This is a genomic window from Frigoribacterium sp. VKM Ac-2859 (assembly GCF_013204925.1).
Taxonomy (GTDB): domain Bacteria; phylum Actinomycetota; class Actinomycetes; order Actinomycetales; family Microbacteriaceae; genus Frigoribacterium.
In genome coordinates this window covers 380,689-438,359 of sequence record NZ_JABMLC010000002.1, presented here as the reverse complement: position 1 = coordinate 438,359, position 57,671 = coordinate 380,689, and the positions used below count along the sequence as shown (strand labels likewise).

At 71.3% G+C, this 57,671-nt stretch carries 52 protein-coding genes and 1 tRNA gene (1 of these 53 running past the window's edge); 32 read left to right on the top strand and 21 right to left on the bottom strand.

What is annotated here, in order from left to right; translation table 11 throughout:
* Positions 1-362 precede the first annotated feature (362 nt).
* Positions 363-1,766 (bottom strand): NADP-dependent phosphogluconate dehydrogenase, encoded by a 1,404-nt coding sequence (gene gndA, locus HQQ78_RS09905; RefSeq protein WP_056049268.1) that lies wholly within the window; start codon positions 1,764-1,766, stop codon positions 363-365.
* Positions 1,767-1,967: 201 nt separating this feature from the next.
* Between gndA and HQQ78_RS09900 the strand changes: the two genes are divergently transcribed.
* The 13 genes from HQQ78_RS09900 (at position 1,968) to HQQ78_RS09840 (ending at position 16,732) form a co-directional block, all read left to right on the top strand.
* Positions 1,968-2,510 (top strand): gluconokinase, encoded by a 543-nt coding sequence (locus HQQ78_RS09900; protein ID WP_236557034.1) that lies wholly within the window; start codon positions 1,968-1,970, stop codon positions 2,508-2,510.
* 296 nt (positions 2,511-2,806) lie between these two features.
* Positions 2,807-3,442, top strand: a complete 636-nt coding sequence (locus tag HQQ78_RS09895) for a 50S ribosomal protein L25/general stress protein Ctc (RefSeq protein ID WP_056048841.1) — start codon at positions 2,807-2,809, stop codon at positions 3,440-3,442.
* A gap of 60 nt (positions 3,443-3,502) precedes the next feature.
* On the top strand, positions 3,503-4,093 hold the full coding sequence (pth, locus tag HQQ78_RS09890) for an aminoacyl-tRNA hydrolase (protein ID WP_123571603.1): 591 nt from the start codon (positions 3,503-3,505) through the stop codon (positions 4,091-4,093).
* Positions 4,094-4,246: 153 nt separating this feature from the next.
* A complete protein-coding gene (gene mfd, locus HQQ78_RS09885; RefSeq protein WP_173152874.1) occupies positions 4,247-7,858 on the top strand; it encodes a transcription-repair coupling factor in 3,612 nt (1,203 codons plus the stop codon).
* A 2-nt stretch (positions 7,859-7,860) separates the two neighbouring features.
* Complete coding sequence (locus HQQ78_RS09880; protein ID WP_173152871.1) at positions 7,861-8,766, top strand: MazG nucleotide pyrophosphohydrolase domain-containing protein; 906 nt, start codon at positions 7,861-7,863, stop codon at positions 8,764-8,766.
* Between the two features lie 306 nt (positions 8,767-9,072).
* Positions 9,073-9,654, top strand: coding sequence for a TetR/AcrR family transcriptional regulator (locus tag HQQ78_RS09875; protein WP_056048830.1), 582 nt, complete (start codon positions 9,073-9,075; stop codon positions 9,652-9,654).
* A 253-nt stretch (positions 9,655-9,907) separates the two neighbouring features.
* On the top strand, positions 9,908-11,149 hold the full coding sequence (hisS, locus tag HQQ78_RS09870) for a histidine--tRNA ligase (RefSeq protein ID WP_173152868.1): 1,242 nt from the start codon (positions 9,908-9,910) through the stop codon (positions 11,147-11,149).
* Positions 11,150-11,251: 102 nt separating this feature from the next.
* Complete coding sequence (gene eno / locus HQQ78_RS09865) at positions 11,252-12,532, top strand: phosphopyruvate hydratase (protein WP_056048826.1); 1,281 nt, start codon at positions 11,252-11,254, stop codon at positions 12,530-12,532.
* Between the two features lie 85 nt (positions 12,533-12,617).
* The gene (locus HQQ78_RS09860) at positions 12,618-13,175 is read left to right on the top strand and encodes a septum formation initiator family protein (RefSeq protein ID WP_056048823.1); all 558 of its coding nucleotides are present in this window, start codon (positions 12,618-12,620) and stop codon (positions 13,173-13,175) included.
* Positions 13,172-13,729 carry a DUF501 domain-containing protein gene (locus tag HQQ78_RS09855; RefSeq protein WP_056048820.1) on the top strand — a complete coding sequence of 186 codons (558 nt, stop codon included), beginning with the start codon at positions 13,172-13,174 and terminating at the stop codon, positions 13,727-13,729. Before HQQ78_RS09860 ends, HQQ78_RS09855 begins: the two co-directional genes overlap by 4 nt.
* Before the next feature lie 5 nt (positions 13,730-13,734).
* A complete protein-coding gene (locus HQQ78_RS09850) occupies positions 13,735-14,982 on the top strand; it encodes a S8 family serine peptidase (protein WP_371740475.1) in 1,248 nt (415 codons plus the stop codon).
* Between the two features lie 39 nt (positions 14,983-15,021).
* Positions 15,022-16,530 carry an NAD(P)/FAD-dependent oxidoreductase gene (locus tag HQQ78_RS09845; RefSeq protein ID WP_173152865.1) on the top strand — a complete coding sequence of 503 codons (1,509 nt, stop codon included), beginning with the start codon at positions 15,022-15,024 and terminating at the stop codon, positions 16,528-16,530.
* Between the two features lie 128 nt (positions 16,531-16,658).
* Positions 16,659-16,732 (top strand) — tRNA-Leu (locus HQQ78_RS09840).
* 870 nt (positions 16,733-17,602) lie between these two features.
* Here HQQ78_RS09840 and HQQ78_RS09835 read toward each other — a convergent pair.
* Positions 17,603-19,819, bottom strand: coding sequence for an Ig-like domain-containing protein (locus HQQ78_RS09835; protein ID WP_173152862.1), 2,217 nt, complete (start codon positions 19,817-19,819; stop codon positions 17,603-17,605).
* 236 nt (positions 19,820-20,055) lie between these two features.
* Between HQQ78_RS09835 and HQQ78_RS09830 the strand changes: the two genes are divergently transcribed.
* Both HQQ78_RS09830 and HQQ78_RS09825 read left to right on the top strand, forming a co-directional pair.
* On the top strand, positions 20,056-20,637 hold the full coding sequence (locus tag HQQ78_RS09830; protein ID WP_043597810.1) for a LemA family protein: 582 nt from the start codon (positions 20,056-20,058) through the stop codon (positions 20,635-20,637).
* A gap of 25 nt (positions 20,638-20,662) precedes the next feature.
* Complete coding sequence (locus HQQ78_RS09825; RefSeq protein ID WP_173152859.1) at positions 20,663-21,568, top strand: M48 family metalloprotease; 906 nt, start codon at positions 20,663-20,665, stop codon at positions 21,566-21,568.
* On the opposite strand, the gene HQQ78_RS09820 is transcribed toward HQQ78_RS09825, so the two are convergent.
* Positions 21,565-22,815: a winged helix-turn-helix domain-containing protein gene (locus HQQ78_RS09820; RefSeq protein WP_277959138.1), complete on the bottom strand. Its 1,251-nt coding sequence runs from the start codon at positions 22,813-22,815 to the stop codon at positions 21,565-21,567. The genes HQQ78_RS09825 and HQQ78_RS09820 overlap by 4 nt on opposite strands.
* A gap of 130 nt (positions 22,816-22,945) precedes the next feature.
* Here HQQ78_RS09820 and HQQ78_RS09815 point away from each other — a divergent pair, with 130 nt between their 5' ends.
* Both HQQ78_RS09815 and ilvA read left to right on the top strand, forming a co-directional pair.
* Positions 22,946-24,127, top strand: coding sequence for an AI-2E family transporter (locus tag HQQ78_RS09815; protein ID WP_123571595.1), 1,182 nt, complete (start codon positions 22,946-22,948; stop codon positions 24,125-24,127).
* On the top strand, positions 24,120-25,358 hold the full coding sequence (ilvA, locus tag HQQ78_RS09810) for a threonine ammonia-lyase (RefSeq protein ID WP_056048808.1): 1,239 nt from the start codon (positions 24,120-24,122) through the stop codon (positions 25,356-25,358). Before HQQ78_RS09815 ends, ilvA begins: the two co-directional genes overlap by 8 nt.
* 322 nt (positions 25,359-25,680) lie before the next feature.
* On the opposite strand, the gene greA is transcribed toward ilvA, so the two are convergent.
* On the bottom strand, positions 25,681-26,172 hold the full coding sequence (gene greA / locus HQQ78_RS09805) for a transcription elongation factor GreA (RefSeq protein WP_056048805.1): 492 nt from the start codon (positions 26,170-26,172) through the stop codon (positions 25,681-25,683).
* 142 nt (positions 26,173-26,314) lie between these two features.
* On the bottom strand, positions 26,315-26,737 hold the full coding sequence (locus HQQ78_RS09800; protein ID WP_173152857.1) for a DUF4307 domain-containing protein: 423 nt from the start codon (positions 26,735-26,737) through the stop codon (positions 26,315-26,317).
* A 69-nt stretch (positions 26,738-26,806) separates the two neighbouring features.
* Between HQQ78_RS09800 and mca the strand changes: the two genes are divergently transcribed.
* A complete protein-coding gene (gene mca, locus HQQ78_RS09795; protein ID WP_173152855.1) occupies positions 26,807-27,697 on the top strand; it encodes a mycothiol conjugate amidase Mca in 891 nt (296 codons plus the stop codon).
* Positions 27,694-28,068, top strand: a complete 375-nt coding sequence (locus tag HQQ78_RS09790) for a hypothetical protein (RefSeq protein ID WP_056048802.1) — start codon at positions 27,694-27,696, stop codon at positions 28,066-28,068. The genes mca and HQQ78_RS09790 overlap by 4 nt, the downstream gene beginning before the upstream one ends.
* A 58-nt stretch (positions 28,069-28,126) precedes the next feature.
* Here the strand turns inward: HQQ78_RS09790 and HQQ78_RS09785 are convergent, their stop codons facing one another.
* Positions 28,127-28,903, bottom strand: a complete 777-nt coding sequence (locus HQQ78_RS09785) for a hemolysin III family protein (protein WP_173152853.1) — start codon at positions 28,901-28,903, stop codon at positions 28,127-28,129.
* 85 nt (positions 28,904-28,988) lie between these two features.
* Here HQQ78_RS09785 and HQQ78_RS09780 point away from each other — a divergent pair, with 85 nt between their 5' ends.
* The 5 genes from HQQ78_RS09780 to HQQ78_RS09760 all read left to right on the top strand — a co-directional run bounded on the left by HQQ78_RS09780 (position 28,989) and on the right by HQQ78_RS09760 (position 35,477).
* Complete coding sequence (locus HQQ78_RS09780) at positions 28,989-29,777, top strand: isoprenyl transferase (protein ID WP_371740476.1); 789 nt, start codon at positions 28,989-28,991, stop codon at positions 29,775-29,777.
* Between the two features lie 478 nt (positions 29,778-30,255).
* Positions 30,256-31,383 (top strand): aminotransferase class V-fold PLP-dependent enzyme, encoded by a 1,128-nt coding sequence (locus tag HQQ78_RS09775; RefSeq protein ID WP_173152849.1) that lies wholly within the window; start codon positions 30,256-30,258, stop codon positions 31,381-31,383.
* A gap of 258 nt (positions 31,384-31,641) precedes the next feature.
* Positions 31,642-32,985, top strand: coding sequence for a PhoH family protein (locus tag HQQ78_RS09770; protein ID WP_236557068.1), 1,344 nt, complete (start codon positions 31,642-31,644; stop codon positions 32,983-32,985).
* A gap of 1,107 nt (positions 32,986-34,092) precedes the next feature.
* The gene (locus HQQ78_RS09765; RefSeq protein WP_173152847.1) at positions 34,093-34,701 is read left to right on the top strand and encodes a hypothetical protein; all 609 of its coding nucleotides are present in this window, start codon (positions 34,093-34,095) and stop codon (positions 34,699-34,701) included.
* Positions 34,702-34,991: 290 nt separating this feature from the next.
* A complete protein-coding gene (locus tag HQQ78_RS09760) occupies positions 34,992-35,477 on the top strand; it encodes a prepilin peptidase (protein ID WP_173152845.1) in 486 nt (161 codons plus the stop codon).
* Positions 35,478-35,728: 251 nt separating this feature from the next.
* On the opposite strand, the gene HQQ78_RS09755 is transcribed toward HQQ78_RS09760, so the two are convergent.
* From HQQ78_RS09755 to xseA, 5 genes are all read right to left on the bottom strand, one after another.
* Entirely contained in the window at positions 35,729-37,129 is a 1,401-nt protein-coding gene (locus HQQ78_RS09755; protein ID WP_173152843.1) for a class II fumarate hydratase, read from the bottom strand.
* 85 nt (positions 37,130-37,214) lie between these two features.
* Complete coding sequence (locus HQQ78_RS09750) at positions 37,215-37,805, bottom strand: carbonic anhydrase (RefSeq protein WP_173154771.1); 591 nt, start codon at positions 37,803-37,805, stop codon at positions 37,215-37,217.
* Positions 37,806-37,947: 142 nt separating this feature from the next.
* Positions 37,948-38,631, bottom strand: coding sequence for a DUF4245 domain-containing protein (locus HQQ78_RS09745; protein WP_173152841.1), 684 nt, complete (start codon positions 38,629-38,631; stop codon positions 37,948-37,950).
* Positions 38,628-38,858: an exodeoxyribonuclease VII small subunit gene (locus HQQ78_RS09740; RefSeq protein ID WP_123571591.1), complete on the bottom strand. Its 231-nt coding sequence runs from the start codon at positions 38,856-38,858 to the stop codon at positions 38,628-38,630. The genes HQQ78_RS09745 and HQQ78_RS09740 overlap by 4 nt, the downstream gene beginning before the upstream one ends.
* Positions 38,859-38,867: 9 nt before the next feature.
* Entirely contained in the window at positions 38,868-40,157 is a 1,290-nt protein-coding gene (gene xseA, locus HQQ78_RS09735) for an exodeoxyribonuclease VII large subunit (RefSeq protein ID WP_173152839.1), read from the bottom strand.
* Between the two features lie 124 nt (positions 40,158-40,281).
* On the opposite strand from xseA, the gene HQQ78_RS09730 reads away from it, so the two are divergent.
* Both HQQ78_RS09730 and HQQ78_RS09725 read left to right on the top strand, forming a co-directional pair.
* Positions 40,282-41,346, top strand: coding sequence for a 4-hydroxy-3-methylbut-2-enyl diphosphate reductase (locus HQQ78_RS09730; protein ID WP_233568507.1), 1,065 nt, complete (start codon positions 40,282-40,284; stop codon positions 41,344-41,346).
* Positions 41,343-41,924, top strand: a complete 582-nt coding sequence (locus HQQ78_RS09725) for a DUF6264 family protein (RefSeq protein ID WP_173152836.1) — start codon at positions 41,343-41,345, stop codon at positions 41,922-41,924. Before HQQ78_RS09730 ends, HQQ78_RS09725 begins: the two co-directional genes overlap by 4 nt.
* 76 nt (positions 41,925-42,000) lie before the next feature.
* On the opposite strand, the gene fbaA is transcribed toward HQQ78_RS09725, so the two are convergent.
* Positions 42,001-43,029: a class II fructose-bisphosphate aldolase gene (fbaA, locus tag HQQ78_RS09720; RefSeq protein ID WP_123571588.1), complete on the bottom strand. Its 1,029-nt coding sequence runs from the start codon at positions 43,027-43,029 to the stop codon at positions 42,001-42,003.
* Positions 43,030-43,140: 111 nt separating this feature from the next.
* Here fbaA and glpX point away from each other — a divergent pair, with 111 nt between their 5' ends.
* On the top strand, positions 43,141-44,139 hold the full coding sequence (glpX, locus tag HQQ78_RS09715; protein ID WP_173152833.1) for a class II fructose-bisphosphatase: 999 nt from the start codon (positions 43,141-43,143) through the stop codon (positions 44,137-44,139).
* Positions 44,140-44,204: 65 nt separating this feature from the next.
* Here the strand turns inward: glpX and HQQ78_RS09710 are convergent, their stop codons facing one another.
* Both HQQ78_RS09710 and HQQ78_RS09705 read right to left on the bottom strand, forming a co-directional pair.
* Positions 44,205-45,473, bottom strand: a complete 1,269-nt coding sequence (locus HQQ78_RS09710; RefSeq protein WP_173152830.1) for a DNA recombination protein RmuC — start codon at positions 45,471-45,473, stop codon at positions 44,205-44,207.
* 114 nt (positions 45,474-45,587) lie between these two features.
* Complete coding sequence (locus HQQ78_RS09705; RefSeq protein ID WP_173152827.1) at positions 45,588-46,217, bottom strand: exonuclease domain-containing protein; 630 nt, start codon at positions 46,215-46,217, stop codon at positions 45,588-45,590.
* Positions 46,218-46,336: 119 nt separating this feature from the next.
* On the opposite strand from HQQ78_RS09705, the gene ychF reads away from it, so the two are divergent.
* Both ychF and HQQ78_RS09695 read left to right on the top strand, forming a co-directional pair.
* Positions 46,337-47,410 (top strand): redox-regulated ATPase YchF, encoded by a 1,074-nt coding sequence (ychF, locus tag HQQ78_RS09700; protein WP_043597911.1) that lies wholly within the window; start codon positions 46,337-46,339, stop codon positions 47,408-47,410.
* 42 nt (positions 47,411-47,452) lie between these two features.
* Positions 47,453-48,640, top strand: a complete 1,188-nt coding sequence (locus tag HQQ78_RS09695; protein WP_159825653.1) for a N(5)-(carboxyethyl)ornithine synthase — start codon at positions 47,453-47,455, stop codon at positions 48,638-48,640.
* A gap of 34 nt (positions 48,641-48,674) precedes the next feature.
* On the opposite strand, the gene HQQ78_RS09690 is transcribed toward HQQ78_RS09695, so the two are convergent.
* On the bottom strand, positions 48,675-49,223 hold the full coding sequence (locus HQQ78_RS09690; protein ID WP_173152824.1) for a TetR/AcrR family transcriptional regulator: 549 nt from the start codon (positions 49,221-49,223) through the stop codon (positions 48,675-48,677).
* Between the two features lie 53 nt (positions 49,224-49,276).
* Between HQQ78_RS09690 and HQQ78_RS09685 the strand changes: the two genes are divergently transcribed.
* Entirely contained in the window at positions 49,277-49,990 is a 714-nt protein-coding gene (locus HQQ78_RS09685; protein ID WP_123571582.1) for an MBL fold metallo-hydrolase, read from the top strand.
* Positions 49,991-50,041: 51 nt separating this feature from the next.
* Here the strand turns inward: HQQ78_RS09685 and HQQ78_RS09680 are convergent, their stop codons facing one another.
* Genes HQQ78_RS09680 through HQQ78_RS09660 form a run of 5 tightly spaced genes read right to left on the bottom strand, consistent with a single transcriptional unit; the run spans position 50,042 to position 55,468 of the window.
* On the bottom strand, positions 50,042-52,354 hold the full coding sequence (locus HQQ78_RS09680; RefSeq protein ID WP_173152821.1) for an FdhF/YdeP family oxidoreductase: 2,313 nt from the start codon (positions 52,352-52,354) through the stop codon (positions 50,042-50,044).
* Positions 52,351-53,358, bottom strand: coding sequence for a formate dehydrogenase accessory sulfurtransferase FdhD (fdhD, locus tag HQQ78_RS09675; RefSeq protein WP_216844324.1), 1,008 nt, complete (start codon positions 53,356-53,358; stop codon positions 52,351-52,353). Before fdhD ends, HQQ78_RS09680 begins: the two co-directional genes overlap by 4 nt.
* Positions 53,359-53,411: 53 nt before the next feature.
* Positions 53,412-54,584, bottom strand: coding sequence for a molybdopterin molybdotransferase MoeA (locus HQQ78_RS09670; RefSeq protein WP_173152818.1), 1,173 nt, complete (start codon positions 54,582-54,584; stop codon positions 53,412-53,414).
* The gene (locus HQQ78_RS09665; RefSeq protein ID WP_216844323.1) at positions 54,581-54,838 is read right to left on the bottom strand and encodes a DUF6457 domain-containing protein; all 258 of its coding nucleotides are present in this window, start codon (positions 54,836-54,838) and stop codon (positions 54,581-54,583) included. Before HQQ78_RS09665 ends, HQQ78_RS09670 begins: the two co-directional genes overlap by 4 nt.
* Positions 54,839-54,847: 9 nt before the next feature.
* The gene (locus HQQ78_RS09660) at positions 54,848-55,468 is read right to left on the bottom strand and encodes a molybdenum cofactor guanylyltransferase (RefSeq protein ID WP_173152815.1); all 621 of its coding nucleotides are present in this window, start codon (positions 55,466-55,468) and stop codon (positions 54,848-54,850) included.
* Positions 55,469-55,654: 186 nt separating this feature from the next.
* Here HQQ78_RS09660 and HQQ78_RS09655 point away from each other — a divergent pair, with 186 nt between their 5' ends.
* Positions 55,655-56,350 carry a hypothetical protein gene (locus HQQ78_RS09655; RefSeq protein ID WP_173152812.1) on the top strand — a complete coding sequence of 232 codons (696 nt, stop codon included), beginning with the start codon at positions 55,655-55,657 and terminating at the stop codon, positions 56,348-56,350.
* A gap of 70 nt (positions 56,351-56,420) precedes the next feature.
* On the opposite strand, the gene HQQ78_RS09650 is transcribed toward HQQ78_RS09655, so the two are convergent.
* On the bottom strand, positions 56,421-57,401 hold the full coding sequence (locus HQQ78_RS09650; protein WP_173152809.1) for a bifunctional methionine sulfoxide reductase B/A protein: 981 nt from the start codon (positions 57,399-57,401) through the stop codon (positions 56,421-56,423).
* Between the two features lie 123 nt (positions 57,402-57,524).
* Here HQQ78_RS09650 and HQQ78_RS09645 point away from each other — a divergent pair, with 123 nt between their 5' ends.
* Positions 57,525-57,671, top strand: the beginning of a protein-coding gene (locus HQQ78_RS09645; protein WP_173152806.1) for an ABC-F family ATP-binding cassette domain-containing protein. 1,470 nt of this gene lie beyond the right edge of the window; only the first 147 of its 1,617 coding nucleotides appear in the window; its start codon is at positions 57,525-57,527; the stop codon falls past the right edge of the window.

Here is a 57,671-nt window from a genome sequence, read left to right as displayed (position 1 = left end):
TGCGGGCCGTTTCGGCGGTCGTTCTCCTGACTTGCCGACGTGGACCTTCTCGACCCGCCCGAACGTCCAACCCGTGCGGCCTCGGCCACCCGACCGGCAGGCCACGGCCCGGCCCGAGCGGCCGGCCTGGCCCGCGACCTGCCCGTGCGATGTCGGCAACTCCGGAGTTCGGCTGCGCCGCGCCTCCAAAGGGCCGATTCGGCGGCCGTTCTCCTGAGTTGTCTACGTCGACGTCGGAAGCTCCGAGGTCCGCTGCGGCGGAACGACGAACGGGCGTGCCCGACGCCGGCCGCCGCAGCGGCACCGCATCGAGGGGCACGCCCGTCAGGACGCAGGAGGCGCGGTGAGCGCCCCTGCACCCGTCAGTGGGTCGACGGCTCCGTCTCGATCTCGGCCCTGTCGCCCGACCAGAGGGTGTGGAACGTGCCCTCCTCGTCGACGCGCTGATAGGTGTGTGCCCCGAAGAAGTCCCGCTGCCCCTGGATGAGGGAGGCGGGCAGGCGTTCGGAAGCGAGCGAGTCGTAGTACGACAGAGCCGAGGCGAAGCCGGGCACGGGGATGCCCGAGAGGGCGGCCTTGGCCACGATGCGGCGCCAGGCCTCCTCGCCGTCTCGGACGGCCGCGGCGAAGTAGTCGTCCTCGAGCAGGGTCGCGATCGACGCGTCCTTCTCGTAGGCGTCGACGATGCGGTTGAGGAACTGTGCCCGGATGATGCAGCCGCCGCGCCAGATCTTGGCGATGGCGCCCTTGTCGATGTCCCAGTCGTACTCGTCGGCACCGGCGATGATGGCGTCGAAGCCCTGGGCGTAGGCGACGATCTTCGAGGCGTAGAGCGCCTTCTGCACGTCGTCCTCGAAGCCGTCGCCGGCCTCCTGGATCTCGGGCCGTCCCTGCAGGGTCTTCTGCACGGCCGAGCGCTGGGCGGGCTTCGACGACACGGCGCGGGCGAAGACAGCCTCGGCGATCCCACCGACCGGCACGCCCAACCCGACGCTGTTCTGCACGGTCCAGACGCCCGTGCCCTTGGAGCCGGCCTGGTCGACGATCGAGTCGACGAGCGGGCCGCCCGTCTTGGCATCCGTCTGGCGGAGCACCTCGGCCGTGATCTCGATCAGGTACGACTCGAGCTCGCCCTTGTTCCACTCCTCGAAGACCGAGGCGATGGCGGCGGGCTCGTGGCCGCCCACCCGGCGCAGCAGGTCGTACGACTCGGCGATGAGCTGCATGTCGGCGTATTCGATGCCGTTGTGGATCATCTTGACGAAGTGGCCCGCGCCGTCGGCCCCGACGTGCGTGACGCAGGGCTCGCCCTCGGCCACCGCGGCGATCGACGCCAGGATCGGGCCGAGCGTCTCGTAGGCCTCCTTCGAGCCGCCGGGCATGATGGACGGCCCCTTCAGGGCGCCTTCCTCGCCGCCCGAGATGCCGGCGCCCACGAAGTTCAGTCCGCGCTCCTTGAGGGCGGCCTCTCGTCGGCGGGTGTCCTGGAAGTTCGCGTTGCCGCCGTCGACGATGATGTCGCCCTCGTCGAACACGTCGGCGAGCTGGCTGATGACGGCGTCGGTGCCGCGACCGGCCTGCACCATGACGATCGCGGTGCGCGGCTTCTGCAGGGATGCGGCGAAGTCCTCGATCGACTTCGAGGCGATGAACCCGGCGTCACCGTGCTCGTCCATGAGGGTGTCGGTGCGCTCGGGGGAGCGGTTGTAGACGGCGACCGTGTTGCCCTCGCGACTGGCCAGGTTGCGCGCCAGGTTCGAGCCCATGACGGCCAGGCCGACGACTCCGATGTTCGCCTGGGCGGTGGACTGCGATGCTGCTCCGTGTTCGGTCACGGTGCCTCCTTCTCGGTCGGTGGTGTTCGCAGACTATGCCTCGGTGCCGAGCGTCCGACAGGCTCCGTCCGTACCCCTCCACGGCGGCTCGCCTAGGGTTGACGCAACCGTTTCCCCGATCGAAGGCCGTCCGTGACCGACCAGCCCCACCCCGCTCCCTTCCCGCCCGTCGTCGTGATGGGGGTCTCCGGATCGGGCAAGTCGACCGTGGGCGAGCTGTTGGCCGAGACCCTCGGCGTCCCGTTCGTCGACGCCGACGACCTGCACCCCGAGGCCAACCGGCTCAAGATGGCCGCCGGGCAGCCGCTCGACGACGACGACCGGTGGCCGTGGCTCCGCATCGTCGCCGACCGCATCGCCGCGGCGGGCGACGACTCGGTGGTCGTCGCCTGCTCGTCGCTGAAGAAGGCGTACCGCGACGTCCTGCGGGAGGGCGACCCGCGCCTCCGGTTCGTGCACCTGACCGGCGTGCGCGACCTCGTCGCCCGACGTCAGCGCGAGCGCAAGGGGCACTTCATGCCGGCCGGCCTGATGGAGTCGCAGTTCGCCACCCTCGAGCCGCTGACCGACGACGAGGCCGGTTTCGAGGTCGACGTGGAGCCCGGTCCCGACGACGTCGTGGCGGCCGTGACGGCCCACCTCGGGGCCGTGCGACGAGGCGAACTCGGGCACTGACGAGCCCGACTCGGGCGCTGAGGGGGCGCCCTCGCGGACGGACGAGCCGAGGAGGCGCGGGTTGGCGACACGCCCGGCCGACGTGTAACCTTGGTAGCTGAACCTCGGCGAGGGGTGCTCCGGCACCCGTGATCGACGCGGTAGGCAGGCGCTCGGTGCTCATGCACCACTCGTGCAGCGGTGATCGTCCCTCGGGCGGCACCCCTCGGGTTGCGGGTCCTTCCTCACGCGATTCGCGTTCGAGTTGACACCGACCACACACCCCCGGGCCGTCACGGCCCCTGCAAGGAGACGACATGTCCGACCAGAACAACCTCAGCGCCCTCGTGCGCACCAGCTTCGGCAAGGGCGCGGCCCGCAAGATCCGTGCCAAGGACCAGATCCCCGCGGTCATCTACGGCCACGGCACCGACCCCCAGCACGTCACGCTGCCCGGTCACGAGACCATGCTGATCACGCGTCGTGCCAACGCCGTCATCACGCTCGACATCGAGGGCACGAACCAGCTCGCCCTCGTCAAGGACATCCAGCGCGACCCGGTCAAGCAGACCATCGAGCACATCGACCTCATCGTCGTCCGCCAGGGCGAGAAGGTCACCGTCGAGGTGCCCGTGCACGTCGAGGGTGAGTCGGCTCCCGGCACGATCCACGTCGTCGAGCTCAACGCCGTCGAGCTCGAGGTCGAGGCCACGCACATCCCGCAGAACGTCGTCGTCTCGATCGAGGGCCTCGAAGAGGGCGCCCAGATCTCGGCGGCCGACCTCGTGCTGCCCAAGGGCGCGACCCTGGTCAGCGAGCCCGAGACCCTCGTGCTCGCCGTCTCGGTGCCCCAGCTCGACCTGACGACCGACGCGGTCTCCGACGAGGACGGCGAGGCCGCCGAGGCCGAGGGCGACGTCGAGTCCATCGAGGACGAAGAGCGCTCCGAGTAACACGACGCAGCTCGAACACCCTGCCGGCGCAGACCCACTGAGAGAACGACGACCACGACGATGGCACTCGACGACCAGTGGCTCGTGGTCGGGCTCGGCAACCCCGGGCCCGGCTACGCCGGCAACAGGCACAACGTGGGGCAGATGGTCCTGGCCGAACTGGCCGACCGACTCTCCACCGGGTTCAAGAACCACCGCACGAACGCGACGGTCGCCGAGGGGCGCACCGCTCCCGGCGGCCCTCGCTTCGTGCTGGCCAGGCCCGCGACCTTCATGAACGTCTCGGGCGGGCCGACGCAGGCGTTGTTGAAGTACTACGACCTCGACGTGTCGCGGCTCATCGTCGTCCACGACGAGCTCGACATCGACTTCGACGTCGTCCGGCTGAAGCACGGTGGCGGCCACGGCGGCCACAACGGCATCCGCGACATCATCGCCGCCACGGGGTCGAACGAGTTCACCCGGGTTCGTGTCGGCATCGGCCGTCCGCCCGGCAGGCAGCCAGCCGCCGACTTCGTCCTCAAGGACTTCTCCTCCACCGAACGCAAAGAACTTCCGTTCCTGGTCGCCGACGCGGCCGACGCGGTCGAGATGATCGCCACCGACGGACTGACCGCGGCGCAGCTGAAGTTCCACACCGCGAAGAGCTGACGCGTCCCGAGCCCGACCGACCACGGACGTGGTCGAGTCGCGGACCGCGACGAGCGGGTCCGTCCCGCCGGTGACCGACCTCCGGGCGCCTCCCGGTGTCGCCGACAGCGAACCCCGACCGCGGTGTCGGTGGTGCCGCGTAACATCGTGCGGGTGATACTCGCGGGCTTGATCCAGGCGCTCTCGCGCGCCTCCACGTTCTCTGCCGCCCTCGACCGGGCCGCACGCAGCACCGATTTCTCCGTCGTCGACGGCCTCCGCGTTCCCCTGCTGGCCGGTCTGCTCGACCGTCGCGAGGGTCCGCAGGCGATGCTGGTCGTCACGGCCACGGGTCGGGAGTCCGAGGCGGTGCGGGGGTCGCTCACCAGCTACCTGCCCGAGGCCGAGGTCATCGAGTTCCCCGCGTGGGAGACCCTGCCCCACGAACGTCTCAGCCCCAGCGCCGAGACGGTCGGCAAGCGGATCCACGCCCTGCGGCGTCTCGCCACCTGGCGGCAGGAAGCTGCCGAGGCGCCGGGTTCCGTCCGCCCCATCGTCGTCGTCGCCGGTGTGCGCGCCGCCCTCCAGCCGCTCAGCGACAACCTCGTCGAGCTCGACCCCGTGCGGCTCACCGTGGGCGAGCGCGGCCACGACCTCTCGGGCATCGCCGTCCATCTCGTCGACCTGGCGTACGCCCGGGTCGACATGGTCACCCGCCGTGGCGAGTTCGCCGTCCGCGGCGGCATCCTCGACGTGTTCCCGCCCACGGCCGAACACCCGGTGCGCGTCGACTTCTTCGGCGACGAGGTCGACCAGATCCGTCGGTTCTCCGTGGCCGACCAGCGAAGCCTGGACGGCGAGGTCACGTCGGTCGAGCTGCCGCCGAGCCGCGAGATGCTGCTCACCGGGGCGGTCCGTCAACGGGCTCGCGAGATGCAGCACGAGTTCCCCAGCCTGTCGCAGATGCTCGCGAAGATCGCCGAGGGCATCCCGGTCGAGGGCATGGAGAGCCTGGCACCCGCGCTGGTGCACCGGCTGGTGCCGGTGACCCACTACCTGCCGGCCGGCGCCTCCATCGTCGTCCTCTCGCCCGAGCGGGTCGTGTCGCGCGCCCAGAGCCTGGCCGAGACGAACCGCGAGTTCCTGTCGGCCGCCTGGAACGCCGCGACGGCCGGTGCCGAGGCGCCCATCGACCTCGACTCCGGCGACTTCCTCAGCCTCCGCGACCTGCGTGACGCGGCGGGCGACCGGTCCTGGTTCACGATGAGCGGCTTCGACTCGGGCGAGGTGCTGTCCGACGACGAGGCGGTCGCGGCGGCCGGCGACTACGTCCGCGTGGACGCGGCCGTCGTCCCGAGTTTCAGCGGACACGCCGAGGGGGCGCTCGAGCACGTCGTCGAGCGCGTGCGCGACGGCTGGTCCGTCGTCGTCACGGCCCGTGGCACGGGGCTCGTCGAGCGGGCCCGAGACGTCCTCGCCGAGCGCGAGGTCGCCGCCCGCCTCGAGGAGAGCCTGCCCGAGACCCTCGAACCCGGCGTCGTCCACCTCGTGGCCGGTGGTGTCGAGGCCGGCTTCGAACTGATGGAGTCCAAGATCGCCGTCCTCGGCGAGTCCGACTTCTACGGCCGTTCGGCCAACTACGACTCGCGTCAGGTCAAGAAGCTCGCGACCCGACGCAAGAACGTCGTCGATCCCCTCCAGCTCAAGCCGGGCGACGTCGTCGTGCACTCGACCCACGGCATCGGCAAGTTCCTCGAGCTCACCAGCCGCGAGGTGTCGAGCGGTGGCAAGAACGCCGTCAAGCACTCTCGCGAGTACCTCGTGCTCGAGTACGCGCCCTCGAAGCGCGGTTACCCCGGCGACAAGCTCTACGTCCCGACCGACCAGCTCGACCTGCTCAGCCGCTACGTGGGTGGCGAGGCCCCGACGCTCAGCAAGATGGGCGGCGGGGACTGGGCGGCCGCCAAGGGCAAGGCGCGCAAGGCCGTCCGCGACATCGCGGTCGAGTTGGTCAAGCTCTACTCGGCCCGCATGGCGAGCAAGGGCCACGCGTTCCCGCCCGACACCCCGTGGCAGCGCGAGCTCGAAGAGGCGTTCCCGTTCGCCGAGACCCCCGACCAGCTCACGACCATCGACGAGATCAAGGCCGACATGGAGCGCCCGATCCCGATGGACCGCCTGCTCTCGGGCGACGTCGGCTACGGCAAGACCGAGGTCGCCGTCCGAGCGGCGTTCAAGGCCATCCAGGACGGCAAGCAGGTCGTCATGCTCGTCCCGACGACCCTGCTCGTGAAACAGCACTTCGACACCTTCAGCGATCGCTTCGCCGGGTTCCCCGTGCACCTCCGCAGCCTCAGCCGGTTCCAGTCGGCGAAAGAGTCCAAAGAGACGATCGCCGGGCTCGGCGACGGCACCGTCGACATGGTCATCGGCACCCATCGACTGTTGAGCGAGGGCATCTCGTACAAGGACGTCGGCCTCGTCATCATCGACGAAGAGCAGCGTTTCGGCGTCGAACACAAGGACGCCCTGAAGAAGCTCAAGACCAACGTCGACATCCTGGCCATGTCGGCGACCCCGATCCCGCGGTCGCTCGAGATGGCCGTCACGGGCATCCGCGAGATGTCGACCCTGGCCACCCCGCCCGAGGACCGCCACCCGATCCTCACCTTCGTGGGCCCCGAGAGCGACCGGCAGAAAGCCGCCGCGATCCGGCGCGAACTGCTGCGCGAGGGCCAGGTGTTCTACGTGCACAACCGCGTGTCGAGCATCAACCGCATCGCGGCGCAGATCGCCGAGCTCGTGCCCGAGGCCCGCGTCGCCGTCGCCCACGGCCAGATGGCCGAGTCGACGCTCGAGCAGGTGATGGTCGATTTCTGGGAGCGCAAGTTCGACGTCCTCGTGTCGACCACCATCATCGAGACCGGTCTCGACATCGCCAACGCCAACACGTTGATCATCGACCGGGCCGACAAGTACGGTCTGAGCCAGCTGCACCAGCTGCGTGGGCGGGTGGGTCGAGGCCGGGAGCGCGGCTACGCGTACTTCCTCTACGACGCCGACAAGCCGCTCAGCGAGACCGCACAAGACCGGCTCGAGACGATCGCCGCCAACAACGAGCTCGGTGCGGGCATGCAGGTCGCCTTGAAAGACCTCGAGATCCGTGGGGCCGGCAACCTGCTCGGCGGAGAACAGTCGGGGCACATCGCCGGGGTCGGTTTCGACCTCTACCTCCGCATGATCGGTGAGGCCGTCAGCTCCTTCCGCGGGGACGTCGCCGAGGGGCAGACCGAACTCCGGCTCGAACTCCCGGTCGACGCCCACGTCCCCGAAGAGTACGTCGAGAGCGAGCGGCTGCGCCTCGAGGCCTACCAGAAGCTCTCGACGGCCAGCTCGCCCACGTCCACCGACGACCAGATCGACTCGGTGCTCGACGAACTCACCGACCGTTACGGTGAGCCCCCGGCACCCGTGCTGGCGCTGATCGAGGTCTCCCGCCTGCGTCGGGCGGCCCAGAAGGCCGGTCTCAGCGAGGTCGTGGTCATGGGCAGCAACCTGCGGGTCTCGGGCGTCGACCTGCCCGACAGCATGCAGGTCCGCCTGCAACGGATGTACCCGGGTGCGCGGTGGTTCGCGCAGACGAACGCCGTCAGCGTGCCCCTGCCACGAGCCCACGGGCAGGCGCCGAGCGACGACGAGTTGATCGTCTGGGTCGAGCAGCTGCTGTCGGCGATCTACGCGGCCCCGGTCGCGCGTCCGGCGACCGACACGGCCGCGGCGAGCTGACCGTGTCGCGTCGCCCGGACGGAGCCCACGACGAGGAGGCGCGGGGCGCCTCCGAACCCGGGGCGGGCGCTCGGCTCGACGAGCTCGTCCGCGTGGTCGACGCCCTCCTCGCCGACGAGGGCGGGTGCGCCTGGAATCGTGCGCAGACCCAGCGGTCCCTGGTGACCTACCTCGTCGAAGAGACCTACGAGCTCGTCGAGGCGATCGAGGACGGCACCCCGGACGACGTCCGGGAAGAGCTCGGGGACGTGCTGTACCAGGTGGTCCTGCACGGCGCCCTGGCCGCCCGCGCCTCCTCGGGGTCGTTCGACCTCGCCGACGTCGTGCGTGACGTCGCCGAGAAGACCGTGCGGCGTCACCCCCACGTCTTCGGGGCCGACCGGGCCGACGACGTCGACGAGATCGTCCGACTCTGGTCGGCGGCGAAGGCCGACGAGAAGTCGCAGCGGACGAGTGCCTACGACGGCGTCCCCGTCGGGCAGCCCGCTCTCGCCCGCGCCCAGAAGCTCGATGCGCGACGGGCTGCCGCAGGTGGCGTCCGCCCCGAGCCCGATCGGGCACCGACCACGACGTCGGGCACGGAGGTGACGGGCACGGCGGCGGTGGGCACGGCGGCGACGGACGCCCTGGCCGAGTCGCGCGAACTCGCGTGGGGCCGAGGGCTGCTCGCGCAGGTCGACGAGGCCACCGACCGGGGCATCGATGCCGAGCGCGCGCTCCGGGCCGCCGTGCGCGAGCGCGAGATTCTCCTGCGGCGAGACGAGGCCGAACCGGCCGGAGGCGGGCAGCTCGAGGGCGGCCAGGCGGAAGACGAGCAGCCCGAAGGCGGGCAACCCGGGGGCGCCCAGGTCGAAGGCGGCACGATCGAGGGCCGTCCCGTCGAGCAGGTGCCCCCTCAACCCGAATGAGGGGGCACCTCGGCGTCGCCCGCTCAACCCGAATGAGCGGCGAGGCCGGCGCTCGTCCACCAGAGGGTCGGCCAGAGGGGCAGCGACCCGGTGGGGTCCGAGTGGTGTCCTCAATGTAGAGGATGTGTGTTGACATGTCAAAAGCCGACATGTCGGTGCACTCGGCGTCCCGCCCGGGGTGCTCGGGGGGCCTCGCGGATGCCGGTCGACCGACCGGTCGGCCACGACAGACGTCTGTTATGGTCCACTACGACGACGGCGACCGCGCAGGGCGAGTACGACTCGTCGGCACGAAGGAGCGGCACCATGCCTCGCAAGCCTGATCCCACCCGCAAGCCCGAGCTCCTCGGCCAGATCCTCGAGCACCTCCGGGGTCGCTCCCTCGCCACCGTGTCGTTCCGCACCCTGGCCGAGGCCCTGGGGGTCAGCACGTACGTCTTCGTCTACCACTTCGGCAACCGGGCAGAGCTCATCGCCGAGATCGTCCGCGCGGTCGTCGCCCGCAACGACGCCTTGCTGTCGGTCGCGGTCTCCGAGCTCGACCGCGAGGCCTTCGGCAAGCACCTGGCCAAGGTCTGGCACGAGGTCACCACCGAGCGGGGCCGAGACCTGCACCGCCTCGAGCTCGAGGCGGCCCTGCTCGAGACCGTGGCGGGCGAGGTCGGCGGCACCGCTCGCGGGGCGGTCGGACGGTGGGTCGACCACGTGGCGGGCTGGGTCTCGGCGAACGGGGTCGCGCCGGCCGAGGCCAAGGTCGCGGCGCGGGTCTTCGTCGATGCGTTGTTCGGCCTGCAGTACGACGCCATCGTCTCGGGGGACGGACGTCGTGCGTCCGCAGCGTACAAGCATGCCGTCGAGACCCTCGTCTCGCGCGTTCCTCAGCACTGACCCTGCTCGCCGTCGGCCTCGGGGTGGGTGGAACCTGATGGTGTCGGCGGGCGTCGGGTCGGGCTGAACCGGGCCGAGCGCTCAGCGCCCGGCCCGGCCAGGGCCCTCACCGCAGGGAAGGGAGGGCCGAGTGGTGTGACCGACACGCAACCCGATTCGCGCCGACCACCCGAGAAAACCATAACGTAGAATGTGACATGCCTGCAAGTCGGTGCCGACGTCAGGGGTGCGGCGTCTCTGGGATGATGTCCTCATGCCGACCCCCGTCAACCCGCCGCGCGGCATGCGCGACCACCTGCCCGCCGACAAGAGGCGCCGCGAGGGCGTGCTCTCGGTCATCCGAGGCGTCTACCGCTCCTACGGCTTCGACGAGATCGAGACGCCCGTGGTCGAAGAGAGCTCGCGCCTCCATTCCGGGCTCGGGGGCGACAACGAGAAGCAGGTCTTCGCCGTCCTCCGGCGGGGCCTCGACCTCGACGACCTGCGATCGGCCGAGAGCGTGCTCGGACTCGCCGACCTCGGACTCCGCTTCGACCTGACGGTGCCGCTCGCGCGCTTCTACGCGTCGCACCGAGCCGAGCTGCCGACGGTCTTCCGCTCCGTGCAGATCGCCCCGGTGTGGCGGGCCGAGCGTCCGCAGAAGGGCCGCTACCGCCAGTTCGTCCAGTGCGACATCGACGTCCTGGGCGAGGCCGGGCCGCTGGCCGAGATCGAACTGATCCAGGCCACGACCGCCGTGCTCGACGCCCTCGGCCTCACCGGCACGACGATCCGCGTGAACGACCGCCGCATCCTGCTGGCGATGCTCGCCCACTGGGCGGTACCCGAGGCGCTGACCGACCAGGCGCTGATCGTCGTCGACAAACTCGACAAGATCGGCGTCGACGGCGTCGTCGCCGAACTCGCCGACCTCGGCGTCACCACGCCGGGTCTCGGCGACGCGCTCACCCAGCTGGCCGGCGCCTCCTGGGCCACCGGTGAGGCCAAGGACGTCCCCTGGCTCGACCGTGCGGCGTTCACCGACCTCGTCGCGCTGCGCGAGGCGCTGCCGGGCTCCACCCTCGAGTTCGATCCGACCCTGGTCCGCGGCATGGGGTACTACACGGGCACGATCTTCGAGATCGCCCACCCGGACGTGCCCTATTCCCTCGGCGGCGGCGGTCGCTACGACGGCATGATCGGCCGCTTCCTGGGCAGCGACGTGCCCGCGGCCGGTTTCTCCCTCGGCTTCGAACGCCTCGTCGACCTCGTGACCCTCGAGACCGACGGCGACGAGGGGCTCGCGGTGGTCTACGACAAGAAGGTCGAACCGGTCGAGCTGCTCGCCCTGCAGCGCGCGTTGCTGGCGGGCGGCGAACGGCGCGTGCGCCTCGAGAAGAAGGCCAAGAACTTCACCAACCAGCTCGACGGACTGGCGGCGGCGGGGTTCGGCCGCTTCGTCACCGTGCGCGGGGGCGAGTCGGCCGCCGACCTCGAGGTCCGCACGATCGGCTGACCGTCGCCGACGGCTCCTCGCCACGAACCAGGGCAGGAGGCGCGGCTAAGCTGGGCCGCGGACCTCGCGTCCCCAGACGAACGACTACTAAGGAGCTCTCCAGTGGCAGCAATCGACGCCGTAGGCGCCCGCGAAATCCTCGACTCGCGGGGCAACCCCACCGTCGAGGTCGAGGTCTTGCTCGAGGACGGCACGGTGTCGCGTGCGGCCGTCCCCTCGGGTGCATCGACCGGGGCCTTCGAGGCCTACGAGCTCCGTGACGGCGACAAGAGCCGTTACCTCGGCAAGGGCGTGCTCAAGGCCGTCGCCGCCGTGATCGACGAGATCGGCCCCGAGGTCGAGGGCCTCGACGCCACCGACCAGCGCCTGATCGACCAGGCCATGATCGAACTCGACGGCACCGACAACAAGAAGCGTCTCGGCGCGAACGCCATCCTCGGCGTCTCGCTGGCCGTGGCCCGGGCGGCGGCCGACTCGGCCGACCTGCCCCTCTTCCGCTACCTCGGCGGGCCGAACGCGCACACGCTGCCCGTCCCCATGCTCAACGTCATCAACGGCGGTTCGCACGCCGACAGCAACGTCGACATCCAGGAGTTCATGATCCTGCCGGTCGGCGCGTCCTCGTTCGCCGAGGCGCTGCAGTGGGGTGCCGAGACGTACCACGCCCTCAAGAGCGAGCTCAAGGCCAAGGGCCTCTCGACCGGTCTGGGCGACGAGGGTGGCTTCGCGCCGAACCTCGACAGCAACCGCGCCGCGCTCGACCTGCTCGTCGAGGCCATCACCAAGGCCGGCTTCACCCCGGGCAAGGACCTCGCCCTGGGTCTCGACGTGGCCTCGAGCGAGTTCTACGCGGACGGCAGCTACACCTTCGAGGGCGAGAAGCGCGACTCGGCCTTCCTCGCGAACTACTACGCCGACCTCGTCGCGTCGTACCCCCTCGTCACCATCGAGGACCCGCTCGACGAGGACGACTGGGAGGGCTGGGCCCACCTGACGAGCGAGATCGGCTCGAAGACGCAGATCGTCGGCGACGACCTGTTCGTCACGAACCCCGAGCGACTCGCCAAGGGCATCAAGGCCGGCGCTGCCAACTCGATCCTCGTGAAGGTCAACCAGATCGGCACGCTGACCGAATCGCTCGACGCCGTCGCGCTCGCCCAGCGCAGCGGCTACACGACGGTCCTCTCGCACCGTTCGGGTGAGACCGAGGACACCACGATCGCCGACCTCGCCGTCGCGACCGACGCCGGCCAGATCAAGACCGGTGCCCCCGCCCGCAGCGAGCGCGTGGCGAAGTACAACCAGCTCCTCCGCATCGAGGAAGAGCTCGGCGACGCCGCGGTCTACGCCGGGTACAGCGCTTTCCCGCGCTTCTCCGCCTGACGCGACCCGCGCCTCCTCGGGGCCCGTCCTGCTCGTGCGGGGCGGGCCTCCGTCGTTCCCCAGAGACGTCCTTTAGGCTCGTCCCATGCCCCGTGAGACCGCGAACCGCCGTGTGCCGGTGACCCTGCCGACCGGCGAGACGCCGACGGGCCACTGGCTGCGGTCGATCCGGTTCTCGGGGTTCAGCGTGCTCATGCTGGTCATCCTGGTCATGTTCGTCGTCATCCTCGCGCCCTCGCTGCGCACCCTGGTGCAGCAGCAGCAACAGATCGCGGCCCTCCAGGACGACGTCCGGCAGCAAGAGCAGTCCGTCGACGAGTTGAAAGAAGACGTCGCGCGATGGAGCGATCCGGCGTACATCGAGGCCCAGGCACGCGACCGCCTGCTCTACGTCTACCCGGGTGAGTACAGCTACCTCGTGATGGGCGACGACGCGGCCCAGGCGCCCGGCACGGCTCCGGGCACCGGCACGACGATCAGCGACTCGCTCCAGACGCCCCAGGTCGACTGGGTGGCGGCGATGACGGCCTCGGTGCTCGACGCCGGGCTGAGCGACGAGCCCGCGACCGAACTCGTCGCCCCCGACATCAGCGGCAGCCAGGTGCCCGCCCCGACCTCCGAGCAGACAGGTGGCACGCCGTGACCACGCCCCCCTTCGACCCCGTGACCGACCACGACGTCCGTGTCGTGACCGCCCAGCTCGGGCGGCCCGCGCGCGACGTCATCGGCATCGCCGCGCGCTGCGTCTGCGGCGCACCCACCGTCGTGGCGACGAAACCGCGGCTGACCGACGGCACGCCCTTCCCCACGCTCTACTACTTGTGCCACCCCGGTGCCACGGCTGCCGTGTCGACCCTCGAGGCCACCGGGGTGATGGCCGAGTTCACCGAGCTCCTCGAGTCCGACCCCGAGTTGCGAAGCCGATACCACGCCGCGCACGAGGCGTACCTGGCCGACCGCGAGGGCATCGAGCACGTGGACGAGATCGACCACGTCACGGCGGGTGGCATGCCCGAGCGGGTCAAGTGCCTGCACGCCCTCGTCGGTCACTCGCTGGCGGCCGGGCCGGGGGTCAACCCCTTCGGCGACCTCGCCCTCGAGCGGGCGTCGTGGAGTCCCGACGTGTGCCGGTGCCCCGACTTCCTGGCCGACGACCAGCAGGCCGCCGCCTCGCCCGAGATCGGTGGGGGAGCCTGACGCGCGTGCGCCGTTCCGGGGGGTTCGTGGTGGCGATCGTGCTGGGGGCCCTCGTCGCTGCCGTCGTGCCGGCGTCGGCCGCATCGGCCGACCAGGTCCGCGATGCCGAGTACTGGCTCGCCGACTACGGCATCCAGCGGGCGTGGCAGACCACACGGGGGGCGGGGACGACCGTGGCCGTGATCGACACCGGCGTCGATTCGTCGGTGCGTGAACTCCAGGGCGTCGTCGTCGGCGGCACCGACGTGTCGGGGCTCGGCTCGGCCGACGGTCAGACGCCCGTCGGCGACGACCCGAACCACGGCACGCTGGTCGGATCGATGGTCGCCGGCCGTGGCACCGGGTCCGGCGACGGCGTGATCGGCGTCGCGCCCGAGGCCGACCTGCTCTCGGTGTCGGTGGGCTTCGGCTCGTCGGCGGTGGACTCCGACGACCAGATCGCCCGGGCGGTGCGCTGGGCGGTCGACGCCGGGGCGGACGTCATCAACATGTCCCTGACCCGCAACACGCTCGACTGGCCGACCAGCTGGGACGACGCCTTCCTCTACGCCATGCAGCACGACGTCGTCGTCGTCGCGGCGGCCGGCAACCGCGGCAGCGGCACGACCGAGGTCGGCGCGCCCGCGACCATGCCGGGCGTCCTCACCGTCGCCGGCGTGGATCGCCAGGGCACGGCGAGCTTCGACGCGTCGAGCCAGGGCATCACGATCGGTGTGGCCGCCCCGAGCGAGGACCTCGTGGGTGTCGGTCCCGGTGACGTCCACTACAGCTGGAGCGGCACGAGCGGTGCCACGCCCCTCGTGGCGGGCATCGTCGCCCTCGTGCGCAGTGCTCATCCCGAGCTCGACGCCGACGACGTCATCAACCGCGTCGTCGCGACGGCCACGCCGAAGGGCGCCACGACACCCGACCCGCTGTACGGGCACGGCCTCGTCGACGCGGCCGCGGCCGTCACGGCCTCGGTGCCGACGGTCGCCGAGAACCCCATGGGCGACCTGGCCGAGTGGATCCGCGTGCACCGGCGGGCGGACGTGCCGGTGCCGTCGGCGCAGGCGACGAACCCGACCGTCGAGGCCCCCGTGCCGACACCGGTGACCGATCCGGGTCAGCCGTTGGCGGTCCTGCTGCCCACGGTCGAGACCATGAGGTCGACGGGCATCCCGTTGATCGTCCTCACGGTCTTCGGGGGAGCGGCCGTCCTCGTCGCCGTCGGGGCGGTCCGCCAGTTCAGGCGTGCGCGGCGCTCGGGGTAAGGTCGTCTGCGACACCCCCATCTCAAGGAGACATTCGCCGTGCCCAAAATCCTGATCGTCGGCGGCGGCTACGCCGGTTTCTACACTGCCTGGAAGCTCGAGAAGTGGTTGCGCGCGGGTGAGGCCGAGGTCACGATCGTCGACCCGCTGCCCTACATGACGTACCAGCCGTTCCTGCCCGAGGTCGCCGCCGGGTCGATCGAGCCGCGCCACGCGGTCGTCGCCCTCCGCCGCCACCTCAAGAAGACGAACGTCGTCACGGCCAAGGTCACCGGCGTGGACCACGCCTCGAAGACCGCCACGATCACGCCCGAGGTGGGCGACGCGTGGACGATGCAGTACGACCAGATCGTCATGACGGCCGGCGCCGTGTCCCGCACCTTCCCGATCCCGGGCGTCGCCGACGAGGCCATCGGCCTCAAGACCATCGAAGAGGCCGCCGCGATCCGCGACAAGGTGCTCACGAACTTCCAGAAGGCCGCCAACCTGCCGGCCGGTCCCGAGCGCGACCGCCTGCTCACGGTCGTGGTGGTCGGCGGTGGCTTCGCCGGCATCGAGGTCTTCGCCGAGCTGCGCAGCTTCGCCAGCGACCTGCTCAAGAACTACCCCGACCTCACCATCGACGACACGCACTTCCACCTCGTCGAGGCGATGGGCCGCATCATGCCCGAGGTCTCGCTCGAGACGAGCCACTGGGTGCTCAAGAACCTCGCCGAACGCGCCGCGACGGTCCACCTCGACACGCAGCTGCAGTCGGCGGTCGGCGGGAAGATCGAACTGTCCACGGGCGAGTCGTTCGAGTCCGACCTCATCGTCTGGACGGCCGGCGTCATGGCCAACCCGATGGTCCGCGGCACCGACTTCCCGCTCGAACAGCGCGGACGCATCACCGTCAAGGCCGACCTTCGCATCGTCGACGGTGAGACCGTCGTTCCCGACGCCTGGGCCTGTGGTGACGTCGCCGCCACCCCCGACCTCACCGGGAAGGGCGTGGGCGGCTTCTGCGTGCCGAACGCCCAGCACGCCGTCCGCATGGGCAAGCGTCTCGCGAAGAACATCGTCGCCTCGCTCCGCGGAGAGGGACTCGTCGACTACAAGCACGAGAACCTCGGAGCCGTCGCCGGCCTGGGGCTGAACGTCGGCGTCTTCCAGAGCGGCAAGTTCGCCATGAAGGGCTTCCCGGCCTGGGCCGCCCACCGCGGGTACCACGGCCTGGCGATGCCCTCCTTCGAGCGTAAGTTCCGCGTCGTCGGCGGTTGGTGGAACAACTTCTGGTTGGGACGCGACATCGTCTCGCTCGACAACCGTGAGCGTCCCCGGGCGGCCTTCGAAGAGTTCGCCTCGCGTCCCAAGGCGGCTGTCGAGACACCCGCCGAGGCTCCCGCGCCCGCATCCGTCGGTGCCGGCCAGCCCGCCGGCGAGGCGGGGCCCGCGTACGCGAACCCGGTCGAGGACGACGGAACGGCCAAGAAGGGCACGGCCGAGGTCGGCGAGGCAGCGACCGGTACTCCTCGCAAGGCGCCCGCGCGCAAGCCCGCCGCCAAGTAGGAGATCACCGGCGAGACCGCGGTGACCGACGGGGTGCCCGCCTCCGAGCGACCCTCGAGCACGTCCGAGACGCCCGCCCGCTGCCTGCAGCGTGGCGGGCGTCCGCGTCTCGTAGGCTGGTCGCTCGGGCCCCCGTAGCCCAATCGGCAGAGGCAGGCGACTTAAAATCGCTTCAGTCAGGGTTCGAGTCCCTGCGGGGGCACGTGCCGCCCCTTTCTGCCGGGTCACGTGCCGCCCGAGGTGGCCAGGTGGCATCTGCCCCGGCGCTCGGTGCTGATCGCGGCCGGGCCCCTGCGGAACGCAAGCGCCTCGCTGTCGACCCCGCCGCGCCTCCTGCTCTCGCGTAGGCCCCTCGCCCGCGCCTCCTGCTCTCGCCCCCGCCTCCTGCTCTCGCGTAGGCCCCGCCCCCTCGCCCTCGCCCGCGCCTCCAGCTCTTGCCCGCGCCTCCTGCTCTCGCGTAGGCCCCAGCCCGCGCGCCCGCTCGTCCGCTCCCACCCCGTAGCCCCGCCAGCTCTGCCAGCCAGACCGCCCGACCGCCCGCCCGCGCGGCGCGAGCATCGTCGGCAACTCAGGAGATCGGCGTGCTCCGGGGCACGTCGCGCGCGTTCCGGCGTCGTTCTCCTGAGTTGCCGACTTCACGCGTCCGGCCGGCGGTCGCGTCCGCCGTGTGGCCGCATCGCCTCGGCCCCTGTCGCGCGCCGTCCGCCCGCGTGTTCCGCTCCGCCGCCCCCTGCCGCGCCCTGAGCTACCCCGCCGCACCCTGCCGGTCGCGCTCAGCCCTGCTCTGCCGCGCCCTGCCCTGCCCCGCCCCGCCCTGCTCCGTCTGCCCTGCCTAGCCCTGCCCTGCCCTACGTCGACAACTCAGGAGATCGGAGGATCGGCAGGCCGGTTCCGTCCGTTCGTGCGTCGGTTTCCTGAATTGCCGACGACGATGACGACGGCGGCAGGCAATGCGGCAAGACCGGGACCACCGGCAGCCCGACGGCCTGGCAGCCGTCCGCGCGACCGCCGCCGCCCCGAACACGGTCGCGTGAGCCGCAGTCGGGACGGCCGGCGACGGAGGCGCGTCCGGTCAGGCGTCGTCGGTGTCGATCTCGACGAACGACGTCCAGAGCCAGGCCGCGACGCAGAGGCCCGCGGCCACGGCGGCGGCCACGACCGCGCCTCCGATCGGGAAGGACGACGAGCCGCCCGTGAGCACGGCGGCGGCCGCCGTGACGCCGACGACCGTGAGAGCCACGTGGAGCGGGCGCGACCAGGCCCAGAGGCGTCGACCAGGCAGGGAGCCCACCGGCACGAGCGCGAGCACGAGCGATCCGAGCCCGGTCAGGCAGACCGTCGCGCTCGTCTCGAGGGCCAGCTCGGTGATGAACCCACCGGTGGCGGGGAGGGCGCCGTGGACGGCCCAGGCTCCGGCCGCCACGACCACCAGGGCGGCGACCTGGACGAGCGCGAGCAGCCCTGCTTCTCGATCGCCCACCTCACCGGTCCGGCCGTGGTGCGCCGACCGGGGCGCTGCGGCGAGGCTTCCGACGAGCACCACCCCGAGCACGAGGGGCGGGTCCAGGCCGAGCGACCGCGTCACCGCGCAGGCGACGACGGCGACGAGGAGGAGGCGCGGTGACATGCGGATGCGCGCCTCGCGGTCCGGGGAACGCCCCATCACCAGGGTGGGGACGACGACCGCGAGCACGTTGACCAGGGCGACTCCGACGACGATCCCGGCGAACAGGCGTGCGTAGCGGACCTCGTCGTCGAGGCCGGCCGCCAGCCCGACCACGGCGGCTCCGGCCGCGATGGTCAACCCGGCGGCGAGGCGCGGGTCGAGCGTGGCGGTCGAGAACGAGGTCGGGAGTTCCCGACGACGGTTCCGGCCGGTGAGCCGCGGGGCGCGGGGCGCGAGGCGCCCTCGCATCGCCGTGGCCAGCAGACGTGCCGGGGCGACGACGAGCAGCACGAACGCGGCTGCGAGGCCGAGAGCGATCAACCACCCCGTCCCGGTCATCGTCCGGCCGAGGGACGGCAGGTCGCGACCGAACGTCGTCGCGGCCGCCCAGGAGTCCGCCGTCGGTGTGGTCGCTTCGGGTGGTACCTCGCCGACGCCACCGGGAGCGCCTCCCGGCCCGTCACCGGTCCCCGGGGCTCCGGGCGTCCCGGGAGACGGCTCGGAGGGGACGGCGCCCCCGGACGCACCGGGCGCCGCCGTCGGTGCCGGAGCGGCCGAGGACGAAGGAGGCGCGGGCTGCGCGGCCGACGACGTCACCGTGATCGAGATGCCCGCGCTGGGCGGCCCGACGTTCACGGACGGGTCGATCTGGGCCGCCTGGACCACGTGCTCTCCGTCGGCGAGGGCGGCGTCGGACGACGTGCAGGCCCATGAGCCGCCGGAGACCGTGGCCTGGCAGACGGGGGTGCTGTCGACGTAGGCGGTGACCGTCGCGCCGTCTTCTCCCGTCCCCGAGAAGGTGAGCGGTTGCGAGGCGACCCGTTCGCCGGCCCGGGGCGAGAGCACGGCCGGCGGGGCGGGTGGGTCGCGGTCGATCGTGACGGTGACGCCGGTGGAGGTCGAGGACCGGGGCACGGCGGGAACGGAGTCCGAGGACTGGGACGCCGTGACCGTGTACCGGCCGGTCGGCCAGGTCGCCGACGGGAGCACGGCCGACCAGGCCCCGGCGTCGTCGGCCGTCGCCGAGACCGGTGCCGCGCCCCCGCCGACGGTGATGCGGGCACCGGGGAACGCGGTGCCCGCGACCTTGCCACCGACGGCGGGTCCGCCCTGGACCGTGGGCGGGCCGAGCGCCGAGAACGGAGCGCTGACGGCGTCGTCGACCACGGCGGCATTCGTCACGTCTCGGACCGTGAGGGTCTGGTCGGCACCGTCCTCCAGCGTCACCGGGCACGACCAGGGGACGCCGGCCGGGTCACCGGTGGGCAGGATGACCTCGCAGAGGGCTCGACTGGGGACGCGGGGGTCGAGCACCCTCACGGTGGCTCCGGGCGTGCCGGTCCCGCCGACCACGACGGCGTTCACGTCCCGGTCTCCGACGTCGCCGATCGTGGGTGCGACCGGACCGGGAGGGGACTGGCCGAGCGACGGGCCGGGTTCGGGAGTACCCGACGGGCTGCCCGCGGCGAGCGCGCCGACTCCGCCCGTCAGGGCGAGCGAGAGACCCAGCACGACCGTCGCGAGGGTCGAGGCGACACGTCGTCCGTGTCGCGGCTCGACCACGAGCCGTCCGTCGACGGGGGTCGACGGACGCGGGGGACGCAGGGTCGGCGGCTCGAACACTGTCACCCATTCAGCACGTTCGCGGGGTACAAGTCAATCCGTTGTGCGGGGGAGTCGTGCGGGGGAGATGCCCGGTCGGGCCCTCCTCGGGAGTCTGCTTCGAGATCACCCGACGGGCAGGGACCCCACATGCAGCGCATTTATAGTGTCCAACGGACTCCCGACGACCCGACCCCGGTCGCGGGCGACCATCCGGCGCCCGCCGTCATCGGTCCACCACCTAGGAGTGACACGTCATGCAACCGGCCACGATCGGCATCTTGGTAGCAGCAGGGATCATCGTCCTGCTCGCGGTCATCATCGGCATCTACCTCTGGGCCACCTACAACTCGTTGGTGACCCTGAAGGTGCGCGTCGACGAGGCGTGGAGCGACATCACGATCCAGCTCAAACGCCGGGCCGACCTGATCCCCAACATCATCGAGGCGGTCAAGGGATACGCCTCGCACGAATCGTCCGTCTTCCAGAACGTGACGGCGGCCCGTGCCGAGACCATCGGAGCGGGCACACCGGCTGAGGCGTCGGCTGCCGAAGGGCACATGCAGACCGCCCTGAAGAGCATCTTCGCCGTGGCCGAGGCCTACCCGCAGCTCCAGGCGAGCCAGAACTTCCTGCAGTTGCAGTCCGAGCTGGTCGACACCGAGGACAAGATCCAAGCCGCGCGCCGCTTCTACAACGGCGGCGTCCGCGAGTTCAACACCAAGAACCGTGTCTTCCCCAACTCCCTCTTCGCGAAGCGGCTCGGCTTCAGCGAGCGGGACTTCTTCGAGGTCTCCGAGCCGTCGGCGATCGCCGAACCGCCGCGCGTCCAGTTCTGATCCAGCCCGAGTCGTCCTCGACACCGTGTACTCCGCGATCTCGCGCAACAAGCGCAACACCGTCTTCATCGTCCTGATCTTCCTGGTGATCGTCGGGGCCCTCGGGTTCGCCGCGAGCGCCATCTGGAACAACGGGTCGATCGGTTTCCTGGTTCTCGGCGGTGCCGCTTTGTACGCCGTGATCCAGTACTTCGCGGCCAGCGGGCAGGCGCTCACGATGAGCAACGCCCAGCAGGTCGACGGTGTGACGGCTCCGCTCTTGTACCGCACGGTCGAGAACCTCAGCATCACGATGGGCATGCCGATGCCCAAGGTCTACGTCGTGGTCGATCCGGCCCCCAACGCCTTCGCCACGGGCCGCGACCCGGAACACGCCGTGGTCGCCGCCACGACCGGCCTGCTCGAGATCATGGACGACAGCGAGCTCCAGGGCGTCATGGCTCACGAGCTCGGTCACGTGAAGAACTACGACATCCGTGTGTCGACCATGGTGTTCGGCCTCGTCGTGGCCGTGGGCTTCCTGGCCGACATCCTGTTGCGCATGTCGTTCTTCAGCGCGTTGTCAGGGGGGAACCGCAACTCGAACAGCAACGGTGGGGGCGGCGGGAACCCCGTCTTCCTGGTGCTCGGTCTGGTGGCCATGATCATCGCCCCTCTCGCCGCAGCAGGTGTCCAGGCGGCCGTCTCGCGTCAGCGCGAGTACCTCGCCGATGCCACCGGGGCGTTGACGACGCGGTACCCCGAGGGTCTCGCCCGAGCCCTCGAGAAGCTCGGTGCCCAGGGGCGGCCCATGCGGCAGCAGAACACCTCGATGTCGCACCTCTGGATCAGCGATCCGATGAAGCCCGGCGTGATGGACCGACTCTTCAGCACGCACCCTCCGCTCGCCGATCGCATCCAGCGGCTGCGACAGAACGCCGGGACCTTCTAAGCGAGGGGGTCGGCCGGGCCGGCCGCGTCGGCCCGGCCGGTCAGCACCGTGCGGAGTCGGCCCGCCAGGTCGCCCCGATCGGCCACCTCGACGGCGTCCAGTCCCTGCCAGGCGGCCGCTCGGCGCAGCGTCGTCACGAGCCGCTCGACGTCGACGGGGAGGTCGCGCTCATGCCATGCCGCCTGCACCCGCAGGACGCCCGACTGACGATCGCTCTTGAGGTCGACCCGTGCCACCAGCTGGTCGTCCTGCAGGACGGGGAGGACGTAGTAGCCGTGCACGCGTTTCTCGCGCGGGGTGTAGATCTCGATGCGATAGCGGAAGTCGAAGAGGCGTTCCGCCCGGGGCCGGTGCCAGACGACGGGGTCGAACGGTGACAGCACGGCGTCGGCCTCGAGCCGACGGGGTACGCGGGCGTCACGGTGCAGCCATGCGGTCGCACCCCAACCCGGCACGTCCACGGGTTCGACGACACCGTCGTCGTGGAGCTCGCGCAGGGCGGGTACGACGTCGGCGGCCTTGAGGCGGAAGTAGTCGGCGAGGTCGGCGGCCGTCGCGACCCCGGAGGCGCGGGCCGCGTGGGCGACGAGGCGCCGGTGGGCCTCGTGACGGTCGACGTCGACGGCCAGGACCTCGGCCGACAGCACCTGTTCGGGCAGCGCGTAGACGCGCTCGAACCGACGGCGACCGGCACTGACCAGGGCGCCCGTGCGGAACAGCGACTCGAGGCCGCGCTTCACGTCACCCCACCCCCACCACGGGCCCGTCCGGTCTGGCTGGGGGAAGAGGGCGGCGTCGGCCTCGACCAGGCTGGCCGGCAGCGGCCCCTTGTCGCGGATCTCGTCGAGCAGCCAGCGTTCCATGCGCGGACTCGTCGACAGCCACGAGGAGGCGTCCCCCCGCCATTTCGCGTCGTAGTCGCGCATGCGCCACCGCAACAGGGGCCAGGTCGACACCGGGACGATGGCGGCCTCGTGGGCCCAGTACTCGACGTACCGCCCACGGGGAGCGAAGGTGAGGCGGTCGAGGGTCGCGCGGTCGTACGCGCCCAGTCGTGCGAACGCGGGCAGGTAGTGGCTGCGCTCGAACACGTTCACCGAGTCGATCTGCAGCAGGCCGAGGCGATCGACGAGGCCGTTCAGCTGCCGCGTCCCCGGGCGGGCAGGGCCGTCGACGGGCCTCCCGAAGCCCTGCGCCGCCAAGGCGACGCGACGGGCCTGGGCGGGGGAGAGCTGCTGACGGGGCACGCGGACGACTGTAGCGACGGCCACCGACGCGCGCCGCGCCTCCTGGTGTCGCCTGGTCCCCCTCGACACATGCGTGCACCGGCATGTGGAGGGGTAGGTGACCGGCCCCGCAGGGCCATAAACTGACGCGATGATCTGGCGGAACCGCCCCACGCGCGGCGACGAGGTGCAGGGCGACGTCACGAGCGGTCGCGCGGCCGGTGTCGTCGCCGATCCGTCGGTGCCGCGGGGCATGGTCATCGCCGGGGCCTGGTCCTGGCGCATCCTGGTGATCGTGGCCGTGGCCGGCGTCGTCATCTGGTCGATCACCCAGCTGCGGGTCATCGTCATCCCCTTCTTGGTGGCCCTGTTGATCTCCGCGCTGCTCGTCCCGCTCTCGGGGTGGCTGCAGCGGCACCGTTGGCCCAAGTGGTTGGCGGTCGTGTCCGTCCTGGTGGGGTTCCTCGTGGTGGTCTCGGGCCTCGTCGTCCTGGTCGTCCTCCAGATCGTCGACGGCTGGCCCTCGTTGCGTGATCGCTCGATCGCCTCCTACGGCGACTTCAAGGACTTCCTGCTCACCTCGCCGTTGCACCTCACCGAGGCGCAGATCAACGGGTACGTGTCCGACGCGGTGGCGGCCGTCCAGCAAGACAGTCAGCCGCTCGTGCGCGGTGCGCTCTCGGTCGGGTCGACCGCGGGTCACGTCGCTGCCGGGCTCGTGCTGGGGCTCTTCGCGACGATCTTCGTGCTCGTCGGCGGGGCCGAGATCTGGCGGTGGGTCGTCCGGCTCTTCCCCCGGGCCTCGCACCCGGCGATCGACGGGGCGGGCCGCGCGGGCTGGCTCACCCTGACCAACTTCGTGAAGGTGCAGATCTTCGTCGCGTTCGTCGACGCCGTGGGCATCGGGTTGGGGGCGCTCTTCCTGGGCCTGCCCCTGGTGGCACCGATCGCCATCGCGGTCTTCCTCGGGTCGTTCGTGCCCGTCGTGGGCGCCGTCGCGACCGGAGCCGTCGCCGTCGTCATCGCCCTCGTCTACAACGGCTGGGTCGTGGCCCTGCTCATGCTCGCCGTGGTGATCCTCGTGCAGCAGATCGAGGGGCACCTGTTGCAGCCGTTCGTCATGGGCAGTGCCGTCAAGGTGCACCCGTTGGCCGTCGTCTTCGCCGTCGCGGCCGGCACCCTGGTCGCCGGGATCCCCGGCGCCCTCTTCGCGGTCCCGTTCGTGGCCGTGCTGAACGTCATGATCACCTACGTCGCGAGGGGTACGTGGCGAGAGAAGCCGCGACCCGTCGAGCACGACGTCACGCGGCCCGGAGGCCTCACCGATGTCTGAACGCACCCTGGCCGGTCCCACCCTCGTCGAGATCGAGGAGGCGCGCGACCGCGTCTCGCAGGTCGTCCGCGTCACCCCGATGGAGACCTCGCAGTACCTCGCCGAGGTGCTCGGTTCGCGGGTGCACCTCAAGTGCGAGAACCTGCAGCGCACCGGGTCGTACAAGATCCGAGGCGCCTACAACCGCCTGACCCAGCTGAGCGACGACGAGAAGGCGCGCGGGGTCGTCGCCGCGTCGGCCGGCAACCACGCTCAGGGTGTCGCCCTGGCGGCCCGTGAACTCGGCATCGTGGCCACGATCTTCATGCCCGTCGGCGTGGCCCTGCCCAAGCTGCAGGCGACCCGGCACTACGGCGCGGACGTCGTCCTCCGAGGGCACACGGTCGAGCAGTCGCTGCGAGCTGCACAAGAGTTCGCCGACACGACGGGCGCCGTCTTCATCCCCCCGTTCGACCACGCCGACGTCGTGGCGGGCCAGGGCACGCTGGGGCTCGAGATCCTCGAACAGGTGCCCGACGTCGACACCGTGATCGTGCCCGTCGGCGGAGGTGGGCTGGCGGCCGGCGTCGCCAGCGCCTTGAAGCAGAGCGCGGCACGCACCGGGCGCGACGTCCGCATCATCGGCGTGCAGGCGGCCAACGCCGCCCCGTACGCCGTCTCGATGAAACTCGGCGTGCGGACCGACATCGACGCCCAGCCCACGATCGCCGACGGCATCGCCGTGGCGAAACCCGGCGTGCTCAACTTCGAGATCATCCGCGACACGGTCGACGAGATCGTCACGGTCAGCGACGACGACACGGCCCGGGCGATGCTCGTGCTGCTCGAGCGCGCGAAGCTCGTCGTCGAGGCCGCGGGTGCCGTGGGCATCGCCGCCATCCTCACCGAGCAGGTGCGTGACCTCGGCACGACCGTGGTGATCCTCAGCGGCGGCAACATCGACCCGCTGATGATGGAGCGCGTGATCGGTCGCGGCCTCGCAGCCGCCGCCCGCTACGTCAAGCTGCGCATCGGCATGCCCGACCGCCCCGGCCAGCTGACCCGCGTCAGCGAGGTGCTGTCCGACGCCAACGCGAACGTGGTCGAGGTGCTGCACACCCGCCACGGTCGCGGGCTCCAGATCAGCGAGGTCGAGCTCGAGCTCAGCGTCGAGACGCGCGGGCCGGACCACGTCGAAGAGGTCCTGCAACGGCTCCGCGACGCCGGGTACGAGCCCAACGTCGACTTCTGAGCCGACTCCGCGAGACGTGCCCCGCGCCTCCTGACCAGATCTGCGACTCCTGACCAGGTCTGCGCGTCCTGACGGCGGCCCGCGCCTCCTGACGGCGGCCCGCGCCTCCCGACCGGGTCTGCGCGTCCCGACCGCGCCCGCGCCTCCTGACGGCACCGCGTCCCCGTCGGCAACTCAGGAGAACGGCCGCCCGCGGGCGCAGGACTGCCGCGGACGACGCCGCATTCCGGAGTTGCCGACACCCCCGTCGAGGGTCCGGGCCCCCGCAGCCGGGACGACGAAGGCCCCCGCTCCGTTCGAGCGGGGGCCTTCGGCGTCGGACCTACGGCTGGTAGGTCTCGACGTTCGTGATCGACACCGAGATGTCCTTGCCGTTCGGGGCGGTGTAGCTCGTCGTCGTGCCGACCTTGAGCCCGTTGATGGCCTGGCCGAGCGGGCTGGTCTCGCTGTAGACCGAGAGGTCGCTGCCGGCGGCGATGATCTCGCGGTTGCCGAGCAGGAAGGTGCTCTCGTCGCCGGCGATGGTCGCCGTGACGACGGTGCCGGGGCCGACGATGCCGTCGGCGGCCGTCGAGTCACCGACCGTCGCGTGCTTCAGCAGGTTGATCAGCGTACGGATGCGCGCCTCCATCTTGCCCTGCTCGTCCTTGGCGGCGTGGTAGCCGCCGTTCTCCTTCAGGTCGCCCTCTTCGCGGGCGGCTTCGATGCGTGACGCGATCTCGCGACGTCCCTCGCCGCTGAGGGTGTCGAGCTCGGCCTGCAGACGGTCGCGGGCGTCCGTCGTGAGCCAGGTGGTCTCGTTATCAGTGCTCATGGTGTCTCCGTTTCGTGCGGCGGCCGAACCCGGTCGGGCGACTCGAGCCGAGGAGGCGCGGTGCCGGGAGCCGGGGCGAGGTCGCCCACCGAAAAAAGGAGACCGGCCGAGTGGCCGGTCTCGTCGTGCGATTCCGAGCAGTCTAGGGAAGCCAGCACCGGTAGATCAAGCCCGTGACCGCCCGTTCCGACGTCGCGAGCGAGGTCGTGTAGGTCACCGAACGGCGCTCCGAGGCGGGCAGGTGGACGATCTTCCAGCCGACGACCGCGAAGCCGCTGTTCTGGGCTTCGACCGCACAGTCGACCGCCTCGCCCGTGTCCGCGGTGACCGTGTACTGGACCTCGACGGCCCGGTCGGAGGTCACCTGGTAGCCCACGTCGGCGGATTCGAGCTGGGACGAGGTCCCGTCGAAGGCGGCGAAGACGACCCACGCCGCGAAGACGCCGACGAAGGCGACGGCGACGGACAGGCCCACGACGAGGCGTCTGCGCCGACCCCGCGGCGAACGCCCGTACCGTGCGTCGAGGCGCGACGAGGGCGAGGTGACACGGGGCGTGGACGTCACGCGGATCTCCGTCCGATTAAGCTGTCCCCAGGGTAGCAACGTCTGCCCGGCACACATTGCGAGGAAGAATTGACCCTGCGCCTGCTGGCGGTCCACGCCCACCCCGACGACGAGTCCAGCAAGGGCTCGGCGACCTACGCCTACTACCGCAGCCTCGGCGTCGACGTCCTCGTCGTCAGCTGCACCGGCGGCGAGCAGGGGTCGATCCTCAACGAGCAGCTCGAGGCCCGAGCTCACGCCGAGCGTGACATCGCGGGCCTGCGCGTGCACGAGATGGCGGCCGCCCAGGCGGCGATTGGCATCGACCACCTGTGGCTCGGCTACGCCGACTCGGGCCTGCCGGCCGAGGGCGAGTCGGTCGCGGTCAACTCGTTCTCCACCATCCCGCTCGAGATCAGCGCCGAGCCGCTCGTCGCGATCATCCGTCGGTTCAAGCCGCAGGTGCTGGTGACCTACGACGAGAACGGCGGGTACCCCCACCCCGACCACATCCGCACGCACGAGATCTCGATGGCGGCCTACCGCGACGCCTCCGACCCCGAGCGCTACCCGGCGACCGGCGACGCGTGGCAGATCGACAAGGTCTACTACGACCGCATGTTCAGTGCCGGACGCATCGGCGCGATGATCACGCACCTGCGCGAGAGCGACCCCGAGTCGCCCCTCATCGAGTCGTTGACCGAGATGCTGGCCCGCTTCAGCGACCGGCCCGACCTGGCCACGACTCGCGTGCCGGTCTCCGACTTCTTCCCCGTGCGCGACGCCGCCCTTCGGTCGCACGCCAGCCAGGTGCCGCTCGACAGTGCGTTCTTCTTCTGGCCCCACGACCTCCAGGTCGCCGCCTGGCCCACCGAGGACTTCCAGCTCGTCGAGTCGAACGTCGGGTCCGACCTGCCCGAGGTCGACCTCTTCGCCGGGGTCGTCGACCCCGACACCGGCCTCGTGGGGGTGCAGCGATGAGCGTGCTCTCCGAATCGGTGGTCGCGGTCACGACCCGTCTGCTGGCGCAGCCGCAGACCCCCGACCCGACGCTGCCGCCGTCGACCATCCCCGACGAGGCCGTCACGCCCGGCGTCTGGGGTTTCGTCGCCATCGCGTTCGTCGCCGTCGCGACGGTGCTGATCGTCGTCGACATGACCCGTCGGGTCCGACGCACCCGGTACCGAGGCGAGGTGCGCGAGCGCATCCAGGCCGAGCGCGACGAGGCGACCCTGGCGGCCGCGGCTCTCGACGACGAAGAACTCCCCGGAGACGCCGATCGGCGGGCTCGCCCCGTCGAGGGCGACCTCGACGACGACGGCGACCGCAGGAGGCGCGAGCGCGACTCGTGACCGACGCGACCGGTGCCGGGGTGGCGACCCGCGCCTCCTCGGCTCGGACGACCTCGCGCTAGAAGGTCGGCGGGTCCAGGGCCACGAGCAGGATGCCCGTCCAGTGGCAGAGGTACGCCAGCACCGTCATGGTGTGGAACAGCTCGTGGAATCCGAAGTGCCCCGGTACGGGGTTCGGCCTCTTGATGCCGTAGAACACGGCACCCGCGATGTAGAGCGCGCCGCCGACCAGCACGAGCACCATCATCGCGACGTTCGCGTCGAGCAGGTCGACGATGAACCCCAGGGCGCCGACGCCCAGCAGGACGTAGAGCGGCACGTACAACCACCGCGGCGCGTTCAGGAAGAACACCCGGAAGAGGATGCCCAACACGGCGCCCGTCCAGACGAGCACGAGCAGCGTGACGCCCTTCGACGGCGGCAGGGCGATGACCGCGATCGGCGTGTAGGTGCCGGCGATCAGCAGGAAGATGTTGGCGTGGTCGAGGCGCTTCAGGAAGCGTTTCGCGTTCGGGCTCCACGGGAAGCGGTGGTAGGTCGCCGAGATGCCGAAGAGCAGGAGCGACGTGGTCATGAAGACCGCGCAGGCCCAGGTCGCCGCCACGCCCTGCGCGAGGACGACGAGCACCACGCCGGTCGCGATCGCGACCGGGAAGGTGGCCGCATGGATCCAGCCGCGCCAACTCGGTTTGCGCTCGATGTCGGGGTAGGCGAGGGCGCCGTCGAGCAACGGCAGGTTCGGGATGTCGGCCCCGTCGGACCCGTCTGCCCGGTCGGCCCCGTCGACCTCGTCGGCCCGGAGGCTCGCGCGATCTCCGTCGGTGTGGCTGGTCATGGGGCCGAGCCTAGGGGAGCGTCCGAGGAGGCGGGCTGAGAATCCTCGGCTCTGTGGACGGCCCGCCGTGGGCTACCGTAGCCCTGTGAAAAAGCGCCGTCCCTCTCCCCTCGCCAGGGGAGTCCTGTACGGCCTCTACCAGAACCGCATCCGCCGAAGCCTCGACGGTCAAGAGCTGCCGCACCACGTCGCCATGATCGTCGACGGCAACCGACGCTGGGCCAAGCAGCGCATGCTCGAGACCGCTGCCCACGGGCACCGCGCGGGTGCCGCGAAGATCAGCGAGTTCCTCACCTGGTGCGACGACCTCGGCATCAAGGTGGTCACGCTGTACCTCCTCTCCGCCGACAACCTCGGCAACCGACAGTCCGACGAGTTGACCGAGCTCTTCGGCATCATCGGAGACGTCGCGGACGAGCTCTCGCATCAGCGGGACTGGCGCGTGCAGCACGTCGGCGCGACCGACGACCTGCCGCCGGCGCTCTGCTCGGCCCTGCGCGAGGCCCAGGCCCGGACCGCCGACAAGACGGGGCTGCACGTGAACCTCGCCGTCGGCTACGGCGGGCGCCGTGAGATCGCCGACGCCATGCGCAGCATCGTGCGGGCGCACGATGCCGCGGGGGGCACGCTCGACGCCCTGGCCGAGGTGCTCACCCCCGAGCTCATCGCCGACCACCTCTACACCGGCGGCCAACCCGACCCCGACCTCGTGATCCGCACGTCGGGCGAGCAACGGTTGAGCGACTTCATGCTGTGGCAGAGCGCCCACAGCGAGTTCTACTTCGTCGAGGCCTTCTACCCCGACCTGCGCGAGGTCGACTTCCTCCGGGCCGTGCGCGACTTCGCCCTCCGGCACCGGCGCTACGGCAGCTGACGCCCGAGCGGCCGCCGGCGCGGTGACCGGGCTGGTGTCGGCAACTCCGGAATCCGGCTGCGCCGCGCCTCCTCAAGGGGTTCTGGTGCGTCGTTCTCCTGAGTTGCCGGCTGTGCGCGCGGTGACCGGGCTGGTGTGGGCGACTCCGGAATCCGGCTGCGCCGCGCCTCCTGCTGGGGTTCTGGTGCGTCGTTCTCCTGATTTGCCGGCTGTGCTCGCCTTCGCCCTCCGGCACGGGCGCTACGGCAGCTGACGCCCGAGCGGCCGCCGGCGCACTGACGGGGCTGGTGTGGGCGACTCCGGAATCCGGCTGCGCCGCGCCTCCTCGTGGGGGTGTAGTGTGCCGTTCTCCTGAGTTGCCGGCCGCGTGCTGGCCCCCCGCGCACGGCCCCGCGCGGACGACCGGACGAGGAGGCGCGGGTCGGCGGACCGCGGACGGCACTACGGTGGACCAGTCACCGCCGCCTAGGAGAACACCGTGAAGACCATCGACGACCTCGCCTCGGGGTTCACCGACGAGCCCGGATACTTCGACTTCGCGAAGTGGGGTCCCATCTCGAGCTCCGTCGCCGACGAGCAGCGCTCGTTGGTCGAGGTGCAGGCGAGGGCCCGTTTCGGGTCCGAGATCGCCCTGACCGAGCAGGCGGGTCGCGTCGGACGGGCGATCTCGTCCCTCGTCGGCTTCGCACCCGACCACGTCGTCTTCCAGCCGAACACGAGCGAAGGGCTCACGCACACGCTGTTCGGTCTCACCGGGCAGGTGCTCATGTCGCCGCGCGACTACCCGAGCATGCCCGTCGCGGCGACCCGCTCCTCCGAGGCCCTGCGCGTGCTCGAGCCGGTCTGGATGGACCTCGACCACGACGTGGTCACGCCGGCCGTGGTGCAGCGTCACCTCACCGACTCGGTCACCGCCGTGGCCGTCAGCCTGGTGGACTACCGCACGGGGTACCTGGTGGACCTCGAGGGCATCCGCCAGGTGATCGGCGACCGGTTGCTGATCGTCGACGCGATCCAGGGGTTCGGTGTGGTCGACGCGCCCTACGCCGTGGCCGACGTCGTGGCGTCGGGCGGTCAGAAGTGGGTCCGCGCCGGGTGGGGGACGGGCTTCCTGGCCCTGAGCGACCGCGCTCTCTCGGCCCTGACACCGGTGTTCAGCGGTGTCGCCGGGAGTGACCTGACCCTCGGCGGCTCGTACCACGGACGGCAGCCGACCCGCCCGGGTGCTGCGGCGTTCCAGCTGACGAATCCCGACCCCATCGCCCAGGCGCGCCTCGCCACGGCCCTCGAGGACCTCGCCGACGTGGGCGTCGCCGCCGTCTCGCGGGCCGTGGCCGAGCGGGCCACGCGGGTGATCGACCTCGCCGACGAGTTCGCGGTGCCGGTGGTCTCGCCGCGCGACGAGGCGGAGCGCGCCGGCATCGTCGTGCTCGAACCCGCCCTCGACCAGATGACGACGCTGACGGCCGCACTGATCAACCACGGGGTCACGGCCACCGTGCGCGACACGACCGTGCGGCTGAGCGTGCACGTGTCCACGGGCGTCGATTCGTTCGAGATGCTGCGGGGTGCGTTCACCTCGTTCGGCACGACCGTCTTCTACTAGGCGGGACCGCCCTGCGGGGTGGGGCTCGCGCGCTGCACCCTCGACCGTTACATGAGGGTCGTTCACCTGATCGTCACACGACACGGTGGTGTCGATGATGCGGATGTCGGAGGCGCGTCGTAGGTTCGTCACATCGGGCAAGGAGCCCGATCGAGACGGCCACGAAAGTTCGCCTCGCAACTGCTCCGCGGCCGTCTCTGCCGAAGGTACCCGGGTGCCCAGCCGCCCGAGGATGGAGTGGTCGTGACCGCGTCGAACATCACCTCAACCGAACGCAACACCGCAGCAACCGCGGGGGGTGACCAGTCGGTCGCCCAACGCACGTACGTGCTCGACACCTCGGTGTTGCTGTCCGATCCGCAGGCGCTCTTCCGCTTCGCCGAGCACGACGTGGTGCTTCCCGTCGTCGTCGTCAGCGAACTCGAGGGCAAACGTCACGACCCCGAGCTGGGCTACTTCGCGCGCCAGGCCCTTCGCCTCCTCGACGACCTCCGCGTGAAGCACGACCGTCTCGACTTCCCGGTGGCCGTGGGTGACGGGGGCTCCCTGCGGGTCGAGCTGAACCATTCGAACATGTCGGTGCTGCCCTCGGGCCTGCAACTGAACGACGCCGACTCGCGCATCCTCGCCGTCGCGTCGAACCTCGCCGCCGACGGGCTGGCCGTCACGGTCGTCTCGAAAGACCTGCCCCTGCGGGTGAAGGCCGCGTCGATCGGACTGGCCGCCGAAGAATACCGGGCCGAACAGGTCGTCGACAGCGGGTACACCGGGCAGACCTCGATCGACGTCTCGAGCGAGCAGATGGCCTCGTTCTACGAGTCCGAGAAGATCTCCGCCCGTGCACTCGCGGACGTCCCCGTGAACACCGGGGTGGTCGTGCACTCGGAGCGGGGCTCGGCACTGGGGCGCGTGGTCGCCCGCGGCGAGGCTCGTCTCGTCCGCGGCGATCGCGACGTCTTCGGGCTGCACGGTCGATCGGCCGAGCAGCGCCTCGCGATCGACCTGCTGCTCGACCCCGAGGTGGGCATCGTGTCGCTGGGGGGCAGCGCCGGCACGGGCAAATCGGCCCTCGCGCTCTGCGCCGGCCTCGAGGCCGTCCTCGAGAAGCAGCAGCACAAGAAGATCATGGTGTTCCGCCCGCTCTACGCGGTGGGCGGCCAAGACCTGGGGTTCCTCCCGGGCGACGCCGGCGAGAAGATGAACCCGTGGGCGCAAGCCGTCTTCGACACGCTGGGAGCGATCGTGTCCCAGAACGTCCTCGACGAGGTGGTCGAGCGGGGCATCCTCGAGGTCCTGCCCCTGACGCACATCCGGGGTCGGTCGTTGCACGACGCCTTCGTGATCGTCGACGAGGCCCAGTCCCTCGAGCGCAACGTCCTGCTGACCGTCCTGAGCCGCATCGGCCAGAACTCGCGGGTGGTGCTGACCCACGACGTGGCGCAGCGCGACAACCTGCGCGTCGGCCGGCACGACGGGGTCGCCTCGGTCATCGAGACGCTCAAGGGTCACCCGCTGTTCGGTCACGTGACGCTGACCCGCTCCGAGAGGTCCGCGATCGCCGCCCTCGTCACCGAGATGCTCGAGTCGAACGACCTGGTGTAGCAGGGACGCAGGAGGCGCGGGTCACCTGACCCGCGCCTCCTTGCGGTCCGGCGCCGCGCCTCCTGCGGTCTGGCGCCGCGCCTCCTGCGTGTCTGGCGTCGCGCCTCCTGCGGTCTGGCGCCGCGCGTCCTGCGTTCTGGCGTCGCGCCTCCTGCCTGTCTGGCGCCGCGCGTCCTGCGTTCTGGCGTCGCGCCTCCTGCGTGTCCGGCACCGCGCGTCGTGTCGGCAACTCCGGCGATCGGCAGGCTGCGAGGAGTCAGGGCCGCACCTGGTCGCCGTTCTCCTGAGTTGCCCACCGGACCGTGCTCGGGGTCGCCTGGTTCTCGGTGGTCCGTGACGAGTCGGCGTCTCGGTGCGACCCGTGCCGTGCTCGACCGGCACGAGGGACCACCTGCCGGTCGGCAACTCAGCAATCCGACACGGTTCGAGGCCGTGTCGAGGTCGGTGGGCGGTATTCTCCGGACTTGCCAGCATGGTCGGGAACGCCCGGACGGGCGCGGGGCGCGGGCGTGGGCGCGGGCACGGGCGCGCCGCGGGGTCGACGAGCCGCCGTGAGGGACGCCTCGGCCCCACCTCGCGCGACGCGGACGTTCTCCACCGGCGGGCTCTCGTGCGCCGCGGAGGAGGCGCGGGTCGCGTCAGCCTGTCGGCATGCAGCAGATCGCGACCCACGTCAGGAGGGCAGGCGGCGTCCTCCACAAGCGGGATCTCGTCGCCCTCGGAGCCACCGACCGGATGCTCACCGCAGCAGTGCGATCCGGGCACGTTCACCGAGCCCGACGCGGGTGGTACACGACCTTCGCGCCGGGGGACGCACGGTACGAGGCCGTGCGCATCGGGGGCCGGTTGACCGGGGCATCGCTCTTGGCCCTCCTCGGGGCGTGGATGTGGACCACCGTTCCGATCGTCAGCGTCGTGGTGCCCCCTGGAGCCTCGCGACTTCGGGCCAGGCACGGTGCGAGGGTGCTGTGGCGCTCCGACGGGCGCGTGCCCCCTCGTCCGTCACCCGGGACGGTGCCCTGTCCGCCGGATGACGACGAACACGGATCGGAGGACGCACAGCGTGCGGCCTGGGCCGTTCCCGTCGGCACCGCTCTGGTGGACGCCGTGACGGCGGCTCCTCTCGACGAGGCCGTCGCCCTCATGGACTGGGCGCTGTCGAGCGGTCACTTCTCGGTCGCCGGACTGCATGCGGCGTTCGCCGAGGCTCCCGCGGATGTGAGGGGCATCGTCGACTGGGCCGATCTGCGGAGCGAGAGCTTCATCGAGAGCGTCATGCGGGTGACGTTCGCCGACCTGGGGCACCGCGTCGAGTCCCAGACCCGGGTCGGCCCGGAGGACCGCCGCCGCATCGACATCGTCGTCGACGGTGTCGTCGCCCTCGAACTCGACGGGCGCAGGTGGCACGGCGACACGTTCGACGCGGACCGTCTGAAGGACCTCGCGATCACGGTCCAGGGACGAACCGCCCTTCGAGCGAGCTACGAGATGGTGCGCGACCATCGATCGCTCATCGTCGAGGCCGTGCACGCGGTGCTCGACGACGCCCGGCGACCTCGACGGCGACTCGTCGTGACGACGGGCCGTGCCCACCGTCCGCGAACCCGACGCACGCGAGGTCGACGCCCGTGGCATCTGGTCCGACCAGCTCGGGGACGCGCTCCGCAGCCGGGTCGGTCAGGATCGGAGACGGCTTCGTCATCAGGAGCATCGTGAGCTCGCCGGAAGGTCTCGTGGACGAGACGGCGTCCCCGGACGGGACGGGTTCGTCGGACGGGACGGGCTCGCCGGACGGGACGCGCTCGCCGGACGGGACGCGCTCGTCGGACGGGGAAGCGGTTCGAGGTGGTGATGGACCGCGACAGGAGTGCACGCAGGCCCTCGAAGCAGTCGCCGCGGCTGCACTGTCGGCGGTCACGGTCGCTGCCGCCACACTGGATGCCGGCCCCCTCACGGGCGCGAGCGCCGGGGCGGTGACGCTCGTCGGGTGTCTCGGAGTCGCGGCCGTGACTCCGGCCCTGGTCCGGATCGACATCGCCGAGCGTCGACTGCCGAACGTCCTCGTCGGAGTGGCCGCGAGCGCGTGGGGGGTGTCGACCGTCCTGCTCGTCGCGGGGAGCGGTATCGCCACGGCGGCCACGAGCCTGGCCGTCGCCCTGGTCGCCGCCGTGCTCGGTCTGGTGGCCGCCATCGCCGGTGGCATGGGCATGGGGGACGTCAAGCTCGGCGCCGTGTTGAGCGGACTCGTCGCGACGGGTAGCCCGGCGGCCCTCCTGGGTCTCTGGGCTCTTGCCGGAACGTTCGCGGTCGGGGTGGCCGGCGTTCGGACGTTGGGCTCGAGGTCGCGACGGGCCGGCACGCTTCCGTGGCCAGAGCTGGCATCGGTCAGCCGGGGCATCCCTTTCGGGCCGTGCCTGCTCGCGGCCTTCTGGTGTGTCGTGGCCAGCCCGTCGGTGGCCGTCGCCGTCGATGCCGTCGGGACGGTTCCGTGAGGTCCGCGTCGCGGCGTGCCACCGTCGACGGGAACGGGAACGGGAACGGGAACGGGAACGGGAACGGGAACGCGAACAGGAACGCGAACAGGCAGGCGAGAGGGTAGAGGAGCCGAAAGGCCGAGGAGGCGCGTGTCCGTCGACGACGGACGCGCGCCTCCTCGACGTGCTGTGGTCCCGGCCGGCCGGGGATGGGCTCAGGACGGAGGGCTCGACCCGGGCCGCTCGGGGCTGGACTCAGGCGGGTGGGCTCAGCCCGGGTGGGTCATGCTGAGCACGTCGAGTGCGGTGTCGAGCTGCTGCTCGGTGACCTCGCCCCGCTCGACGAACCCGAGATCGACGACGGCCTCGCGAACGGTGAGCTTCTGGGCCACCGCGTGCTTGGCCACCTTCGCCGCGGCCTCGTAGCCGATGACGCGGTTGAGCGGCGTCACGATCGACGGGGACGACTCGGCGAGGGCCCGGGCGTGCTCGACGTTGGCCTCGAGGCCGTCGACGGTCTTGTCCGCCAGGGCGCGGGTGGCGTTCGAGAGCAGGCGGATCGACTCGAGCAACGCCGTCCCCATCACGGGGATCGCCACGTTGAGTTCGAAGGCTCCGGACGCGCCGGCCCAGGCGATCGTCGCGTCGTTGCCGATCACCCGTGCCGAGACCATGAGGACGGCCTCGGGGATGACCGGGTTAACCTTGCCCGGCATGATCGACGAGCCGGGCTGCAGGTCGGGGATGTGCAGCTCGCCGAGACCCGCGTTGGGCCCCGAGCCCATCCAGCGGATGTCGTTGTTGATCTTGGTGAGGCTCACGGCGAGCACGCGCAAGGCGCCGGAGGCCTCGACGAGCGCGTCGCGGGCCCCCTGCGCCTCGAAGTGGTCGAGCGCCTCGGTGACGGGCAGCCCGCTGTCGTCCGCGAGGGCGGCGATGACCCGCTGCGGGAAGCCCTGAGGCGTGTTGATGCCGGTGCCGGTGGCCGTTCCGCCCAGGGGGACCTCTGCCACGCGGGGCAGGGCGCTCTGCACCCGTTCGATCGCGAGACGGATCTGGCGGGCGTAGCCGCCGAACTCCTGCCCGAGCGTGACCGGCGTGGCGTCCATGAGGTGGGTGCGGCCCGCCTTCACCACCTCGGACCAGGCCGTGGCCTTCTTCTCGAGGGCGACCGCCAGGTGGTCGAGGGCGGGCACCAGGTCGTGCAGCAGCGCGCCCGTGACGGCGACGTGCACCGAGGTCGGGAACACGTCGTTCGACGACTGCGACGCGTTGACGTGGTCGTTGGGGTGGACGGCGACGCCGTCGACCGTTCCGGCGAGGGTGGCGAGTACCTCGTTCATGTTCATGTTCGAGGACGTGCCGCTGCCGGTCTGGTAGACGTCGACCGGGAACTGGTCGTGATGGCTGCCACCGATGATCTGGTCCGCGGCCGAGACGATCGCATCGGCGACGGGTCGGTCGATGATGCCCATCTCGCCGTTCACCAGGGCGGCCGCGCGCTTGATGCGAGCGAGCGCGACGATCTGCGCCGGCTCGAGACCGGCCCCGCTGATGGGGAAGTTCTCGACGGCACGCTGCGTCTGGGCGCGGTAGAGGGCCGATGCGGGCACCCGCACCTCGCCCATCGTGTCGTGCTCGATGCGGTACTCGGTCTCGGATGTGGTCACGACGTCGTGGTCCTTTCCTCGGGCCCTGCCGGGCTGCTGCGCCCGTGGAGGGCGCGGGGCGTCGGAGCGTTCGCCCCGACTCGGTTCAGAGTCGGCCGACGACGACCGAAGGGTCGACCCGCCCGTTGGCGAGGTCGTAGTTCGCGCCGACCACGGCCAACTTACCGTCCGCGACGGCGGACGCGATGAGGGCGGACCGGTCGACGAGCGTGCGGACCGACGCCTCGATGTGCAACTGGCCGACCGTGCGGGGGTCGAGGTCGGCACCCGTCTCGAGGTCGAGCTGGGCACGCTCGACCGACGGCATGATCATGTCGATCAGCCCACCCAGGAAGGCCGACCCGGGTGCGGCGTCGGAACCGATGGAGTCGATGGCCGAGGCGACGGCGCCGCAGCTGTCGTGGCCGAGCACCACGATGAGGGGGACGTGGAGCATCGAGACCGCGAACTCGAGCGAGGCGATGACGGTGTCGCCGACCACCTGGCCGGCGTTGCGCACGACGAAGAGGTCACCGAGGCCGACGTCGAAGATGATCTCGGCGGCCAGTCGCGAGTCGGCGCATCCGAAGAGGGCTGCCACGGGCTCTTGGCCGGCGGCGAGGGACGACCGCCGGTCACTGTCCTGGTGGGGGTGACGAGGTGCCCCCTCGACGAAGCGGTGGTTGCCGTCCACCATCCGGCTCCATGCCGTCCCCGGCTCGGACGCGCTCGCCGGCGCGATGGCCGAGACGTCCGTGGGCCGGGACGTCGCGGTGTTCTCGGGTGCGGAAGGGGCCGCGGTGGCGGGCACGCCGGCGGCGGGGTCGTGTCGGGTCACGTCATTCGCTTTCTTGGCTGGAGATCTGCTCGGCCAGGGAGGTGGCCAGGACGTCGAACTCGGCGTCGTCGGCCGTGCCGTAGAGCACGTACGAGCTGCGGTCGACCGTGGTGGTCAGGGCATAGGCGTAGTTGCCCGGGTCGTCGGCGTCGCGCCGGTCGTAGACGTCCCAGGTCAGACCGCCGATCGACCGGGTCGACGTCGCTGCAGCGTTCTGCACCTGCAGGCTGACCCAGGTCGGATTGGCGTCGATGCCCTGCTCGAGCCCGATGAACTGCCGGGCCGGCGTGATCAGCCCCACGTACCAGGTCGGTACGTCGTCGCGGGTCGTGGACCGAACCTCGGCGGCGTTCGAGCTCCAGCCGTCGGGCAGCGGAGGCGCGGCCAGGGGGGCGTCGACGCTCGCCTGGGCCTGCGACGCGACCTGGACGTAGTCGATCTCCTGCCGGTTCACCGTGCCACTCGGCCGGACCACGACGAGCACCAGGAAGAGCACGATGCCGAGCGAGGCGACGATCGACAGGGTCAGGTTGATCGCCGTCTGGTTCGCGTAGTGCTTGCGGGTGTTCTCGGCCTTGCGGGCGGCGGTCTCGTCCGGGGTCTCGGGTCGGCCGAGTTCGGCGACGATGCGGGGCTCTCGGGGGCGTCGCGAGCCCCGGGGGCCGCCGTCGGAGGGGGAGGTCATTCTGCCGACACCTGACGGCGGGCCGCCTCGAGGCGCTCGCGCGCCCCCATCAACCATTCTTCGCAGCGCCGGGCGAGCGCCTCGCCGCGTTCCCAGAGGGCCAGCGAGCGCTCGAGGGTCGAGGCGCCCTGCTCGAGTTCGGACACGACGGACACGAGCTCGTCGCGGGCCTGCTCGTAGCTGAGCGACGAGACGTCGGGCGGGGTGCTGGTCGGGGTGGTGTCCACGTGACGATCCTAACGAGGGGTGCTGACGGAGGTCGTGGCGGACGCCACGGGTGACGACTCGTCGGGAGCGTCGGAGCCTGGGGAGGAGGCGCCGGTGCTGACGGCGCCCACCGCGCCTCCGTCGGTGGTCACGAGGAGGCGCGTCTCGGCGGGGGCCTCGGCGGGGGACCGCAACACCCCGCCCGACGGCAGCTGCACGATCGCGTAACCGCGGCGCAGTGTGCCCTGCGGCGACAGGGCGCGCAGCTGGGCCGTGAGCTCCGAGACGCGGGTGTGCGCCCTCTCGACGGCCCGGCCGACGAGTTCTTCACCGCGGGCCACCGCCCGGACGACCTCGTCGGCCCGCACGTCGACGAGGGTCTGGGGCGACGCCAGCACTGGCCGGCTGCGGACCTGTTCGAGCCGGTCGATCTCGGTGGCGACCAGCGAGGTCAGGCGCACGCCGATGCGGGTGCGCGCCTGTTGCACGCGCGACAGTTCTTCGGTCACGTCGGGGACGACCCGTTTCGCGGCGTCGGTGGGCGTGGACGCGCGCAGGTCGGCGACGTCGTCGAGGAGCGGCCGATCCGCCTCGTGCCCGATGGCGCTGACGACCGGCGTGGTGCACGCCGAGACGGCGCGGACGAGGCCTTCGTCGCTGAAGCCGAGGAGGTTCTGGAAATCGCCGCCGCCTCGCGCGACGATGATGACGTCGACCTCGTCGTCGGCGTCGAGGCGCTGGATCGCCGCCGTGACCTCGCCGACCATGCGGTCGCCCTGCACCGCCGCGTGCACGACGCGGAACGAGACCGAGGGCCATCTCAGCTGGGCGTTGCGCAGGACGTCTTTCTCGGCGTCGCTGTCCTTGCCGGTGACGAGGCCGATGCAGCCGGGCAGGAACGGCAGGGCCCGCTTGCGCTCGGGGGAGAAGAGCCCCTCGGCCGTGAGCTGGCGACGGAGGCGCTCGAGTCGTTCGAGGAGGTCGCCGAGCCCGACGTGGCGCATGTCGAAGACCTGCATCGTGAGGCTGCCGCCCTTGACCCAGTAGTTCGGCTTGACGGCGGCGATGACCCGGTCGCCCTGTTTGAGGTCGGCGGGTACGCGTGACTTCACGCTGGACCAGATCGAGAACGAGACGGTCGCGTCGTGCTCGAGGTCGCGGAGCTTGCCGTAGACGTTGCCGCCCGAGACGTTCCACTGGGTGATCTCGCCCTCGACCCAGGCCGTCCCCAGGCGGTCGATCCAGTCGCGCACCTTGCTCGCGAGGAGCCCGACGGGCCACGGGGACTCGGCGGTGGGGGGAGGGGGAACGATCGTCATGGAGCTCCGTTCGAGGGGTGGTCGACACCGGCAGGACGAGCGGCGACCCCGGTGATCGACCGGTCGCGCGGTCGCTCCCAGTACGCGACCAGTCCGGCACACCTAGACTCGTCGGGTGAGCCACATCTCCAACGGCGCCCTCGCCATCGACCTGCCGACACCGCGTGTTCCTGCGGTGCGGAACAGGCTAAAGGATACCCCCGTCAACGGACGCAAGCAGGTGCTGCTCGCGGCACCCCGCGGGTACTGCGCCGGCGTCGACCGCGCCGTCATCGCGGTCGAGAAAGCCCTCGAGCACTACGGCGCGCCCGTCTACGTCCGCAAGCAGATCGTCCACAACGTGCACGTGGTCGCGACCCTCGAGAGCCAGGGGGCCATCTTCGTCGACGAGGTCGACGAGGTGCCCCCGGGGTCGCACATCGTCTTCAGCGCGCACGGCGTCTCGCCGGCCGTCGTGAAGGGTGCGGCGGATCGCGAGCTGCAGGCCATCGACGCGACCTGCCCCCTCGTCACGAAGGTCCACCGCGAGGCCGTGCGCTTCGGCAACCAGGGCCGGCACATCATCCTGATCGGCCACGCCGGGCACGAAGAGGTCGAGGGCACGATGGGCCACGCGGCGGATCGCACCACCCTGGTGCAGAACCCGGGCGAGGTCGACGACCTCGTCGTCGCCGACCCCGACAACCTCGTCTGGCTGTCACAGACCACCCTCAGCGTCGACGAGACGATGGAGACCGTGCGTCGACTGCGTGAGCGGTTCCCGAACATCCAGAACCCCCCGAGCGACGACATCTGCTACGCCACGCAGAACCGCCAGGTCGCCATCAAGAAGGTCGCCCAGGGCGCCGACCTCGTCATCGTCGTCGGATCGGCGAACAGCTCCAACAGCGTGCGTCTCGTCGAGGTCGCTCTCGAGCACGGCGCCAAGGCCGCCTACCGCGTCGACTACACGAACGAGATCAAGCAGGAGTGGCTCGACGGCGTCGAGACGGTGGGGGTCACCTCCGGCGCGTCGGTTCCCGAGGTGCTCGTCGACGAGGTGTTGGCCGACCTGTCGGACGCCGGCTACGTCGACGTCCACGAGGTCGTCACGGCTGAGGAAGACCTGATGTTCTCACTGCCGAAAGAGCTGCGGAAAGACGCGACGGGCCAGGTCGACGCCCGCGGCCTCGGCGGTCGCACCCGATGACGGACGACCGACCGAAGCCGCGCTACGGCGAGTACGCGCCCGAGGGCTGGGTCAACCCCGCCGCGGCCGAGGCCGACATCGCCGAGGAGGCGCGGGTCGCCGGTCAGGACGCCCGGCCCGCGGTCTCGACCGACGTCCGCCCCGGTGACGAGACCCGCACCGCGCCTCCTGCGCTCTCGACCGGGCGGCGCATCGACCGGGTGGCGACGTTCGCCCTGATCGGGCTGGGTGCCTTCGGGGCGATCCAGGCCGTCGCCCGCGTGCCCGGTTACGCGACGACGCAGCTCGCCCAGTTCGAGACGTTCGGGCTCGACCTCTCGGGGTTCGGCTCGTCCGCTGCGCTGCAGACCTTCGGGGTCGTCATGGCCGTGTTGGCCGTGACGCTGTTCGCCGTCTCGACCTGGTGGACCCTCCGGCGGCTGCGTGCCGGGCGTCTCGGCTTCGTGGTGCCCCTCGTCGCCGGTGTGGTCTTCGGCCTCGTGCAGGGCTTCGGGGCGGCAGCGATCTTGATGGGCGATCCGGCTTTCGCCGAGGCGATGCAGAGCTTCACGAACGACTACTTCTCGGGGTCGAACTGACGTCCGCCCTTCGCCCCGACGACGAAGCCCCCGAGCACTCGCTCGGGGGCTTCGTCGTGCGACCAGGAGGCGCGGGTCAGCTCGCCGACTGACCGTACGACCCGAGCTGCTTCGTCGCCTCGACGACGCGGGCGGCCATGGCGCTCTCGGCGACCTTGCCCCAGGCGCGGGGGTCGTACTGCTTCTTGTTGCCGACCTCGCCGTCGATCTTGAGGAACCCGTCGTAGTTCTTGAGCACGGTGTCGGCGATGGACCGGCTGAAGGCGTACTGCGTGTCGGTGTCGAGGTTCATCTTGACGACGCCGTTCGAGACGGCCTCGGCGATCTCGGCGTCGGACGACCCCGAACCACCGTGGAAGACGAGTTCGAGGGGCTTCGCGGCGGTGCCGAACTTCTCCTGGATGCCCTGCTGGATCTCGCCGAGCAGTTCGGGACGCAGCTTGACGTTGCCCGGCTTGTACACGCCGTGCACGTTGCCGAAGGTGAGGGCGGCGATGTAGCGGCCGTGTTCGCCGAGGCCGAGCGCCTCGACCACGCGGGTGACGTCGCCCACCGTGGTGTAGAGCGCGTCGTTGGTGCCTTCGTGCTGCACGCCGTCTTCTTCGCCGCCGACCACGCCGATCTCGACCTCGAGGATGGCGTTGATGGCCTTGGTGCGCTTCAGCATGTCCTGAGCGATCGAGATGTTCTCGTCGAGCGGGACCGCCGAGCCGTCCCACATGTGCGACTGGAAGAGCGGGTTGCGACCGGCCCGGACCTCTTCTTCGGAGGCGGCGATGAGCGGGAGCACGAAGCCGTCGAGGGCGTCCTTCGGGCAGTGGTCGGTGTGGAGGGCGACGGTCACCGGGTAGTTCTTCGCGACCTCGGTCGCGAACTTGGCGAAGGCGATGGCGCCCGCGGCGCGGTTCTTGACGGTGTGGCCGGCGAAGTAGTCGGCGCCGCCGGTGGTGACCTGGATGATGCCGTCGCTGCCCGCTTCGGTCAGGCCCTGCAGCACGGAGTTGATCGTCTGCGACGACGAGACGTTGACGGCGGGGTAGGCGAAGCCCTTGTTCTTCGCCTTGTCGAGCATCTCGGCGTACTGCTCGGGGGTTGCGACGGGCATTGAATCTCCTTCGATCACGGCTGGTGGCTCATCCACCCTAGTCAGCGCACGTCTGTTCGTCCTGGTCGTCGGAGCCCGGTCGGGAGGCGCGGCGCGGGTAAGATCCGGAGCATGGCTGACACGGATTCCGGAACCCTCTACTCGCACCCCGACCGCAACCTCGGCATGGAACTGGTCCGGGCCACCGAGGCGGCCGCGATCCGTTCGGCGCCGTTCATCGGCAAGGGCGACAAGAACGCCGCCGACAAGGCCGCGGTCGACGCCATGCGCAAGTTCTTGGGCACGGTGGCGTTCGACGGCGTGGTCGTGATCGGCGAGGGCGAGAAGGACGAAGCCCCGATGCTCTTCAACGGCGAGCACGTCGGCAACGGCTTCGGCCCGGCCTGCGACATCGCCGTCGACCCGATCGACGGCACGAGCCTCACCGCGGCGGGACGCATGAACGCCCTCTCGGTGATCGCCGTCAGCGACCGCGGCAGCATGTACGACCCCAGCGCCGTCTTCTACATGGACAAGATCGTCACGGGCCCCGAGGGCCGCGGCATCATCGACCTCGACCGTCCCATCGGCGAGAACATCACCGCCCTGGCCGCCGCCAAGGGCATCGCCGTCGAGGACATGCAGATCGCCGTCCTCGACCGTCCCCGTCACGCCGACCTCGTCGCCGAGATCCGGGCCGTGGGCGCGTCGACCCGCCTGCTCCTCGACGGTGACGTCGCCGGTGGCATCAACGCGGCCCGTCCCGACTCCCGAATCGACATGTGCGTCGGCGTCGGTGGCACGCCCGAGGGCATCATCACGGCCTGCGCGGTCAAGGCCCTCGACGGCCTGATCCTCGCCCGCCTCGCCCCGAAGGACGACGCCGAGCGCCAGAAGGCGATCGACGCCGGTCACGACCTCGACCGCGTCCTCGACCAGGACGACCTCGTCACGGGCGACAACGCGTACTTCGTCGCCACGGGTGTCACCGACGGTGCACTCGTCGCGGGCGTCACGCGCAAGCAGGGCATGATCCGCACCTCGAGCATCGTGCTGCGCTCGCACTCGGGCACCATCCGCCGGGTCGAGGCCGACCACCTCGTCTCGAAGTGGTACGGCGAGAAGGCCTGATCGGCGCGACACCCGCCTGACACGACGAACGCCCGGCCTCGGCCGGGCGTTCGTCGCACCGGGGGTCAGTCGTGGTCGGTGCTGCCCTCGACGAGGGCCGACGCGAGTTCGGGGGCGGTGAGCTCTCGGGGAGACTCCTCGACGATCGTCGGGGTCGCGAGGACCTTGGACTCGTCGAGCATGCTGAGCCGACGGGCCGACGGGAGGACCGTCCGCTCGAGCGACCCGACGAACCGGTTGTAGTCCGTGACGCCGGCGCGCAGCGACCGGCCGAGCTTGTCGACGTGGCCGGCCATGGTCGACAGCCGACCGTAGAGTTCGCGGCTGAGGTCGAAGAGCTCTTTCGCCTCGGCGGTGACGACGTCCTGTTGCCAGCTGAAGGCGACCGTCTTGAGCACCGACCAGAGGGTCACGGGCGAGGCGAGGGCGACGCGCTTCTGGAAGGCGTAGTCCATCAGGGCCGGGTCGGCCTCGAGGGCGGACGACACGAGCGACTCGCTCGGGATGAACGCGATGACCAGCTCGGGCGAGGACTCGAGCCCGGCCCAGTACGTCTTGCCCGCCAGGGCGTCGACGTGGGCACGCAGTGCCTTGACGTGCTGCCGGACCAGCTGGTCGCGTCGTGCGCCCTCGTCGCCCGTGGCGGATGCGGGGATGGCGCTGGCCTCGAGGTAGGCGGAGAAGGGCACCTTGGCGTCGACCGCGATGTTCTTGCCGCCGGGGAGGTGCACCACCATGTCGGGGCGACCGGAGCCGGCGTCCGACGAGATCGACGTCTGCACGTCGAAGTCGACGCGCTCGACGAGACCCGCGGCCTGCACGACGTTGCGCAACTGGGTCTCGCCCCAGACGCCGCGCGTGCTGTTCGACTTCAGCGCGGAGGCGAGCGACTCGGCCGTCCCGCGGAGCCGTTCACCCGATTCGGCGGCGGTGCGGAGCTGCTCGCTGAGGGCGCCGTACTGGAGGGTGCGTTCGGCTTCGAGCTCGGCCACCTTCTGCTGGACGGCCTGCAGGCTCTCGGCCACCGGGCTGAGCGCGACGAGCACCTGACCGTCGGTGCGTGCCCTCTCGGCCTCGGCGATGCGGACGTCGCGGAGGCGGTCCTGGAACTCGCGGAGGCGGTCTTCTTGCTGCGCGATCTGTCGACGGTACTGGTCGTCCTGACCCTCGAGGCGCTCGCGCGACGCGTCGGCCACGGCGCGGGCTGCGGCGAGGTCGGACGACAGGCGTGCCGTCGCCTCCGCGGCGCGGGTGCGGGCGACCAGTGCCCCGACGGCGACGCCGAGGACGAGACCGAGCAGCAGGGCGAGGAACAGCGCGAGCGGAAGGGGCATGACGGAAGTGTGGCAGCGGCCACCGACACCGGTCGGGAGTCGACGCGGTGGGGTCGGGGGAGAGACCGACGCGCCCCGGGGGCGTCGGGCGTCGGACTGGCGGGAGGGAGGCGCCTAGCCGAAGGCCATCGGGCGTCGGTCGGCCCGGGGCACGGCGGGCGCCGTCGGCGCCCCGGCAGGCTGTAGCACCTTCACCTTCACCGACGCGATCGTCGCGAGTTCGGCCAGGTCGGAGGCGCCGTGGAACAGTGCGGCGTGGGCGACGATGGCCGCGCAGGCCTCGGCGTCGGCGAGGGCGTCGTGGTGCGAGAAGGCGTCGAACCCGGCGGCCGTCGCGGCGACCGGCAGCCGGTACGAGTCGAGCGAGTAGGTCTTGCGGGCGACCTGCAGGCTGCAGAGGTACGACCACGGGGGAGGGGTGAGCCCGGTCGCCGCGCAGGCGGCCTTGATGACGCCCATGTCGAAGCCGGCGTTGTGGGCGACGAAGACGTCGTCGCCGGCGAAGTCGGCGAGCAGCTCGAACTGTTCGGCCCAGCCGAAGGCGCCGACGACGTCGTTCGCGACGATGCCGTGGATGCGGGTGTTCCACTCGGAGAACTCGTCGTGCCCGGTGGGTGGCTGGATCAACCAGCCGACCTTGTCGACGACGACGCCGTCGCGGACCTTGACGAGGCCGACGGAGCAGGCACTGGCGCTGCTCGAGTTCGCGGTCTCGAAGTCGATCGCGGTGAAGTCGATGGGCATTGACTCATGCTCTCACGCGCCTCCGACACCGCCTCCCCAGGCGCGGTGGGCGACCGTTCCCTCCACGGCGGACGCGGTTCCGACGGCACGGCTCGGCAGGCCCGGTACGCTTGACCCTCGTGGCTCTCACTATCGCGATCGTCGGACTGCCCAACGTCGGCAAGTCCACCCTGTTCAACGCCCTGACCAAGAACCAGGTGCTGGCGGCGAACTATCCGTTCGCGACCATCGAGCCCAACGTGGGCATCGTCAACCTGCCCGACCCGCGCCTCCAGGTGTTGGCCGGTCTCTTCGGCAGCGAGAAGATCCTGCCCGCGCCGGTGTCGTTCGTCGACATCGCCGGCATCGTCAAGGGGGCGAGCGAGGGCGAGGGCTTGGGCAACAAGTTCCTGGCGAACATCCGCGAGGCCGACGCCATCGCCGAGGTCGTGCGCGGCTTCGACGACCCCGACGTCGTACACGTCGACGGCAAGGTCGACCCCGAGAGCGACATGGGCACGATCAACACCGAGCTGATCCTCGCCGACCTCGAGACGGTCGAGAAGGCGCTCGTCCGGTACGAGAAAGAGCTGCGGCTGAAGCGCGTCGAGCCGATCGTGCACGAGACGGCCGTCGCCGCCAAGGAGGCGCTCGAGCGAGGCGAGGCGCTCTCGGCCACGAGCATCGACCTCGAGCCGATCCGCGAACTCGGGTTGCTCACCGCGAAGCCCTTCATCTACGTCTTCAACGTCGACGAGGCCGTCCTCACCGACGAGGCGCGCAAGGCCGAACTGCAGGCCCTGGTCTCGCCGGCCGAGGCGATCTTCCTCGACGCGCAAGTCGAGTCCGAGCTGATCGGCCTCGACGACGAGGACGCCGCCGAGCTGCTCGCGTCGCTCGGGCAGGACGAGTCCGGTCTCGACCAGCTCGCCCGCATCGGCTTCGAGACGCTCGGGCTGCAGACCTACCTGACGGCCGGCCCGAAAGAGACCCGCGCCTGGACGATCGGCAAGGGCTGGAAGGCCCCGCAGGCCGCCGGGGTCATCCACACCGACTTCGAGAAGGGCTTCATCAAGGCCGAGGTCATCTCGTTCGACGACCTGGTCGAGACCGGCTCCATCGCCGAGGCGCGCTCGGCCGGCAAGGCCCGCATCGAGGGCAAGGAATACGTCATGCAGGACGGCGACGTGGTGGAGTTCCGCTTCAACAACTGACCCTCCGGCTCGGGGGCGAGCGCCACTCATCTACTCTCAAGCATGAGCCAAACGGATTCCCCGCCCACCGGCACCACCTCCGGCGCCCCCGCACTGCTGCGCCTCGGCGTCCTGGCCACCTCGCGCAAGCCCGACGAGCGGCGCCTGCCGATCCACCCCGCCCACCTCGACCGCATCGACGCCGACCTGCGCGCGAGCATGACCCTCGAGCGCGGCTACGGCCTGCGCTTCGGCATCCCCGACGCCGACCTCGAGCCCCTCGTGGCGATGGCCGACCGCGAGCAGATCGTCGCGGACAGCGACGTCGTCCTGCTGCCGAAGCCCCAGGCCGCCGACCTCGAGGGCCTGCGCGACGGTCAGACCCTCTGGGGTTGGCCGCACTGCGTCCAGGACCGCGAGATCACCCAGCTCGCCATCGACAAACGGCTCACCCTCATCGCGTGGGAGGCCATGAACCACTGGCAGTCCGACGGCGGCTACGGCCTGCACGTCTTCCACAAGAACAACGAGCTCGCTGGCTACTGCTCGGTGCTGCACGCCCTCCAGCTCTGCGGCTCGACCGGCGACTACGGCCGTCGCCTCAGCGCCGTCGTCATCGGCTTCGGCGCCACCGCCCGCGGCGCCGTCACGGCCCTCAACGCCCACGGCATCCACGACGTGCGCGTCCTGACGAACCGCAACATCGCCGCCGTCGGCTCGCCGATCCCGTCGGTCGACATCTTCCAGTTCGAACACGACCCCGAGACGCCCGGCGCCAGCACCGTGAACACCCCCGACGGGCCGGTCGCCCTCGCTCCGTTCCTCGCCGCCGCCGACATCGTCGTCAACTGCACCCTCCAGGACCCGAACGCCCCGCTCACCTACCTGCGCGAGACCGATCTCGACGCCTTCCGCCCCGGCAGCCTCATCGTCGACGTCTCGGTGGACGAGGGCATGGGCTTCGACTGGGCCCGCGCCACGACGTTCGCCGAGCCGCTCGTCACGGTGGGCGCCACCACGAACTACTACGCCGTCGACCACAGCCCGTCGCTGCTCTGGAACTCCACGACGTGGGAGATCAGCGAAGCCCTCCTGCCCTTCCTGCGCACCGTCATGGAGGGACCGACCTCGTGGGCGGCGTCCGACACCATCCGCCGCGCCGTCGAGATCGCGGAGGGGCGGGTCGAGAACGAGGCGATCCTCGAGTTCCAGCACCGCGCCTCCTCGTACCCGCACGCACCGCTCGACTGAGCGGAGCCGCAGGCCGGGCGGTCGTGGGGGCGGCTCAGACCGCAGGAGGCGCGGCGAGGGCCGCGAGGACGCGCCCGGCCCCGAAGTCCCACGCCCCGTCGACGTCGCCGCCCAGCTGGAAGCCGCCGTTGAGCTCCATGATGACGAAGCCCGCCACCCACGCCGTGAGCGTGCGGGCGGCGTCGAGGGCCCGCTCCGGCCCGACGAGCTGCTCGCCGACCCGGAGGGCGGCGGCGCTCGCCGCGGCGCCGAACTCGCGGCGCGCGGTGGGGACGCCGGGCCCGGGCGTCATGACCAGCTGGAACGCGGCCGGGTGCTCGTGCCCGAAGGCCCGGAAGGCGTCGAGCACCTCGCGGGGCGACCCCGCCCCGTCGAGCCGCGCGGCCAGGTCGGTGAGGGTGGCCTCCGCGACCGACCGCAGCAGCGCCTCCCGGTTCTCGACCCTCTTGTAGAGCGAGGGGGCACGCACGCCGACCTGTGCCGCGACCGCGGCCATCGTGAGGCCGGACGGACCGTCGGCCTCGAGCAGCTCGCGCGCGGCGAGCAGGATGGCGTCGGGTGAGGTGCGGTCGGGTGTGGGCATCCGTCGAGTATAGCTATTGACAATAGCCATGATGGCTAACTATCGTAGCCATCATGGAACTCGCCCCCTCCCTCCACCGCATCGGCAACGACATCGTCGCCGCGTACCTCGTCGTCACGCCCGAGGGCGTGACCGTGATCGACGCCGGTCTGCCCGGCCTCTGGTCCGAACTCGTCTCCGAGCTGGCCGCCGTCGGACGCACCCCCGACGACGTGAAGGGCGTCGTCCTCACCCACGGTGACTCCGACCACGTCGGCTTCGCCGAGCGGCTGCGTCGCGAACACGGGGTGCCCGTGTACGTCCACGCCGCCGACGCCTCGCGGGCGAAGGGCGGGCCGAAGCCGGGGAACGGCATGCCGCCGATGAAGCTCGGCCCCCTGCTGGGGTTCGCCGGCTACAGCCTGCGCAAGGGCGGGGCGAGGACCGCGTGGCTCACCGAGGTCGTCGAGGTGCACGGGGGCGAGACGCTCGACCTGCCGGGTGCGCCTCGGATCATCCCGATGCCCGGGCACTCCGAAGGCAGCATCGCCGTGTTCGTCCCGGGCGTCGACGCCGTCTTCGTGGGCGACGCCCTGACCACGCGCCACGTGACGACCGGGCACGTCGGGCCCGCACCGGCTCCGTTCACCGACGAGCCCGAGCAGGCCCTCGCCTCGCTCGACGCCCTGCTCGGGACCGGCGCGACCTGGGTGCTGCCGGGCCACGGCGCCCCCTGGGACGGTGGCGTGGCCGCGGCCGTCACCGCCGTCCGCGCCGCCGCCCGCTGACCCGACCGGGCCGGCTCGGACGGCGCCGCCCGGCGACGGGCCGACCCGGGGTCAGACCCCGACCGGCACCGCCGCCGGCGTCACCCGCACCAGCACGGCCTTCGACACCGGGGTGTTGCTGCCGATCGACGCGCTGTCGAGCGGCACGAGCACGTTCGCCTCGGGGAAGTACGCGGCGGCGCACCCGCGGGCCGTGGGGTAGGCGACGATGCGGTAGTCGCGGAGCACCCGCTCGACGTCGTCGGTCCAGACCGTCGAGACGTCGACCTTCTGGCCGTCGGTGAGCCCGAGGTCGTCGAGGTCGAGCGGGTTGACGAAGACCACGTGCCGACCCTTCTTGATGCCGCGGTAGCGGTCGTTGAGGCTGTAGATGGTGGTGTTGTACTGGTCGTGCGAGCGCAGGGTCTGCAGGAGCAGCGTCCCCTCGGGGCGTTCGACGTGCTCGAGGTCGTTGACCGTGATCATCGCCTTGCCGACCTTCGTCGCGAAGGTCCGCGAGTCGCGCGGCCCGTTCGGCAGCACGAAGCCGTCGCGGCTGCGCACCCGCTCGCTGTAGCGCTCGAAGCCCGGCACGACCCGGCTGATGTGGTCGCGCAGCGTGTCGTAGTCGTCCTCGAAGCCCTTCCAGTCGATCTCGAGGTCGGCCCGGTCGCCGAGCGTCGCCCGTGCCAGGCGACTGACGATGGCGACCTCGCTGAGCAGGTCGGGCGCGACCGGCGGCACCTGGCCGTGGCTGCCGTGCACCGAGCACACGGTGTCCTCGACCGAGACGAACTGCGGCCCGGCCTCCTGCACGTCGATCTCGGTGCGGCCGAGCGTCGGCAGGATGAGCGCCTCGGCGCCGACCACGGCGTGCGAGCGGTTCAGCTTCGTCGACACCTGGACGGTCATGTCGGTCCCGCGCATCGCGGCCTCGGCGAGCTGGGTGTCCGAGATCGCGGCCACGAGGTTGCCGCCCATGCCCATCCAGAACTTGATGCGCCCCTCCTGCATGGCCTTGATGCCCTTGAGGGCGTCGACGCCGTGCTCGCGCGGCGGGTCGAAGCGGAACTCCTTCTGCAGGGCGTCGAGGAACTCGTCCGAGACCTGCTCCCAGATGCCCATCGTGCGGTCGCCCTGCACGTTGCTGTGCCCGCGGATCGGCGAGGCGCCGGCACCCGGCTTGCCGATGTTGCCGCGCAGGAGCAGCAGGTTGATGATCTCCTTGATGGTGTCGACGGCCTTGCGGTGCTGCGTGATGCCCATCGCCCAGGTGATGATCACGCGGTCCGAGGCCAGGTAGCGGTCGGCCAGCTCGTCGATCTCGGCCCGGTCGAGCCCGGTCGCGAGCAGCACCTCGTCGTCGTCGACCTGCGCGATGTGCTCGCGGAAGGCCTCGAGCCCGACGGTGTGCTCGGCCAGGAACTCGTGGTCGAGCACCGTGCCGGGGGCGGCGTCCTCGGCCTCGAGGACGCGTTTGGCGACGGCCTGCAGCAGCGCCATGTCGCCGCCGAGCCGGATCTGCAGGAACTGGTCGGCGATCTCCGTGCCGCGACCCGCGACGCCGCGCGGCAGCTGCGGGTTCTTGTAGCGACGCAGGCCGGCCTCGGGCAGCGGGTTGACCGCCACGATCTTCGCGCCCTTGAGCTTGGCGTCCTCGAGGGCCGTCAGCATGCGCGGGTGGTTGGTGCCCGGGTTCTGCCCGAGGATGACGATCAGGTCGGCCTGCTCGAAGTCGTCGTAGGCGATGGTCGACTTGCCGATGCCGACCACCTCGGCCATGGCGAGGCTCGTCGACTCGTGGCACATGTTCGAGCAGTCGGGCAGGTTGTTCGTGCCGAAGGCGCGCACGAACAGCTGGTACGCGAAGGCCGCCTCGTTCGAGGTGCGGCCCGAGGTGTAGAACGACGCCTCGTCCGGGCTGTCGAGAGACCTCAGCTTGTCGCCGACGATGCGGAACGCCTCGTCCCACGACACCTCGCGGTAGTGGTCGCTGCCGGCGGGCTTGTGCACGGGCTTGGTGAGGCGGCCCTGCATGCCGAGCCAGTACTCGGTCTTGTCGAGCAGGTCGGTCACCGAGTGCTCGGCCCAGAACGTGTCGGGCACGAGCACCGGGTTGGCCTCCCAGGTGACCGCCTTGGCGCCGTTCTCGCAGAACTCGGCGACCTTGCGGTGGTTCGGGTCGGGCCAGGCGCAGCTCATGCAGTCGAAGCCGTCCTTCTGGTTCAGCGACGTCATGAGCTTGACGGTGCGGGCCAGCCCGAGCTGCTTGATGGCCGGGTCCATCGAGTGCAGCACGCCGGGCACGCCGGCGGCCCACTCGCGCGGGGGGCCGACCTCGATGTCGGCGTCGGTCACGTCGGAGACGGGGGGTTTCTCGGTCACGGTCTGGTTCCGATCGTCAGGGGGACGGGCGAGGAGGCGCGCGTCGCGCCGCCGGGGGAGTCGGGGGCGTGGGCGTCGGCGGCGTGAGCAGCGTCGGGGGACGAGGAGGCGCGGGTCGCGTTGTCGACATCGCGCGAGTGGGCCGGCGGCTCGGTCCCGTCGGGCTCGCCCAACCGGTCCGGTCGCGAGTAGACGACCATCGACCGGCCGCGGAGGAACCCCACGATCGTGACGCCCAGCTCGGTCGCGAGGTCGACGGCGAGCGACGACGGTGCCGACACGGCGGCGAGCACCGGGATGCCGGCCATCGACGCCTTCTGCGTGAGCTCGAACGAGGCGCGACCCGAGACCATCAGGACGGTCCCGCCCAACGGCAGCCGCGCCTCCTTGACGGCCCAGCCGACGACCTTGTCGACGGCGTTGTGCCGACCGACGTCCTCGCGCAGGACGAGCAGCTCGCCCGTGCGGCCGTCGAAGAGTGCCGCGGCGTGGAGCCCGCCGGTCTTCTCGAACACGTCCTGGCCCTCGCGCAGGCGGTCGGGGAAGGTGGCGAGCAGGGCGGGGTCGACGACGAGGGGGTCGTGCCGCACGTCGTGCTGCGACGTCGTGCGGACGGCGTCGATCGAGGCCTTGCCGCACAGCCCGCACGAGCTGGTCGTGTAGAACGCCCGCTCGAGGCTCGGGTCGGGCGCCGGCACCCCGGGCGCGAGCGTGACGTCGAGCACGTTGTACGTGTTGAGCCCCTCGGCGGTGGCCCCGGCGCAGTAGCGGGCGGCGAAGAACTCGTCACCGGTCGAGATGACGGCCTCGGACACGAGGAACCCCGCGGCCAGGTCGAAGTCGTGACCGGGCGTGCGCATGGTGATGGCGAGCGACGTGCCGCCGACGCGGATCTCGAGGGGTTCCTCGACCGCGAGGGTGTCCATGGTCTTGCGGACGCCGGCGCTGCCGTCGTCGCCGACCGTGATGCGGGTCACCGGTTTGCGGGACGTGATGCGTGCCATGGGTCAGGTCTACCCCTCGAACCCCGGAATCGAAAGCCGGCGGGGCCCGTGACTCACCACGGGAGGCCGAGCGAGGGGACGACGTCGCCCGCCCGCGCCCCGCCCTCGGGCACGACGAGCAGCCCGTCGGCGTCGGCCAGGCCGCGCAGCATCGCCGACGACTGTCGCTCGGTCGGCACGGCTCCGTCCGGGGTCGCCCGGTACGCCTGCACGAGCGCGCCGGGTCGGGGGTGGGCCACGTCGACGGCGAGCGTGACGGACCCGGGAGGCGCGGGTCGCCTCCCGAGGAGGCCGTCCACCACCGCGGTCCCCACGACCACGAGCCCCACGTAGGCGGCCATCGGGTTGCCCGGCAGGCACAGGTAGACCGTGTCGCCGCGGCGCGCGACGACCAGGGGCTGCCCCGGACGCATCGCGAGACCGTCGACCACCAGCTCGGCGCCCAGCCGGTCGAGGGCGGCGCGGACGTGGTCGGTCGGGCCGTGCGCGGTGCCGCCGGTCGTCACCACGAGGCGACGGTCCGGGCGGTCGAGGGCGGCGATCGTCGTGTCGAGGTCGTCGGCCACCCGCGTCGTGGTCGCGGACGCCGTGCCGAGGGAGCCGAGGAGGCGCGGCACCGGCACCGAGAACACGTCGCGGACCGTGCCGCGCTCGGGCACGCCCTCGGCCACGACCTCGTCGCCGAGCACGGCCAGGGCCACCGTCGGGCGGGTCACCACGGGCACGGCATCGTGCCCGCCGAGGGCCAGCACGGCGACGCGGGGCGGGGTGAGGAGCGTGCCCGCGGTGATCAGGGCGTCGCCGCGGTCGATCTCTTCTCCGGTCCGCCGGACGTGCGGCGGGCGGCGGCGGTCGTCGTCGGCCGTCAGGACGCCGTCGGCCACGTGCCCGGACTCCGAGCGCAGCACCCGGTCCGTCCCGTCCGGGACGACGGCGCCCGTGGTGACCGGTCGCGCGACCCCGGGCGGCAGCGACCCGTCGTCGTCGGCGACCCGGCCCGCGACGATCGACGGGCCGAGTCGCCAGGGGCCCTCGCCGGCGACCGCCCAGCCGTCCATCGCCGAGACGTCGAAGCCGGGCACGCGCGCGAGGCTCGTGGCGTCCCGGGCCAGCGTGCGACCGACCGCGTCGGCGAGCACGACGGTCTCGAGGTCGCGGGGCAGGGCCCGCGCGGCGTCGGACGCCTCGGCGCGGGCCACCCGCCAGTCGGCCCGCCGGACCGTCACGCCGGTTCGGCCGTGGCCAGGGCGGTGGCGGTCGCGGTCGCCCGGTCCAGCTCGGACTGCGAGCCGCCGGCGAGCCCCGCGGCGTAGCCGACGAGGAACGTCGTCAGCGGGGCGGCCGGGCGGGCGACGCCGTGCGCCGCGTCGCGGGCGAGGTCGAGAACCACGGGGACGTCGACCACGAAGTCGTCGGGCAGGCCCAGTGCCCGGACGAGTCGTGCGGCCCAGGCGTCGAGTTCGGCAGGTGTGTCGGTCATGGTCGACACTCAACCAGTCGCGTCGGCCTCGCGCCGGACGACACCCAGGCGGTCGGCGTCGGCGACGGTGTCGACGTCGGCGCAGAGCGCGTCGGGCACGGGGACCTCGAGCAGGTCGAGCCCGTCGAGCAGACGGCGGAGCGACAGGCCCTCGAGGGGGCCGTCGGCCCGCAGCCCTCGGAGTCGCGTCCGCAGGGCGTCGGTCCGGTAGACAGCGAGCAGTGGCTGACGTCGCCCGTCCGAGTCGACGGCGAGCCGACCGTCCCGGTGTTCGTCGTCCTCGGCGCCGCCGGCGAGGAGGGCCGCCACGGCCTCGGGCGCCCGCGGCAGGTCGCAGGCCAGCACGAGTGCCCACGGTGCCGGGTCGCCGACGACGGCGAGACCGGCCGCGAGGGCGGCCACCGGCCCGGACCAGGCGGGCTCCTCACGAGTGAGCAGGGCTCCGGCGGGCGGCACCCGACCGTCGCGCAGGCCGACCACGACGAGGGTCCGGGCTCCGGACGCCGCCTGGACGGCCCGGTCGAGGAGCGTCGCGTCGCCACTCGTGAAGCCGGTCTTGTCGGCACCGTGCACCCGGGAGGCGCGACCCCCGGCGAGCAGGACGGCGTCGAACCCGGCGTCCCCGGTCATGCCCTGCCACCCGCGTCCACGCCGCGAGCCTAGACCTGCCCTCGACCGGCGTCCTCGGGGCGAGGCCATCCCGGAGGATGATCCGATGTCGTCCTCGGAGCCGAGGCTTCCTCGTGTCGTTGTCGTTAGGCTGGAGAGATCAGCCGACAGACCGGTCCGGCATCGGCCTCCTAGGGGGAGACGACCATGAAGCGTTCCGTGAACACCGCCCTCGTCGGTCTGGCGCTGGCCGGACTGCTGGCCGGTTGCACGCCGGCGACGGGTGGAGCGGGCGCGTCGACGTCCGGTCCGACCGCCCCGGCGACCGACGTCGCCGCTTCGCCCGAGGCCACCGCGACCCCGTCGGAGACCCCGACGGGGACTCCGACGACGCGGCCCGTGTCGATCCCGACGGACTGCACCGACCTGGTGGACGCCGCGACCTACGCCGCCACGATGGGCGACGCCCCCCTCAACGATCCCGCCTACTTCGGTCAGCCGATGGGACAGGTCGCTCCCACGGCACCCGACGCCGACGCCGACCTGAGGGACGTCGTGGCGTCCGCCCAGGTGCTCCGCTGTGGCTGGGCCGACGTGCGGGCCGACATCACGGGCCTCTTCGCCGACGTCAGCACGGTGGACGCCGCGACGGCCGAGGCGTATCCCGCCTGGCTCGCCGAGGGACGCGAACCCACCTCGGTCTTCTGGCTGGACGGCGTGGTCTACGACTGCTCCGAGGCGTACGGCGGCTCGCTCTGCCAGTACGTCACGACCGACCCGATGTACGGCGTCGACATCGCGAACACCGTGCTGGTGCGCGACGACGTCGTCGTCACGGTGTCGCAACGGAATTTCCCGACCGACGACCTCATGGGATCGATCGTCACACGCCTCTGGGGCTGAGGAGCCACCGACGCAAGGAGGCGCGGTGCCCGACGAACGGGCACCGCGCCTCCTCAGGGCCTGACGGGCGTCAGCCCGCGGCGACCTGCTGGTCGCGCTTCGGCAGCACCCAGCCCGGACGGACGAAGTGGCAGGTGTAGCCGTAGGGGTCCTTCTCGAGGTAGTCCTGGTGCTCTTCTTCGGCCTCCCAGAAGTCGCCGGCCGGGGTGACCTCGGTGACCACCTTGCCGGGCCAGAGGCCGGACGCGTCGACGTCGGCGATGGTGTCGAGGGCCGTCGCGCGCTGCTCGTCGTCCGCGTAGAAGATCGCCGAGCGGTAGCTGTCGCCGACGTCGTTGCCCTGGCGGTCCTTCGTCGACGGGTCGTGGATCTGGAAGAAGAACTCGAGGATCTCGCGGTACGAGGTCAGACCCGGGTCGAACACGATCTCGACGGCCTCGGCGTGGCCGCGGTGGTTGCGGTACGTCGCGTTCGGCACGCTGCCGCCCGAGTAGCCGACGCGGGTCGAGACGATGCCCGGTCGGCGGCGGAGCAGCTGCTGGGCGCCCCAGAAGCAGCCGCCGGCGAGGATCGCGGTCTCGGTCGTGCCGCTGGGGGCAGGGGTGGATTCGGGGGAGAAGAGCGTCATGTAGGCACCGTATCCTTCGGTTTCGAGTGAGGCGTAGGGGATGAAGCGGAGAGCCGCCGAGTTGATGCAGTACCGCAGCCCGCCGGTGGCGGTGGGTCCGTCGCGGAAGACGTGGCCGAGGTGGCTGTCCCCGGCGGTCGAGCGCACCTCGGTGCGCTTGAAGAACAAGCCCTCGCGCTTCTCGACGACGTGTTCGGCGTCGATGGGTCGCGTGAAGCTCGGCCAGCCGGTGCGGCTGTCGAACTTGTCGACCGAGGCGAACAGGGGCTCGCCCGAGACGACGTCGACGTAGATGCCCGCGTCCTTCGAGTCCCAGAACTCGTTGCGGAAGGCGGGTTCGGTGCCACCGCCCTGGGTCACGCGGCGCTGGGTCGAGGTGAGGCGGGCGACCGCCTCGGGGTCTTTCCGGTACTGGTCCGACATGATGCCTCCTGTTCGTCGGCGTCGGTGCGATCGGATGGGTCGGGTGCCCGCGGTCGCCTCGATGCCTCTCACGACAACAACCGGGCGGCGCCGGGTGTTCCGTCGGCCTGCGAGGATCGACGCATGAGCCTGATCCGACTGAACGACGTGACCGTCCGCTTCGACGGCACCCCGGTGGTGCGCGAGGCGTTCTTCCGCCTCGACGAGAAGGAGCGCGTGGGGATCGTCGGTCGCAACGGCAGCGGCAAGTCCACGCTGCTCAAGCTGATG

Coding starts and splice junctions, on each gene's coding strand:
- HQQ78_RS09860 (WP_056048823.1), top strand. CDS start 12,618: ATGCCCCGTGAGACCGCGAACCGCCGTGTGCCGGTGACCCTGCCGACC.
- HQQ78_RS09790 (WP_056048802.1), top strand. CDS start 27,694: ATGAGCGTGCTCTCCGAATCGGTGGTCGCGGTCACGACCCGTCTGCTG.
- HQQ78_RS09695 (WP_159825653.1), top strand. CDS start 47,453: ATGAGCCAAACGGATTCCCCGCCCACCGGCACCACCTCCGGCGCCCCC.
- hisS (WP_173152868.1), top strand. CDS start 9,908: ATGCCGACCCCCGTCAACCCGCCGCGCGGCATGCGCGACCACCTGCCC.
- HQQ78_RS09875 (WP_056048830.1), top strand. CDS start 9,073: ATGCCTCGCAAGCCTGATCCCACCCGCAAGCCCGAGCTCCTCGGCCAG.
- HQQ78_RS09830 (WP_043597810.1), top strand. CDS start 20,056: ATGCAACCGGCCACGATCGGCATCTTGGTAGCAGCAGGGATCATCGTC.
- HQQ78_RS09650 (WP_173152809.1), bottom strand. CDS start 57,401: ATGTCGGACCAGTACCGGAAAGACCCCGAGGCGGTCGCCCGCCTCACC.
- HQQ78_RS09705 (WP_173152827.1), bottom strand. CDS start 46,217: ATGCCCATCGACTTCACCGCGATCGACTTCGAGACCGCGAACTCGAGC.
- ilvA (WP_056048808.1), top strand. CDS start 24,120: ATGTCTGAACGCACCCTGGCCGGTCCCACCCTCGTCGAGATCGAGGAG.
- HQQ78_RS09655 (WP_173152812.1), top strand. CDS start 55,655: ATGAAGCGTTCCGTGAACACCGCCCTCGTCGGTCTGGCGCTGGCCGGA.
- HQQ78_RS09690 (WP_173152824.1), bottom strand. CDS start 49,223: ATGCCCACACCCGACCGCACCTCACCCGACGCCATCCTGCTCGCCGCG.
- HQQ78_RS09895 (WP_056048841.1), top strand. CDS start 2,807: ATGTCCGACCAGAACAACCTCAGCGCCCTCGTGCGCACCAGCTTCGGC.
- greA (WP_056048805.1), bottom strand. CDS start 26,172: ATGAGCACTGATAACGAGACCACCTGGCTCACGACGGACGCCCGCGAC.
- HQQ78_RS09660 (WP_173152815.1), bottom strand. CDS start 55,468: ATGACCGGGGACGCCGGGTTCGACGCCGTCCTGCTCGCCGGGGGTCGC.
- xseA (WP_173152839.1), bottom strand. CDS start 40,157: ATGACGATCGTTCCCCCTCCCCCCACCGCCGAGTCCCCGTGGCCCGTC.
- fdhD (WP_216844324.1), bottom strand. CDS start 53,358: ATGGCACGCATCACGTCCCGCAAACCGGTGACCCGCATCACGGTCGGC.
- HQQ78_RS09710 (WP_173152830.1), bottom strand. CDS start 45,473: ATGCCCCTTCCGCTCGCGCTGTTCCTCGCCCTGCTGCTCGGTCTCGTC.
- HQQ78_RS09665 (WP_216844323.1), bottom strand. CDS start 54,838: ATGACCGACACACCTGCCGAACTCGACGCCTGGGCCGCACGACTCGTC.
- HQQ78_RS09815 (WP_123571595.1), top strand. CDS start 22,946: ATGATCTGGCGGAACCGCCCCACGCGCGGCGACGAGGTGCAGGGCGAC.
- HQQ78_RS09725 (WP_173152836.1), top strand. CDS start 41,343: ATGACGGACGACCGACCGAAGCCGCGCTACGGCGAGTACGCGCCCGAG.
- gndA (WP_056049268.1), bottom strand. CDS start 1,766: ATGGGCTCGAACCTGGCGCGCAACCTGGCCAGTCGCGAGGGCAACACG.
- HQQ78_RS09745 (WP_173152841.1), bottom strand. CDS start 38,631: ATGACCTCCCCCTCCGACGGCGGCCCCCGGGGCTCGCGACGCCCCCGA.
- HQQ78_RS09685 (WP_123571582.1), top strand. CDS start 49,277: ATGGAACTCGCCCCCTCCCTCCACCGCATCGGCAACGACATCGTCGCC.
- HQQ78_RS09785 (WP_173152853.1), bottom strand. CDS start 28,903: ATGACCAGCCACACCGACGGAGATCGCGCGAGCCTCCGGGCCGACGAG.
- glpX (WP_173152833.1), top strand. CDS start 43,141: ATGGCTGACACGGATTCCGGAACCCTCTACTCGCACCCCGACCGCAAC.
- pth (WP_123571603.1), top strand. CDS start 3,503: ATGGCACTCGACGACCAGTGGCTCGTGGTCGGGCTCGGCAACCCCGGG.
- HQQ78_RS09750 (WP_173154771.1), bottom strand. CDS start 37,805: ATGGTGGACGGCAACCACCGCTTCGTCGAGGGGGCACCTCGTCACCCC.
- fbaA (WP_123571588.1), bottom strand. CDS start 43,029: ATGCCCGTCGCAACCCCCGAGCAGTACGCCGAGATGCTCGACAAGGCG.